General features: G+C 56.8%; 52 protein-coding genes (2 of these 52 only partly in view). 21 read left to right on the top strand and 31 right to left on the bottom strand.

Annotation, left to right across the window (positions count from 1 at the left end; all coding sequences use genetic code 11):
* Positions 1-711 carry the 3' portion of a formimidoylglutamate deiminase gene (locus L579_RS01505; protein ID WP_021182523.1) on the top strand. 645 nt of this gene lie to the left of the window's left edge, so 711 of the gene's 1356 nt are visible here — the last part of the coding sequence; its start codon lies beyond the left edge, outside the window; its stop codon occupies positions 709-711.
* Positions 708-1250 (top strand): HutD/Ves family protein, encoded by a 543-nt coding sequence (locus L579_RS01500; protein WP_021182522.1) that lies wholly within the window; start codon positions 708-710, stop codon positions 1248-1250. Before L579_RS01505 ends, L579_RS01500 begins: the two co-directional genes overlap by 4 nt.
* Here L579_RS01500 and hutC read toward each other — a convergent pair.
* Entirely contained in the window at positions 1234-1989 is a 756-nt protein-coding gene (hutC, locus tag L579_RS01495) for a histidine utilization repressor (RefSeq protein WP_013508421.1), read from the bottom strand. The two genes, L579_RS01500 and hutC, sit on opposite strands and share 17 nt — an antisense overlap.
* A 317-nt stretch (positions 1990-2306) precedes the next feature.
* On the opposite strand from hutC, the gene hutH reads away from it, so the two are divergent.
* Both hutH and hutU read left to right on the top strand, forming a co-directional pair.
* Positions 2307-3863 carry a histidine ammonia-lyase gene (gene hutH / locus L579_RS01490; RefSeq protein WP_021182521.1) on the top strand — a complete coding sequence of 519 codons (1557 nt, stop codon included), beginning with the start codon at positions 2307-2309 and terminating at the stop codon, positions 3861-3863.
* Positions 3864-3874: 11 nt separating this feature from the next.
* On the top strand, positions 3875-5560 hold the full coding sequence (gene hutU, locus L579_RS01485; protein ID WP_021182520.1) for a urocanate hydratase: 1686 nt from the start codon (positions 3875-3877) through the stop codon (positions 5558-5560).
* Positions 5561-5647: 87 nt separating this feature from the next.
* On the opposite strand, the gene L579_RS01480 is transcribed toward hutU, so the two are convergent.
* Positions 5648-5833, bottom strand: a complete 186-nt coding sequence (locus L579_RS01480) for a Mobile element protein (protein ID WP_021182519.1) — start codon at positions 5831-5833, stop codon at positions 5648-5650.
* A gap of 388 nt (positions 5834-6221) precedes the next feature.
* Between L579_RS01480 and L579_RS01475 the strand changes: the two genes are divergently transcribed.
* Positions 6222-7379: a M20 aminoacylase family protein gene (locus tag L579_RS01475; protein WP_021182518.1), complete on the top strand. Its 1158-nt coding sequence runs from the start codon at positions 6222-6224 to the stop codon at positions 7377-7379.
* Positions 7380-7382: 3 nt separating this feature from the next.
* On the opposite strand, the gene ybiB is transcribed toward L579_RS01475, so the two are convergent.
* From ybiB to L579_RS01455, 4 genes are read right to left on the bottom strand one after another with little or no spacing between them, the layout of a single operon-like run.
* Positions 7383-8351: a DNA-binding protein YbiB gene (ybiB, locus tag L579_RS01470; RefSeq protein WP_021182517.1), complete on the bottom strand. Its 969-nt coding sequence runs from the start codon at positions 8349-8351 to the stop codon at positions 7383-7385.
* A complete protein-coding gene (locus L579_RS01465) occupies positions 8338-8991 on the bottom strand; it encodes an FMN-binding negative transcriptional regulator (RefSeq protein WP_021182516.1) in 654 nt (217 codons plus the stop codon). Before L579_RS01465 ends, ybiB begins: the two co-directional genes overlap by 14 nt.
* Before the next feature lie 2 nt (positions 8992-8993).
* Positions 8994-11144, bottom strand: a complete 2151-nt coding sequence (gene dinG, locus L579_RS01460; RefSeq protein ID WP_021182515.1) for an ATP-dependent DNA helicase DinG — start codon at positions 11142-11144, stop codon at positions 8994-8996.
* 56 nt (positions 11145-11200) lie between these two features.
* Positions 11201-12097 (bottom strand): LysR family transcriptional regulator, encoded by an 897-nt coding sequence (locus L579_RS01455; RefSeq protein WP_021182514.1) that lies wholly within the window; start codon positions 12095-12097, stop codon positions 11201-11203.
* Positions 12098-12314: 217 nt separating this feature from the next.
* Between L579_RS01455 and speB the strand changes: the two genes are divergently transcribed.
* Positions 12315-13274 carry an agmatinase gene (gene speB / locus L579_RS01450; RefSeq protein WP_021182513.1) on the top strand — a complete coding sequence of 320 codons (960 nt, stop codon included), beginning with the start codon at positions 12315-12317 and terminating at the stop codon, positions 13272-13274.
* Complete coding sequence (locus tag L579_RS01445) at positions 13271-14353, top strand: iron-containing alcohol dehydrogenase family protein (RefSeq protein ID WP_036624519.1); 1083 nt, start codon at positions 13271-13273, stop codon at positions 14351-14353. The genes speB and L579_RS01445 overlap by 4 nt, the downstream gene beginning before the upstream one ends.
* Before the next feature lie 110 nt (positions 14354-14463).
* Here L579_RS01445 and L579_RS01440 read toward each other — a convergent pair whose 3' ends face one another.
* The 7 genes from L579_RS01440 to argH are packed head-to-tail and all read right to left on the bottom strand — an operon-like array spanning position 14464 to position 21472.
* Positions 14464-15822 (bottom strand): MmgE/PrpD family protein, encoded by a 1359-nt coding sequence (locus tag L579_RS01440; RefSeq protein WP_021182511.1) that lies wholly within the window; start codon positions 15820-15822, stop codon positions 14464-14466.
* The gene (locus tag L579_RS01435; RefSeq protein ID WP_021182510.1) at positions 15815-16693 is read right to left on the bottom strand and encodes a polysaccharide deacetylase family protein; all 879 of its coding nucleotides are present in this window, start codon (positions 16691-16693) and stop codon (positions 15815-15817) included. The genes L579_RS01440 and L579_RS01435 overlap by 8 nt, the downstream gene beginning before the upstream one ends.
* A complete protein-coding gene (locus tag L579_RS01430) occupies positions 16686-17531 on the bottom strand; it encodes a polysaccharide deacetylase family protein (RefSeq protein ID WP_021182509.1) in 846 nt (281 codons plus the stop codon). The genes L579_RS01435 and L579_RS01430 overlap by 8 nt, the downstream gene beginning before the upstream one ends.
* Before the next feature lie 13 nt (positions 17532-17544).
* Entirely contained in the window at positions 17545-18366 is an 822-nt protein-coding gene (locus L579_RS01425) for an ABC transporter substrate-binding protein (RefSeq protein WP_021182508.1), read from the bottom strand.
* An 18-nt stretch (positions 18367-18384) separates the two neighbouring features.
* The gene (locus tag L579_RS01420) at positions 18385-19149 is read right to left on the bottom strand and encodes an amino acid ABC transporter ATP-binding protein (protein WP_021182507.1); all 765 of its coding nucleotides are present in this window, start codon (positions 19147-19149) and stop codon (positions 18385-18387) included.
* Positions 19150-19161: 12 nt separating this feature from the next.
* Positions 19162-20034, bottom strand: coding sequence for an amino acid ABC transporter permease (locus L579_RS01415; protein WP_021182506.1), 873 nt, complete (start codon positions 20032-20034; stop codon positions 19162-19164).
* Between the two features lie 10 nt (positions 20035-20044).
* Positions 20045-21472, bottom strand: a complete 1428-nt coding sequence (argH, locus tag L579_RS01410) for an argininosuccinate lyase (protein WP_021182505.1) — start codon at positions 21470-21472, stop codon at positions 20045-20047.
* 146 nt (positions 21473-21618) lie between these two features.
* Between argH and L579_RS01405 the strand changes: the two genes are divergently transcribed.
* Positions 21619-22590 (top strand): LysR family transcriptional regulator, encoded by a 972-nt coding sequence (locus L579_RS01405; RefSeq protein ID WP_021182504.1) that lies wholly within the window; start codon positions 21619-21621, stop codon positions 22588-22590.
* Between the two features lie 115 nt (positions 22591-22705).
* On the opposite strand, the gene L579_RS01400 is transcribed toward L579_RS01405, so the two are convergent.
* The 3 genes from L579_RS01400 to L579_RS01390 are packed head-to-tail and all read right to left on the bottom strand — an operon-like array spanning position 22706 to position 24242.
* On the bottom strand, positions 22706-23158 hold the full coding sequence (locus tag L579_RS01400; protein ID WP_021182503.1) for a GNAT family N-acetyltransferase: 453 nt from the start codon (positions 23156-23158) through the stop codon (positions 22706-22708).
* Positions 23155-23682, bottom strand: coding sequence for a GNAT family N-acetyltransferase (locus L579_RS01395; protein WP_021182502.1), 528 nt, complete (start codon positions 23680-23682; stop codon positions 23155-23157). The genes L579_RS01400 and L579_RS01395 overlap by 4 nt, the downstream gene beginning before the upstream one ends.
* Positions 23679-24242 carry a helix-turn-helix domain-containing protein gene (locus tag L579_RS01390; RefSeq protein WP_021182501.1) on the bottom strand — a complete coding sequence of 188 codons (564 nt, stop codon included), beginning with the start codon at positions 24240-24242 and terminating at the stop codon, positions 23679-23681. The genes L579_RS01395 and L579_RS01390 overlap by 4 nt, the downstream gene beginning before the upstream one ends.
* Positions 24243-24391: 149 nt before the next feature.
* Between L579_RS01390 and L579_RS01385 the strand changes: the two genes are divergently transcribed.
* Entirely contained in the window at positions 24392-25129 is a 738-nt protein-coding gene (locus L579_RS01385; protein ID WP_021182500.1) for a MerR family transcriptional regulator, read from the top strand.
* Between the two features lie 166 nt (positions 25130-25295).
* Here L579_RS01385 and L579_RS01380 read toward each other — a convergent pair whose 3' ends face one another.
* From L579_RS01380 to L579_RS01365, 4 genes are read right to left on the bottom strand one after another with little or no spacing between them, the layout of a single operon-like run.
* Entirely contained in the window at positions 25296-26027 is a 732-nt protein-coding gene (locus L579_RS01380) for an ABC transporter permease (protein WP_021182499.1), read from the bottom strand.
* The gene (locus L579_RS01375; protein WP_021182498.1) at positions 26027-26962 is read right to left on the bottom strand and encodes an ABC transporter ATP-binding protein; all 936 of its coding nucleotides are present in this window, start codon (positions 26960-26962) and stop codon (positions 26027-26029) included. Before L579_RS01375 ends, L579_RS01380 begins: the two co-directional genes overlap by 1 nt.
* Positions 26955-28112, bottom strand: a complete 1158-nt coding sequence (locus tag L579_RS01370) for an ABC transporter permease (protein WP_036624512.1) — start codon at positions 28110-28112, stop codon at positions 26955-26957. Before L579_RS01370 ends, L579_RS01375 begins: the two co-directional genes overlap by 8 nt.
* 3 nt (positions 28113-28115) lie before the next feature.
* Positions 28116-29024 (bottom strand): glycine betaine ABC transporter substrate-binding protein OsmF, encoded by a 909-nt coding sequence (locus tag L579_RS01365; protein WP_021182496.1) that lies wholly within the window; start codon positions 29022-29024, stop codon positions 28116-28118.
* Positions 29025-29254: 230 nt separating this feature from the next.
* Here L579_RS01365 and L579_RS01360 point away from each other — a divergent pair, with 230 nt between their 5' ends.
* Positions 29255-30727: an MFS transporter gene (locus tag L579_RS01360; protein WP_021182495.1), complete on the top strand. Its 1473-nt coding sequence runs from the start codon at positions 29255-29257 to the stop codon at positions 30725-30727.
* 36 nt (positions 30728-30763) lie between these two features.
* On the opposite strand, the gene L579_RS01355 is transcribed toward L579_RS01360, so the two are convergent.
* Both L579_RS01355 and L579_RS01350 read right to left on the bottom strand, forming a co-directional pair.
* Positions 30764-31501 (bottom strand): GntR family transcriptional regulator, encoded by a 738-nt coding sequence (locus L579_RS01355; protein ID WP_021182494.1) that lies wholly within the window; start codon positions 31499-31501, stop codon positions 30764-30766.
* 94 nt (positions 31502-31595) lie between these two features.
* Entirely contained in the window at positions 31596-32702 is a 1107-nt protein-coding gene (locus tag L579_RS01350) for a sugar phosphate isomerase/epimerase family protein (RefSeq protein WP_021182493.1), read from the bottom strand.
* A gap of 501 nt (positions 32703-33203) precedes the next feature.
* On the opposite strand from L579_RS01350, the gene L579_RS01345 reads away from it, so the two are divergent.
* The 7 genes from L579_RS01345 to L579_RS01315 all read left to right on the top strand — a co-directional run bounded on the left by L579_RS01345 (position 33204) and on the right by L579_RS01315 (position 40325).
* A complete protein-coding gene (locus L579_RS01345; RefSeq protein WP_021182492.1) occupies positions 33204-34319 on the top strand; it encodes an ABC transporter ATP-binding protein in 1116 nt (371 codons plus the stop codon).
* A 15-nt stretch (positions 34320-34334) separates the two neighbouring features.
* A complete protein-coding gene (locus L579_RS01340) occupies positions 34335-35384 on the top strand; it encodes an ABC transporter substrate-binding protein (RefSeq protein WP_021182491.1) in 1050 nt (349 codons plus the stop codon).
* A gap of 9 nt (positions 35385-35393) precedes the next feature.
* Positions 35394-36221, top strand: coding sequence for an ABC transporter permease (locus L579_RS01335; RefSeq protein WP_021182490.1), 828 nt, complete (start codon positions 35394-35396; stop codon positions 36219-36221).
* Positions 36208-37035, top strand: a complete 828-nt coding sequence (locus tag L579_RS01330) for an ABC transporter permease (protein ID WP_235056549.1) — start codon at positions 36208-36210, stop codon at positions 37033-37035. Before L579_RS01335 ends, L579_RS01330 begins: the two co-directional genes overlap by 14 nt.
* 28 nt (positions 37036-37063) lie before the next feature.
* A complete protein-coding gene (locus L579_RS01325; RefSeq protein ID WP_021182488.1) occupies positions 37064-38488 on the top strand; it encodes a M24 family metallopeptidase in 1425 nt (474 codons plus the stop codon).
* Position 38489: 1 nt separating this feature from the next.
* On the top strand, positions 38490-39146 hold the full coding sequence (locus L579_RS01320) for a flavin reductase family protein (RefSeq protein WP_021182487.1): 657 nt from the start codon (positions 38490-38492) through the stop codon (positions 39144-39146).
* A gap of 99 nt (positions 39147-39245) precedes the next feature.
* Positions 39246-40325 carry a porin gene (locus L579_RS01315; RefSeq protein WP_021182486.1) on the top strand — a complete coding sequence of 360 codons (1080 nt, stop codon included), beginning with the start codon at positions 39246-39248 and terminating at the stop codon, positions 40323-40325.
* A gap of 31 nt (positions 40326-40356) precedes the next feature.
* Here the strand turns inward: L579_RS01315 and idi are convergent, their stop codons facing one another.
* The 3 genes from idi to L579_RS01300 form a co-directional block, all read right to left on the bottom strand.
* A complete protein-coding gene (idi, locus tag L579_RS01310; RefSeq protein ID WP_021182485.1) occupies positions 40357-40890 on the bottom strand; it encodes an isopentenyl-diphosphate Delta-isomerase in 534 nt (177 codons plus the stop codon).
* Positions 40891-41086: 196 nt separating this feature from the next.
* The gene (locus tag L579_RS01305) at positions 41087-42982 is read right to left on the bottom strand and encodes a methyl-accepting chemotaxis protein (protein ID WP_021182484.1); all 1896 of its coding nucleotides are present in this window, start codon (positions 42980-42982) and stop codon (positions 41087-41089) included.
* A 179-nt stretch (positions 42983-43161) separates the two neighbouring features.
* Positions 43162-44274 carry a suppressor of fused domain protein gene (locus L579_RS01300; protein ID WP_021182483.1) on the bottom strand — a complete coding sequence of 371 codons (1113 nt, stop codon included), beginning with the start codon at positions 44272-44274 and terminating at the stop codon, positions 43162-43164.
* A gap of 223 nt (positions 44275-44497) precedes the next feature.
* On the opposite strand from L579_RS01300, the gene L579_RS01295 reads away from it, so the two are divergent.
* Positions 44498-44791, top strand: a complete 294-nt coding sequence (locus tag L579_RS01295) for a hypothetical protein (protein WP_021182482.1) — start codon at positions 44498-44500, stop codon at positions 44789-44791.
* A 3-nt stretch (positions 44792-44794) separates the two neighbouring features.
* On the opposite strand, the gene L579_RS01290 is transcribed toward L579_RS01295, so the two are convergent.
* On the bottom strand, positions 44795-45661 hold the full coding sequence (locus L579_RS01290; protein ID WP_036624505.1) for an oxygenase MpaB family protein: 867 nt from the start codon (positions 45659-45661) through the stop codon (positions 44795-44797).
* A gap of 141 nt (positions 45662-45802) precedes the next feature.
* Positions 45803-48100, bottom strand: coding sequence for a beta-glucosidase BglX (gene bglX / locus L579_RS01285; protein WP_036624501.1), 2298 nt, complete (start codon positions 48098-48100; stop codon positions 45803-45805).
* A 157-nt stretch (positions 48101-48257) separates the two neighbouring features.
* Between bglX and dld the strand changes: the two genes are divergently transcribed.
* On the top strand, positions 48258-49967 hold the full coding sequence (gene dld / locus L579_RS01280; protein ID WP_021182479.1) for a D-lactate dehydrogenase: 1710 nt from the start codon (positions 48258-48260) through the stop codon (positions 49965-49967).
* 47 nt (positions 49968-50014) lie between these two features.
* On the opposite strand, the gene L579_RS01275 is transcribed toward dld, so the two are convergent.
* The 3 genes from L579_RS01275 to L579_RS01265 all read right to left on the bottom strand — a co-directional run bounded on the left by L579_RS01275 (position 50015) and on the right by L579_RS01265 (position 54397).
* Positions 50015-52456 carry a DUF3772 domain-containing protein gene (locus tag L579_RS01275; RefSeq protein WP_021182478.1) on the bottom strand — a complete coding sequence of 814 codons (2442 nt, stop codon included), beginning with the start codon at positions 52454-52456 and terminating at the stop codon, positions 50015-50017.
* A 176-nt stretch (positions 52457-52632) separates the two neighbouring features.
* Positions 52633-53586 carry a D-alanyl-D-alanine endopeptidase gene (gene pbpG, locus L579_RS01270; RefSeq protein ID WP_021182477.1) on the bottom strand — a complete coding sequence of 318 codons (954 nt, stop codon included), beginning with the start codon at positions 53584-53586 and terminating at the stop codon, positions 52633-52635.
* 223 nt (positions 53587-53809) lie between these two features.
* Positions 53810-54397, bottom strand: coding sequence for a Yip1 family protein (locus tag L579_RS01265; RefSeq protein WP_036624497.1), 588 nt, complete (start codon positions 54395-54397; stop codon positions 53810-53812).
* A 167-nt stretch (positions 54398-54564) separates the two neighbouring features.
* On the opposite strand from L579_RS01265, the gene L579_RS01260 reads away from it, so the two are divergent.
* The gene (locus L579_RS01260; RefSeq protein ID WP_021182475.1) at positions 54565-55140 is read left to right on the top strand and encodes a DedA family protein; all 576 of its coding nucleotides are present in this window, start codon (positions 54565-54567) and stop codon (positions 55138-55140) included.
* Here L579_RS01260 and L579_RS01255 read toward each other — a convergent pair.
* Positions 55137-55919 carry an SDR family oxidoreductase gene (locus L579_RS01255; RefSeq protein WP_021182474.1) on the bottom strand — a complete coding sequence of 261 codons (783 nt, stop codon included), beginning with the start codon at positions 55917-55919 and terminating at the stop codon, positions 55137-55139. The two genes, L579_RS01260 and L579_RS01255, sit on opposite strands and share 4 nt — an antisense overlap.
* 118 nt (positions 55920-56037) lie before the next feature.
* Here L579_RS01255 and L579_RS01250 point away from each other — a divergent pair, with 118 nt between their 5' ends.
* Positions 56038-57671, top strand: partial view of a glycoside hydrolase family 15 protein gene (locus L579_RS01250; protein WP_021182473.1) — the 5' portion only. Its footprint extends 181 nt past the window's final position; 1634 of the gene's 1815 nt are visible here — the first part of the coding sequence; the start codon lies at positions 56038-56040; its stop codon lies off the right edge, out of view.

Genomic DNA, 57671 nt, shown 5'->3' with positions numbered 1-57671 from the left:
ATGCGCGAGGTCCTGGCCGCCAGCCCGGATCACTTGCCGGTGCATATCCATGTGGCGGAGCAGGAAAAAGAAGTTAACGACAGTCTGGCGTGGAGCGGCGAACGTCCGGTGGCCTGGCTGTTGAATCGCTTTAAGGTCGATCAACGCTGGTGTCTGATTCATGCCACCCATCTCGATGATGACGAAATCGCGCGTCTGGCAGCCAGCGGCGCGGTGGCGGGCTTGTGTCCGACCACGGAGGCTAACCTCGGTGACGGCATCTTCCCGGCGGTGGAGTACATCGCCCGTGGTGGTCGTTGGGGCATTGGCTCCGACAGCCATGTGTCGCTCAGCACGCTCGAAGAATTGCGCTGGCTGGAGTACGGCCAACGGCTACGCGATCGTCGTCGTAACCGCATTACCACCACCGATCAGGCTTCCGTTGGCGATCTGCTGTGGCAACAGGCGGCGCAGGGCGGCGCACAGGCCTGCGGTATCAAGAGCGGTGAGCTGGCGGTCGGTAAACGTGCCGACTGGCTGGTGCTGCATCAGGATGCCTGGCTCGGCAGCGTTGAAAACGCCTCGCTGCTCAATCGTTGGTTGTTTGCCGGACAGCGCGAGCAAATTCGTGATGTGTTTGTCGCGGGCAAGGCGGTGATTGAACAAGGCCAGCACCCGGCGCAGGAAGCCTGTGCCGCACGTTTTGCCGCAGCGATGAGGGCGTTACGATGAGAACCCGTTTCGCTTACGACACCTTACCGGTCAGCCGCTGGCGCAACGGCGGCGGCGAAACTCGTGAGATCATCAGTTATCCGCCCGGTGTGGCGGATTTTGCCTGGCGCGCCAGCATTGCCACTATCGCCGCTGATGGTCCCTTTTCCCCCTTCCCCGGTATCGATCGGGTGATCACCCTGCTGCACGGTGACAGCGTGCTGCTGACCAGTGCGCAGGGCGAGCAACAACTTCAGCCGCATCAACCCTGGCCGTTCCCGGGCGAATGGGCGATCGATGCCCGTATCGGCGCGAGCGCCTGTCAGGATTTCAACATCATGACAAGGCGCGACAGTTGGCAGGCACAGGTGACGGTGCAGCAGCAGGCGGTGCGGGCCACGCATGGTGTGGCCTGGGTGCTGTCTGGTCTCTGGCAAAGCGCCGAAGGTGAGGTGCTGGAGGTGAATCAGGGGATGTGGTGGCTGGATGACGAAACGCAACTGGCACCGCATTCTGCCGATGCCAGCCTGCTGTTTACCGCACTCAGCCGTGTCCTCTGAAACGGCCCAGTAACTTGTAACGCGAGCCGGGGTACAGCAGGCGCGCGTAGGTAACAATTTTGGTGTCGCTCCAGGTCTGACGGCGGATCAGCAAACAGGGTTCGTGCTCATCCAGCGCCAGATGCTTCCGCTGGCGCAGATCCGGCAGCACCGCTTCCACGATGTGCTCACCGGCGGTTAACGGCGCGACACGCATCAGATAGGTGTAAGGCGTTAACTGGTGATAATCCTGGCTGAGATAATCCGGTGCCACCAGCGGATTCACCAGACGATCTTCCAACTGCACCGGCATGTCGTTTTCGTAATGCACGATCAACGAGTGGTACAACGTCTGTCCGGTGGATAAACCCAGCACCGCCGCTTGCTCCGGGTCGGCCTTCATCTGCCCAAGCGACAAAATTTTGCAGCTATGGCGATGGCCACGCTGGGCGATTTCATCGGCGATGTTGTGCACTTCCAGCATCGCGGTGTAGCCCTTCATCTCGGCGACAAAGGTGCCCACGCCCTGCATGCGCACCAGAAAACCTTCGCTGGTCAGTTCGCGCAACGCCCGGTTGATGGTCATACGGCTGACGCCCAGCTCGTTTACCAACTCGCTTTCCGACGGTACACGTTGATTGGCCTTCCAGTGACCTTCACGGATCTGGCTGATGATCGCCTGTTTAACGCGCTGGTAAATCGGCGCAGGCTCATCACCCATGGCCGCGGCCAATTGTGCTATTGCCGTTTGCTCAACCATATCCTGTTCCTTTTCCTGATAGTGCCCAGAGTTTACTGTCTCAGGCGGTAAATGTATATACATCCCGCAGTGCAACCAGCCCACTGCTTGTGCAGCATTTGCCTTATTACAGTGCAAAGCGCCACGCGACCTGGATATCAATCCGCATCACTACGCTGTTCACAGAATGTGATCAATCTGGCACAGCGCTTGCTACTTGTATAGACAAGAATAGACACTTATGCTTCACTCGCATTATTCATGGCATCGCCGACAAAACTTCCACAAGCCAATGTTGTCCGTGATTGCCGCTTTACTTGTATAGACAGGAGTAGACTATGTCAGGTTCGGTTCAGAATATTCGCCTCGTTCCCGGTGAAGTGGACCTCGCCACACTGCGCGCGATTTACCAGGGTGGCGTCGCATTAACGCTGGCTGATGAAGCGCGGGCCGCGATCGATCGCGCCAGTGCCACGGTAGATGCCATCGTCGCCTCGGGCAACGTGGTGTACGGCATCAACACCGGCTTTGGCAAACTGGCACAGACGCAAATCCCGGCGGATCGTCTTGCCGAACTACAACGTAACCTGGTGCTGTCGCACAGCGTCGGCCTGGGTGAACTGCTGCCTGATAATGTTACCCGTCTGGTGGTTGCCACCAAGATCATCAGCCTGGCACGCGGCCATTCCGGCGTCCGCATCGCCCTGATCGAAGCGCTGCTGGCGCTGTTTAATGCCGGTGTGATGCCGTGTATCCCGGAAAAAGGTTCAGTGGGTGCCTCTGGTGACCTCGCCCCGCTGGCGCACCTGTCGCTGATGCTGCTGGGTGAAGGTCAGGTGCGTGTTGATGGCGTGCTGATCCCGGCGACCGAAGGTCTGGCGCGTGTTGGCCTGACGCCGTTTGTGCTGGGTCCGAAAGAGGGACTGGCGCTGTTGAACGGTACCCAGGTTTCCACCGCGCTGGCATTGCGTGGCCTGTTTGAAGGGGAAAACCTGTTTGCCGCCGGATTGATGGCCGGTGCGCTGTCGCTGGAAGCCATCAAAGGTTCGATCAAACCTTTCGATGCCCGTATCCACCAGGCTCGCGGTCAGCAGGGACAAATCAGTGTTGCCTCCGCCGTAAGCGCGCTGCTGGAAGGCAGTGAAATTCTCAGCTCACACGCCAATTGTGGCCGGGTGCAGGACCCCTACTCCATTCGCTGCGTCCCGCAGGTTATGGGGGCATGCCTGGATAACCTGAGCCACGCCGCGCGCGTCTTGCAGATTGAAGCCAACGCCGCCTCGGATAACCCATTGGTGTTCAGCGACAGCGGCGATGTGATTTCCGGCGGTAACTTCCATGCCGAACCGGTGGCATTTGCCGCTGATATCATCGCGCTGGCAGTGGCCGAAGTAGGTGCGATTTCCGAACGTCGCCTGGCATTGCTGCTGGATACCGGTTTATCCGGCCTGCCGCCGTTCCTGGTACGCGATGGCGGCGTCAATTCGGGCTTTATGATCGCCCAGGTGACCGCAGCGGCGCTGGCATCGGAAAACAAATCGCTGGCCCATCCGGGTAGCGTTGACAGCCTGCCGACCTCCGCCAATCAGGAAGACCATGTTTCGATGGCGACCTATGCTGCGCGCCGTCTCGGCAGCATGTGCTTCAACACCGCCGCCGTAGTGGGGATTGAAGCGATGGCTGCCGCGCAGGGCATTGATTTCCATCGCCCTCTGCAAAGTTCCACCCTTATCGAGCAAGAGATGAGCCGTATTCGCGCGCAAGTCGCCTTCCTCGATCAGGACCGTTTACTGGCGCCGGATATTGACACCATGCGCCTGTGGGCCAGCAGCAATGCCTGGCCGGAAGCCCTTTCTGCGCTGCTGCCGAGCATGCGCACCACCAATGTTGAATAAAGGAACTGATGATGAGCGAAACTCTGACCCAGGCAGTTGCCCGTGAAATCCGTGCCCCACAGGGGAGTGAACTGCACTGCGCCAACTGGCTGATTGAAGCGGCTTACCGCATGATCCAGAACAACCTTGATCCGGATGTGGCGGAACGCCCGGAAGATCTGGTGGTGTACGGCGGCATCGGTAAAGCAGCGCGCAACTGGGAATGCTTTGAGCAGATTCTGCGTTCGCTGCGCGCGTTACAGCCGGAAGAAACCCTGCTGATCCAGTCGGGTAAACCGGTTGGCGTGTTCCGTACCCATGCTGACGCGCCGCGCGTGCTGCTGGCTAACTCCAACCTGGTACCGCACTGGGCCACCTGGGATCATTTCCATGAGCTGGATAAAGCCGGCCTGATGATGTATGGCCAGATGACCGCCGGTTCGTGGATCTACATCGGTGCTCAGGGCATCGTGCAGGGCACCTACGAAACCTTCGTCGAAGCGGGCCGTCAGCATTACGATAACGACCTGAGCGGCCGCTGGATCCTGACCGCCGGTCTGGGTGGCATGGGCGGCGCACAACCGCTGGCTGGCGTGCTGGCCGGTGCCTGTGTGCTGGCAATTGAATGCCAGGAATCGCGCATCGATTTCCGTCTGCGTACCCGTTATGTCGACCACAAAGCCTATACCCTCGATGAAGCGTTGCAGCTGATCGACGAAGCCACCAAAGCGAAAAAAGCCATTTCGGTTGGCCTGCTGGGCAATGCGGCGGAAATCTTACCAGAGCTGGTAAAACGCGCCAAAGCGGGCGGCATGAAACCGGATATCGTGACCGACCAGACCTCCGCACACGATCCGGTCAACGGCTACCTGCCGATTGGCTGGGATGTGGATCGCTGGCAGGCTGAGCGTGCCAGCAACCCGAAAGCAGTAGAAAAAGCGGCGCGCGCCTCAATGGCAACCCATGTCCAGGCGATGCTCGACTTCTGCCATATGGGTATCCCGACCGTCGATTACGGCAACAATATCCGTCAGGTTGCGCTGGATGAAGGGGTGAAAAACGCCTTTGATTTTCCTGGCTTTGTTCCGGCCTATATCCGTCCGTTGTTCTGCGAAGGCAAAGGCCCGTTCCGCTGGGTGGCGCTGTCGGGCGATCCGGAAGATATCTATAAAACCGACGCCAAACTGAAAGAACTGTTCCCACACCACAAAACGTTGCACCGCTGGCTGGATATGGCGCAGGAGCGCATCGCGTTCCAGGGTTTACCGGCACGTATCTGCTGGCTGGGACTGGGCGAGCGCCATAAAGCGGCGCTGGCGTTCAACGAGATGGTGCGCAATGGCGAGCTGAAAGCACCGATTGTGATTGGCCGTGACCACCTCGATTGTGGCTCCGTTGCCTCACCGAACCGTGAAACGGAAGCGATGAAAGATGGCTCGGATGCAGTGTCCGACTGGCCACTGCTCAACGCCCTGCTGAACACCGCAGGCGGCGCGACCTGGGTCAGCCTGCATCACGGCGGCGGCGTCGGTATGGGCTTCTCACAACATGCCGGGGTGGTGATTGTCTGCGACGGCAGCGCCGAAGCCGATGTGCGTCTGGCGCGCGTGTTGTGGAACGATCCGGCCACTGGCGTCATGCGTCATGCGGATGCGGGTTACGAGCAGGCACAGGCTTGTGCGAAAGAGCATGGGCTAAATCTGCCGATGATGAAATAACCTGGATGGCGGGCGTCAGGCCCGCCATTTTTTTGCCTGTCTTTGCGCAATTTATCACTCCACAAGACTCGGCAAAATTTGCGTGGTTCAGGCATTGAGCTGCTGTAATTCTTTCTCGCTCAGACCGGTGAATTTCATGATGGTTTTAACGTCGATGTTATCCCGCAGCATACGCTGCGCCACCTGCAATTTCCCCTCCTGAACTCCCTCCTGAAGCCCCTTCTGAAGTCCCTGCTGGTGAGACTCCTGCCGCCACTGTTGTTCAATCGTCATAATCTGTTCCTCAAGTTGCGGTTTGGCTTGCATCAGTATTTTAACGACAAGTTCAACCACCATAGTGATGAGAGTGCCCGGACGTTATCACAGCAGTTATCTCACTGATATCTAAGGCGTGAAAATATCAGAGAGAGTTAAGAACTTCATAATAAAGTGATAAAACAATCAGATTTAACCCCAGGTTGAGCAAGCACAACAAAGGGGTCCCTGGGGATAAAATTTATCTCGCAGTGGATAAAACCTACTTATTCCATTTGGATATAGTCTATAGCCAAATTATCCCGTTTCGCGATAGACGCTCTCCGCGCTTGCCACTACAGTGGGAACATAATTTCTTGCGGTACCTGCCCACGGACGTACTGCTGATAATGGAGAATCCTGTCCTATGACCCTGCCTGCCACTTTGCTGGAAAACGCCCTGCGCTGGCGTCGCCAGCTCCATCAACATCCTGAACTGGGTTACCAGGAACAACGTACCAGCGAACTGGTGGCGCAGGTGTTGAAGGATGCCGGTTTGCAGGTGTTTCGAGGGCTGGCGGGCACCGGGGTGATTGGTACGCTGGAAAATGGCCCCGGACCGGTGATTGGCTTGCGCGCCGATATGGATGCGCTGCCGATCACCGAAAAAGGCCATCCAGAGTGGAAATCCAGCCAGCCGGGCGTGATGCACGCCTGTGGTCATGATGGTCACACCGCCGTGTTACTGGCGGCAGCCTGTCACCTGGCGGCCACGCGTCAGTTCAGCGGCACGGTGCATTTTATCTTTCAGCCCGCCGAGGAGAACCTCGGTGGTGCCCGAAAAATGGTGGAAGAAGGCCTGTTCCAGCGCTTCCCGATGGATGCCGTCTACGCCATGCATAACTGGCCTGGCCTGCCGGTTGGCTCGCTGGCGGTCAATGCCGGTGCCATGATGGCATCGCTCGATTCGTTTGAAATCACTCTGCACGGCAAGAGCTGCCATGCGGCAATGCCGGAAAGCGGTGCCGATCCCATCGTCGTGGCCGCAGAATTGATTCTGGCGCTGCAAACCATTCCGTCACGCCGCCTGTCACCGCTGGCATCGGCGGTGGTCAGCGTGACGCAAATCCACGGCGGCGAAGCGATTAACGTCATTCCCGAGCAAATTGTGTTACGCGGCACGGTACGTTGTCTGCAAACCGATGTGCGTAATCGGGTACGTGGCCTGATTGAGGATTTTGTCAGCACGCTGCCGCGCCCGTTTGGCGTCAGCGGCGAGATTCACTGGTATCCAGGTTATCCGGTCACCGCTAACCATGAACAACCGGCTGAACAGGTGCGTCAGGCGGCGGTAAGCTTACTCGGTGAGCAACAGGTGCACTGGCAGGTGAATCCGTCGATGGCGTCGGAAGATTTCGCCTGTATGCTGGAAGCCTGCCCCGGTGCCTACTTCTGGCTGGGTGCCGATGGTGCGACACCCTCTGCACCGCTGCACAACGCCTGTTACGACTTCAATGATGAACTGCTGCCCATCGGCATCACCTTCTGGCAGCAGTTGGTGGAGAGTACGCTGGCGAAAGCCTGATCTTCAGATACCGGCCTGGTTGAGGCGCTGTTCAGCGTCAGCCAGGCTGGCGTTTTCCCCGCTGGCGACCAGGCAGCAGGCCAGTTGCAAACGCAGCGCCTGCGGAACCGCACGTTCCCCCGCCAGCACCGCACGGATCCAGGTGGCGGTATCCAGCGCATTTTTTGACTCCGGCAACGCGACCTCCCATTCCGGTTGACGCGCAACCCACTCTTCAGCCTCGGCATTTGCCCCCTGAATATAGCTGATGGCCGGGCAGCGCTGCGGATTGGCATAGACTTCGCCTTCAGTCCCGTTCAGCAGCAACGCGGGCGCATCGATATCCTGAAAGAATTTACCGACACGCGGCACATATTCCGGGTGCGATACGCTGGCAAGACGCAGCGCAGCCCGCTCGGCAAACGGCGTTGCCAGTTTCGCCAGGGTGTGCGCGCTATTGCGCACCCCCATACGCCAGCGCAGCGATAGCTGTTTCGCCATCGGCGGGCACAGATGATCGATGGTGATAAACGCCAGCTCGCCGTTATCCAACAGCGCCTGCGCTTGTTGCGCACTGGTGGCCGGGTTGATATCCAGCGCCGCCAGCACCGCTTCACTGGTCACTCGCGTTGGGTCATCACTGACGCCGTGCATCAACACCGGAAAGCCGAGTTTGACCAACAGCAACGCCAGCAACGGCGTCAGGTTGCCCTGACGGCGCGCGCCGTTATAGCTGGGTATGACGATCGGCATCGGACGGCCAACAGGTGCTTGCAGGCGCATCATCTGCTGCTGCATCGCCTGATAAAAGCCGCGCATCTCCGCCTCACCTTCTCCCTTGATGCGTAACGCGATCAGCACACCGCCCAGTTCAAGATCCGGCACTTCTCCGGCCAGTATCGCGCTATACAACGCCACGGCGGTGTCGAAATCGATATCGCGCGCGTGATTTTTCCCGCGCCCGATTTCTTTGATAATTTTATTCAGTTCCATCAGGAGTTTCCGCTTCCAGAGTGCGCCGCATCTCGGCGGCCAAAGAGGTGTTGTGCTGCTGTGCTAAACCGTCGGCCACCTGCTGGCGATCCGTCAGACTGCGGTTTTGATTGAGTTTCCACTTGCCTTCGCGCTGGGTCACGCGAATCTCCACCCCGACAATCGCTTTGATCATACTGTCGATATAAGTGGCCGGGGCATCGCTCACCGCCCACGGCTGCGGCATCCCCTGTTCCTGCTGCGCGGTAAGCCGCTCGACCTGCGCCCGCAGCCAGTCAGCATTATCATGGCGGATCAGTGGACCACGGCAGTGAAGCGTCAGGTAGTTCCAGGTTGGCACCGCTTTGCCGCTGCGCGCTTTTTCTTCATACCACGCCGGGGTGATATAACCCTGTTCCCCCTGGAACACCACCAGCACCGGCATGCCATCCTCCAGCGCTTTCAGATGCGGATTGGCGCGGGACAAATGCCCCTGCAACACCCACTCCCCCTGAGCATCGACCTGCAATAAAAACGGCAACGGCGTTGCCTGCGGGCCATCGTTCCCGTTGGAGATCAACAGCCCCAGCGGATGGCGCAGCACCAGCTGGCGCTGCGCTTCAGCATCCGGCTGGTTAAACGCCCGTGGCGTATACAACATGCTCAACTCCTTCTGCTTGCGCGCCTTCTGCGTGGCGCTGCACTGGATGTGGCCTCGGGCATCGGCGGTTGTTCAATCGGGAACACCGGCAATGCGGCCAGCAGACGGCTGCCATATGGCTTGCTGATCAGACGTCGATCGTAAATAACGATCTCGCCAAAGCATTGGTGACTGCGAATCAGACGGCCTACCTGCTGGATCAAGGTAAATGAGGCGCTGGGTAAACTCTGCACTTCAAACGGGTAGCGTCTGAGGCTCTTCAGCCACTCCCCTTCGGTCAAAATTACCGGACTGTCCACCGGGGGAAAAGCAATTTTATGGATATGTACCTGCGACAGCAGATCGCCTTTCAAATCCAGCCCTTCGGCAAAGGATTGCAAACCGACCAGAATGCTGGTTTTGCCCTGCTCCACGCGCTGGCGATGCAGCTCCACCAGCCGATAACGTGGCTGGTCGCCCTGCACCAGCATCGACAGGCGAAAGTCGGCGACGTGGGTGAGAAACTGCTGCATGGCACGGCCACTGGCGAATAACACCAGCACCCCTTTATGTTTCTCTTCCGCCATTTGCGCACGGAAAAAGCGCGCCATCTCGGCGATATGTTCCACCTCACTGCTCATCAGCGGTTCATACTGCATCTGAGGGATCACCAGCTTGCCCTGGTCGATATGCTGAAAAGGCGAGTCAAGCGCCACAAAGCGGTCACCCGCCTTCTCATTCAGCCCTGACATCTCCTGTAGCCGGTTAAAGCTATTCAGCGAGCGTAGCGTGGCGGAGGTCACCACCACATGGGGGATTTTACGCCACAGTAGTTTCTCCAGCTGATCGCTAACGCGTATCCCGGCACAGTGAAACAGCAGATGCGCCTGGCCGTCGCGCAATTCACGCGTCACCCATTTGGACACCGGTGCATTTGAGGCCTTCTCCATAGCCGCCAGTCGCCACAGCTTGCTGATGGATTCAAACCAGCCAAAGTGGCGATTGAGCTGCAAAATCGCTTTATGCAGCCGCATGATGTCGGCTTTACCGGTTTGATCGCCCAGCTCATTCAATAACCCTTCCGCCAGACCACGCAGCGCATCGCTGAGTTTGAACAAGCGGGCGCACAGCGTCAGCAGTTCTTCCGGCAGTTCCCCCAGCACAAAACGAAACTCACCCGGCTGGTTATGGTCGGGCAGCAGCGGATTCAGGGCGTTGCATAACGTCTGCAACAGCTCGCGCATCTCATCGCAATGGCCTTTCAGCCGCTCCGGATTGGTCAGCGGTGGCGGGGATTTGGGGCGGAACTGCGCCATGATGGTTTCCACCAGGCGCACAAACAGATCCAGTTGCAGGCTGCTCCAGCCAGGGGTGATCTCTGCGCTCATCTCCAGCGCATCACGCGCGACTTCCGGCAAATGGTGGCCTTCATCCAGCACCAGCATCAGGTGTTTCGCGGGCGGCAGCACCGACTCGTTTTCCATCGCCGCCATCACCAGCGCATGGTTCGCCACCACCACATCCGCCTGCTCGATCTCGCGCCGCGCCACAAAGAACGGGCATTCGCGATACCAGCGACAATGATGGCCCAGGCAGTTGGCTTTGTCGGTGGAGAGGCGCTGCCACAGGCTGTCATTGATCGCGACATCCGTGTGATCACGCAGCCCATCCCACTGGTAACGACTGAGCTGCTTTTCCAGTCCGGCGCATAACTTTTGCTCCTCTTTGGAGCCGGTTACCGCCTCTTCATCAAGATACAGCAGCAAATCCCCTTGCTGATCTTCGCTGGCCGCCAGCGCGGCGAGGTTGCGCGGGCAAACGTAGCGCCCACGCCCGAATGCAGCGGTAAAGGTCAGGTCGGGAATGATTTTTTTCAGCAGCGGCAGGTCTTTGCTGAAGATTTGATCCTGCAACGCCACGTTGGCGGTGCTGATCACCAGTCGCTTCTCCTCGGCACGACTGACGGCAATGCCGGGGATCAGATATGACAGGGTTTTACCCACCCCGGTGGGCGCTTCAATCGCCAGGTGACGGCCTTCGTCACCGGCCAGACTTTTCGCCACTTCGGCGATCATCTGGCGCTGTGGCGCACGCGGAATAAAGTCAGGAACCTGCTGTTGCAGCGCCTTATACCATTGCGCAATCTGGCTTTTTATCGCTGCTGTCAGGGCCATTGTCTTAACTGTTTTCGGGAAAATGGCCTGTATTTTTACACAGTATCGCCACAGCGTCAGCTTTCGCTGCTATTTTTTCGCGCTGGATTCAGAATATCTCGCATCGCACGGATCAACGTTTCGCGCGCCCGGCCACGGCGGAACGCAAAGGAGAACGGCGCGCGGAAGTGGAAATCTTGCGGCAGCAGACGACAGAGCGCCCCCTGTTGTTCCCAGCTACGTGCGTAATGCTCCGGCAGATAACCAATAAACCGCCCACTAAGGATCAGCGTCAACTGCGCTTCGATACTCTCCACCGATGCATTCGTCTGACGGAAACCACGTTTGTTCAGTTCCTGCTGGTTCCAGTAGCGTCGCGTCACCATCCCGGTTTGCTGCACGGTGCGCACATCCGGCGTCCCCTGCGCCAGCGCATGCTGCGGGCTGCAATACAACCAATGCTGTTCGTCGTACAGCGGAATCGTCACCAGATTGCTGGCGCGCAGCGGGAAGTGACCAATCGCCAGGTCGAGGCGATCTTCCAGTAGCTGTTGTTGCAGTTCATTGGGATCGCGCACGCTGAGGTTGAAAAATACCGCCGGAAAACGCTGATTAAAGCGGGCGATAGCGGCAGGTAAATCCAGCGTGCTGTCGGTGACGGTGGCATCCACCACCCCGAGGGAAAAGGCACCGCCCTGCGCGCTTTTCAGCGTCTCCACCTGCGCCTGCCAGTCTGCCAGCGTGGTCAGCATCTGTTGGCTGTAACGATAAAACTCTTCCCCTTTGCTGGTCAGGGTAAAGCCACCGCGCCCACGCTGGCACAGAATAAACCCCAATTGGGTTTCCAGTTCGCTCATATAGGCGCTGATCGCCGGCGTGGTCATGTTCAACGCCTGCTGGGCGCGCGAATAGCCCTGGTTTTCCACCACGCTGGCGAACACCTGGAGCAGTTTAAGATTGGGTAACGGTTGCATAATATCGTGACGTAGCGGCGCGATTTATCGCGCAGGTTTTTCTGACAGAGCGCGAAGGATTGCGCGATAAATCGCGCCGCTACGTCAGTGCCTCCCTTTTTCTTCAGTGATTGCTGGTTAAAGTTAAGTAATCTCTGAAGTGATTATCTGCTGTCAAGGATTTTTCCCGCTCACGCATCGGGTCATGATGTCAGCCTGTTCAGTTAAGGAGCCGGTCATGACCCATTTTCCCCAACCGCAGGGCGGCAATGAAATGCCGCGTTTCGCCGGACGCGGCACCATGATGCGTTTACCGGCCAGTGAGTCCCCCGCCGATCTGGATGTGGCGTTTATCGGTATCCCGCTGGATATCGGCACTTCGCAACGCAGCGGTACCCGTTACGGGCCACGCGCCATCCGCGCCGATTCGGTGATGATCCGTCCTTACAATATGGCAACCGGTGCCGCCCCTTTTGACTCGCTGCGCGTGGGCGATCTTGGCGATGTGCCGATCAATACTTACAGCCTGCTGAAGTCGGTCGATATCATTGAAGACTTTTACAGCGCGTTAAACCCGTGGCCGCTGATTCCGCTGACGCTGGGCGGCGACCACACCCTGACGCTGCCGATTCTGCGCGCGCTGGCAAAAAAACACGGTCCGATGGGGCTAATTCACGTTGATGCCCATACCGACACCAATGACGAGATGTTTGGTGAGAAGATTGCCCACGGCACCACCTTCCGTCGCGCGGTGGAAGAAGGTTTGCTGGATTGCCAACGCGTGGTACAGATTGGTCAACGTGCGCAAGGTTATGCAGCGGATGATTTTCAGTGGGGTGTCGATCAGGGTTTCCATCTGATCCCTGCCGAGCAGTGCTGGCATCGTTCGCTGACACCGTTAATGGCGGAGGTGCGTGAACGTATCGGCAGCGGCCCGGTTTATCTTTCTTACGATATCGACAGTTTCGATCCCGCCTGGGCGCCCGGCACCGGTACGCCGGAGGTGGGCGGCCTGACCTCAATGCAAGGGCTGGAGATCGTGCGCGGTTGCCGTGGGTTAAACCTGGTCGGCGGCGATTTGGTTGAGGTTTCGCCTCCCTATGATTTGAGCGGCATGACCTCCCAACTGGCGGCCAATATCCTTTATGAGATGCTGTGCGTGTTGCCTGGCGTCCGTTATACAGAGAAGAAACAATGACACAAATGAATCTGGTGTTCCCGGCCCGCGTGTTACGCGGCGCGGGGGTGATTAATCAATTGGGTGAAATCTGTGCCAGCCTCGGACAACGCGCGCTGCTGATCGGCGGTCATCAGGCGCTGCAAGCGGTGGAAGCGCAGGTACGCGCCCAATTGCTGGCGGCGGATGTGACGCTGCTGGCGCAGGAGTGGTTTGGTGGCGAGACATCGATCAACCAGATCAACCGACTGGCAGCCATCGCCACCGAGTTGCAGGCAGAGGTGATTATCGGTGTTGGCGGCGGAAAATCGCTGGATACCTGTAAAGCCGTGGCGGCGCAGCTTGGCCTGCCGGTGGTGACCATCCCCACCATCGCCGCAACCTGTTCGGCGGTGACGCCGCTGAGTATCCGCTACGACGATAACGGTAACTTCTTTGATATCTTCCCACTGCCACAGGCTCCGGCAGCGGTGGTGATCGACAGCACGCTGCTGGCAAAAGCCCCGCCCCGCTGGCTGGCTGCCGGGCTGGGCGATACGCTGGCGAAATGGTACGAGTTCCGTGCCGTCAGCACCCGCCATCCGGCCAAAGAAGGCAACGCGCTGTCATCCCTGGCGCACAGCAAAATTTGTTATGACGTGATTGCCGAACATGGCCCGGCCGCCTATGCCGCCGTGCTACGCGGTGAGAGCAGCTCCGCACTGGATCAGGTACTGGATGCCATCTTTACCTGGGCGGGTTTAACCTCGCTGATGAGCAACGGAGCACACGCAGCGGCATCTCATGCTATCTACGAAGGCTTTACCTTCTGCGATAAGACGCGCGAGTTTGGTCATGGCCTGCTGGTCGGTTTCGGCAATCTGTGTCTGCTGGCGCTGGAACAGCGCAGCGATGACGAAGTGCTGGCAGAAATGCGTCTGGCACGCGATTGCGGTGTACCGCTGACGTTGACTGAAATTGCCGATCTGGACACAGCCGAGCTGGCGCTGATTGTACGTGAGTCGGTGCATGCGCCGGATATGGCGAATATGGCGGAAACGGTGACGGATGAGCGCTTGCTGGCAGCAATCGCACGCGTTGAGAAGCTGGCAACACAGTAACCGCGCGATAAATCGCGCCGCTACGAGATGTACCAATATGTGTAGCGGCGCGATTCATCGCGCAACGTTGATGTACCAATATGTGTAGCGGCGCGATTCATCGCGCAACGTTAATGTTGTTTGACTGCCAGTAACGCCGCAATCTGACTGACATCGCTAATGTCATCCAGCGTCATGCACATCGCTTCCAACTGCGCCACCTGCTCTTCTGGCAGGACGCGCGCCGCGAGGCTACGGTATTTCGCCAGCAGTGCCTCCAGGCTCAGCGGATTGGCGGGTGCTCCGGACGGCACCGCCACATGTTGCTGCCACTGCTCACCTTGCACCGTCTCCAGCCGCACCCAGGGTTCAGCGTCGCGGTTCTGCTCAGGATCGATCACCAGCTCCACCCGCGCCATCAAGGCTTCTGCATCAGGATGCTGGCGTTTTGCCTCATCATAGCTGGCCAGGTCTGCCGCGCCATACAACGCGCGCGCCGTCAGCGCATAAGGCAAACTCATCTGCGCCGCCGCCAGGCTGGCGACATCACGGGTGCCACACATCTCCAGCAGGAAGGGGTTCAACCCCACCACAATGCGCGCGATATCTGCGGTCGCCAGCGCTTGTTGCTGCAACAGCATACCCAGCGCATCAATTGCCGAATGGGTGCCACGACAGGCGGCATAGGGCTTGATCGAACAGCGCGCCAGCTTCCACACCACGCCGAGATCGGCCACCAGCGCCTCGGGCTGCTGAGTGTCCAGCGCCAGGGTTTGCAGGAAGCCACCCCAGCGCGGCTCGAAGACCGCCGCAGGACCGCTGATGCCACGTTGCGCCAGCAGTGCTGCCTGTACCCCACCTTCCGCCGCACGCGCTGCGTGCAGTTTTTTGGTATGCGAACCGTCGTGAATAAAGCCCCACAATCCCCCACTGAAACTGGCCGCAATACCCAGCGCCGAAGCGCTTTGCGCCGGGGTGAGTTGCAACAGCGAACACACCGCTGCCGCCGCGCCAAACACGCCACAGCTGGCGGTGGAGTGCCAGCCCGCACCGTTATGCGCCGAATAACCGCCGCAAGCCTCCAGCACCCGACGCCCAATGTCATAACCGATCACCATTGCGGTCAGCAGCGCCTGGCCACTCACCGGCTGCGGGGCCAGCGGCAGCACCGCCAGCAATGCCGGGATCACCACCGCACCGGAATGGTCACAGCCACCGGTATCGTCCAGCTCATACATATGCGCCGCCACGCCATTCAGCCATGCTGCCTGACGGGCATTGACCTGTTGCGCGCTGCCCCACACCTGCGCCTGAGCATAACCGCCCTCAGCCTCGACCAGCGTCTGACACTCACGCCAGATCGGGCTATCGCTACCCGCCAGCGAAGCGCCAAGTGTATCGAGGAAGTGACGTTTAGCCTGCTCCACCAGCGCCACAGGCAACTGGTCAAAACGGGTTTCAGCAATAAAACTCGCCAGCTGATTAAGCATTGTTCTCTCCGATGATGCGGGTGAAAACTTCAGCCGGATGATCCGCGCCGTTGTCGGGTTGGGTCTGCCAGTGCGCTGCCACCTGCTGCGCCGTGGCGATCCATACGTTGTGTTGTTGCAGCGTATCGAGCAGCGAGCGCAGCAGACCAATGCGTCCGGCCGTGCCGATGATCTCCGGGTGCAAACGCAGCAGATAACACAGGCCAAAACGATGGAAACCGCGGAAATCCTGGGTAAGGTTGTCGAGGGTTTCGCCATAGGGGGCAATACGCGACTGTCCCGGCGGAATCGCCGGACTGAGGTTAAAGGCAAAATAGGGTTCATCTTCCAGCGTGTAGTGCATCGGCAGTTCCACCAGCCGGGTGCCAGGGTGGAAATAGGGCAGATCGTCTCCGCGCCAGCTGGAGGACCAGCGAATTCCCTGCTCAATCAACGCCTGTGCCAGCCCCGGCTTCCACTGACCTGCCGGGGTGCGGAAACCCTGTATCGGTTGTCCGGTTAATTGCGCCAGTTTGTCGCAACCCCGCGTGATGCTGGCAATTTGTTGTTCCAGGGTCAGCGTGGAGAAATCCTCATGGCGGTCGCCGCTACAGGCGATTTCATGGCCATCAGCGATGATGCGTTGCACCCACTCCGGCTGCTCCTCCGCCACAATCGCAGGCAGACACCAACTGGCTTTGAGCTGTTTTTCCGCCAGCAGGCTCAACAGACGCTCGACGCCGCGCAGCGTGCCATAGCGCCATACCGACAGGGTTTTGTCGCGCCCTGCCACCGCCGGTGCCTGGGTGAGAATTCCATGAATATCGTTAAAATCGATGGTGATAATCGCCGCCGACTGGAAGCCCAGCGGCCAGCGGGAAGATTCAGTCATGCTGCTGCTCCTGCAAGTACCACTGCGCCACCGCATCGCAACGCGCAAACCACACATCATCGCGCGCCGTCATATGTTCAAACAGCTGCTCCAGCAGCAGCAACCGCCCTGGCTGACCGGAGATTTTCGGATGGAACAGGGTGGTCAGGCATAAGCCCTCATCCATCGCGCCATCAAATTCGCGCTGCCAGTTGTCGCGGGTGTGGGCATAGCTGGCAATACGATCGCCGCCTTTCGGGAAGTCCGGCTGGCGCGTATAGGCCAGCGAGGCGTAATCATCCATCTCCCATTTGCCGGGGATTTCCACCAGCGGCGTATGTCCAGCTACCGGGATGCTGTAGGGACGATCGTCGCCGCGCATACTGCTGGAGTAGATCACCCCAGCGTCACGCAGGATCTGCGGCGTTTCTGCATGCCAGTCACCTGACGGCGTGCGAAAGCCACAAGCGGTAATGCCGAGATATTGTTTAAAGATCGCCGCCGATTTTGCCATCACCGCCCGTTGTTCTTCCGGCGAAATCGCCCAGAAAGATTCGTGGCGATAGCCGTGATAAGCCACTTCGTGGCCCTGCTCAATAATCGCCTGGCACTGCTGCGGCCACTGCTCCACCACCCACGCGGGAACAAAGAAGGTGGCGGGCAGTTGAAACGCCCGCAGCAGATCGAGCAAACGCCCGAGCGCGCGGTACGGCCCGTAAGCGCCAAAGGTGAAATACTCCGGCGTCGACCACAGGCTGCCATTCAACATGGCATCGCCGGTGGGACCATCAAGGTCAAACGCCAGCGCCATACAGCCGCGCCTGCCCTGTGGCCAGCGCACTGCGCCCGGTTGTTGCATCAGCCGCCTCCTGTTAGCCCTGGTTTACCGTGGCTTTTGCCACACCGTTGTCGCCCAGACCCCATTTGCTGAGGATCTTCTGGTAAGTGCCGTCGGCAATCATCGCATCCAGCGCGCCCTGCACGGCGGTGGTCAGATCCGATGCATCTTTACCGATCGCCATGCCGGTGTACTGGAAGGAGAAGGCTTTATCGAGCGGCTTAAAGGTGCCCTTTTCCAGGTTCATGATGTACGGCAGGGTTTCGCTGCCCTGTACCGCGCCATCCAGACGACGTTGACGCAACTGAGTGCGGGCATCCGCCGTCCCTTCCGCCCCGACCACAATGATGGCGGGCTTACCGGCGGCTTCGCAGTGGGCTTTGCTCCAGTTAGCAATTTCCTGCGGGAAGGTGGTGCGACGGCTGGTGCCTACGCGCTTGCCGCACAAATCCATCGCGCTGTTGATGTCGCTGCGTGCGGATAAGGTGTAGAACTGCGGGCCGGTTTTGAAGTAGTCGATAAAGTTAACCACCTTCTGGCGTTCTTTGGTGTCGGTCATACCGGACATCACCATATCAACGCGTTTGGTCACCACGGCGTTGACCATCTGTTCAAACGCGATCTCCTGCCAGTTGATCTTCACGCCCAGCTTCTGACCAATCGCCATGCCGAGATCGTAATCGACGCCGGTCAACTGGTTGCTGGCCGGATCTTTAAAATCCATCGGCGGATAGTTCGGCATGATCGCCACGGTCAAACCTTTCTCTTTGATCGACGCTGGCACAGCGATATCGGCCCAGGCCGACGATTGCAGCAACAGCGCGGCACTTACGGCGCTCAGTAACAGTTTTTTCATTCAAATCACCCCGGTCAGTTAAAGAAGAATCGCGTTGATAAAGTTTTTCATCCGTGGGTTTTGCGGGTTCAACAGAATGTCTTCCGGTGCGCCCTGCTCGATAATGCGTCCCTCGTCCATAAACACCACCTGGTTCGCCACTTCACGGGCAAAGCCCATTTCATGGGTAACGACCAGCATGGTGGTGCCTTCTTTTGCCAGTTGACGCATCACCGCCAGCACTTCGCCGACCATTTCCGGATCGAGTGCCGAGGTAGGTTCATCAAACAGCATTAATTTCGGTTTCATCGCCAACGCACGGGCAATCGCCACGCGCTGCTGTTGGCCGCCGGACAGCGACTGTGGGTAGTCGTGGGCTTTGTGCGCCAGTCCGACGCGATCCAGCAGCGCCATCGCCTCTTCGCTGGCTTCACGTTTCGGACGCAGCAGCACGCGGCACGGTCCTTCGATGATGTTTTCCAGCGCGGTTTTATGCGGGAACAGATTGAAGCGCTGAAAGACCATGCCGGTTTGCAGGCGCTGGCGGGCGATCTGCTTATCACTCAACGGGTAAAGTTTGTTGCCGTTGATACGGTAGCCCGCCAGTTCGTTATCGACCCAGATCCCCCCCTGGTCGATTTTCTCCAGTTGGTTGATACAGCGCAGAAAGGTGCTTTTACCGGAGCCGGATGGCCCGAGAATGCACATCACCTCGCCGTAATTCACCTCAAGGCTGACATCCTTCAAGGCGTGGAACTGGTCGAAATATTTGTTCACCTTGACGGCGCGCACGATGTTTCTCATCTCTCTCACTCCTTAGTGACGACGGCGATGGCCGCGTGAGAAGTAGCGTTCCAGCTGGCTCTGACCAAACGACAGCACCGTCACCACAATCAGGTACCAGATACCGGCCACAAACAGCAGTTCCATCACGCGTGCGTTGGCGAAGTAGATGTTCTGGGTGTTGTAGAGCAGTTCCGAGTACTGGATCATGCTCGCCAGACTGGTGGTCTTGATCATGCTGATAAATTCGTTGCCTACCGGCGGCAGGATGACGCGCATCGCCTGCGGCAAAATAATGCGCTGCAACGCCTGCAAACGCGGCATACCGATGGCTTTCGCCGCCTCGTACTGACCGGTATCCACCGACAGCAGACCGGCACGTACCACTTCGGAGGTGTACGCCCCCTGGTTGATGCTCAGGCCGAGCAGTGCCGCGAGGAACGGTGTCATGACGGTGACGGTTTGTACGCTGAACACGCCGGGAATGCTGATGGTGGGAAACACCAACGCCAGGTTGAACCACAACAGCAGTTGCAGAATCAGCGGCGTGCCACGGAAGATCCAGGCGTAACCAACCGCGATGTAGTGCAGCACCGGGTTCGGCGACATGTACATGATGGCGGTGATCACCCCGAACAACACGCCGAAGCCCATCGCCAGCACGGACATAATCAGGGTGTTGACCACCCCGTCGAGAATCGCTTTGGCGGTAAAGAACTGGCCGACAAACGACCATTCGATATTGCCGTGCGCAAAGGCGTTAACCAGCAACGCCAGCAGGATCAGGATGACCGCCGAGGCGGTGATACGGCCATAATAACGGCGCGGCACCACCTGATAACGATCGAGATCGTAATGCGGTTGGCTACTGACGTTGTTGGTTGCGGTGGTGGTCGATTGCGACATCAGCGTCTCCTCAGGCGCGCGGGCCAGCGTAGTCGTCAGCCCACTGTTGCTGGGCCTGCATCAGGGTTTGCAGACGCGCCAGTTGCTCGCGTACCCGCACCGGTGCCGTGCCGCCGTAACCGTTACGGACTGCCAGCGCGGATTCGAGCGTCAGTGCGCCACGGACTTCGGCGGTCAGACGGCTATCGACCGCCTGTAACTGCGCATCGCTCAGATCGGACAAGCCACAACCTTGCTGCTCGCACAGCTGTACCAGTTGACCGGTGATTTCGTGTGCTTCACGGAACGGCACGCCGCGCATCGCCAGCCAGTCGGCCACTTCCGTCGCCAGGGTGAAACCATCCGGGGCCTGCTCACGCATCACCTCGGTGTTGAATTTCAGCGTCGCCATCATGCCGGCCATCGCAGGCAGCACCAGCAACAGGGTATCGACGGCGTCAATCACGTTGCGTTTGTCGTCGCTCAGGTCGCGGTTGTAAGACAGCGGCATCGCTTTCATGGTGGTGAGCAGCGCCGTCAGGTTGCCGACCAGGCGGCCCGAACGGCCACGCGTCAACTCGGCGATATCCGGGTTCTTCTTCTGCGGCATGATCGAGCTACCGGTGGCGTAGCTGTCGTGTAGCTCAACCCAGCGGAACTGACGCGAGGCCCACATGCACACCTCTTCACACAGGCGCGACAGGTTGATGCCAATCATGCTGGTGACAAACAGGAATTCGGCAGCGTAGTCACGGCTGGCAACCGCATCAATTGAGTTCTCGCACGGCGCGAGATAGGCCAGGTCGGCGGCGGCTAATTCTGGCTGACGCGCAATGGCGGAACCGGCCATTGCCGCCGCGCCGAGCGGGCAGCGCGCACTACGGCGATCCCAGTCCTGCATACGCTCGATATCGCGGGCGAAGGATTGCGCATGCGCCAGCAACTGATGACCAAAGACAATCGGCTGCGCCTGTTGCAGATGGGTAAAGCCCGGTGCCACGCTTTCGGTGTGCTGTGCCGCCTGCTCGACCAATGCCTGTTGCAGCCCGAGCAGCGCGGTGACCACCTTACGGCCGTTATCGCGCAGGTAGAGGCGCAGGTCGTTGACGGTTTGATCGTTACGTGAACGACCGGCGCGTAGCTTGCCGCCCAGCGGCCCTAAGCGTTCGGTCAGTGCGCGCTCGACAAAGGTATGCACATCTTCATCCGCCGCGATGGGATGCAACTGACCGGCGCGGAACTCAGCATCCAACTCATCAATCGCCGCCAGCATGGTGCTCAGTTCCGCGTCGCTCAGCAGTTCGCCACGCGCCAGTTCACGGGCGTGGGCACGGCAGCCAGCAAAATCGTAAGGAGCCAGGGCAAAGTAGTAATCCGGGCTACGCGACAGCGCGGTTAAACTGGCCGCCGGTGCGGCTTTAAAACGCGCACCCCATAACAGTTCTGCTTTCTCAGACATGCAATTTCCCCTTACCAATAATCAATAGCGAGATGAATTAGGCACCAGCGATAATAAAAACTTATTTTATTGCTACGCTGGTAAACGCGGCACATTTCAGGTTCACTACACTTTCACCGCAATAATTCCGGAGTTGAATAGCAAAGATGGAAAGTAAAGTTTCCCAGTCTGGAAACAATGCAATCAATCGCAGCGACAATGCGGTGCTGGCATTAAGTAATATCGATTTAAAATTGCTACGCGTATTTAAATGCGTGGTAGAAGCCGGTGGATTAACTGCCGCCAGCCACGAGCTGAATATTGGTCTGGCAGCAATCAGTAAACAGGTTTCCGATCTGGAAATTCGTCTCGGCATGACGCTGTGCAGCCGTGGGCGCGAAGGCTTTGAACTGACGCAGTACGGTATCAACGTCTATCAGGCGACGCTGGAGCTGTTCGTCTCGCTTAATCTGTTCCGCGAGCGGCTGCACAACAGCCGCAACGAGCTGCTGGGCGACATCGCGATTTGCGTGGTGGATAACACCATCTCCGACCCGCACTCCCCGGTCACCAGCGCGGTGCAACAGCTGCACCAGAATGCACCAAAGGTACAAATCCGTCTGCAAACGGCACAATTAGATGATATTGAACGCGGTATTAGCGAAGGGCGTTTTCATTGCGGTATTGCGCCGGTTTATGAAATGAAAAGTGATTTCGATTACTTCCCGTTATATAAAGAATATTCGAAATTATATTGCTCTGCTGGTCATCCACTTTATTCCGGCAGCGCCGACCATAAAATATCGCTGGCATTATTACGCGAACAAAAAGTCATAAATCATTTATATGTTACGCCGCGCGATGCACGACGACTTATTCCATTACAGGACAGCGGCGTACAGGCTGTTCAGGTTGAATCCGTCGCCATGCTGATTCTGACCGGGCATTTTATTGGCTATTTACCCGAACACTACGCGGCGGCGTTTATTGCACGCGGCCAGTTGTGTGAATTGGGGGATGAATCGATTCGTATGGAGAATCCGTTCTGCCTGATGATGAAGAAGGGCCGCAAAATAAATCCGATTATTAAGCTGTTTATGCAGGCGCTGGCGATCCCGGAGGCGGAAGCAGCGCACTGATTTGGTGCACGCCCGCGCGATAAATCGCGCCGCTACCGATGTTCGCACCTGACGTAGCGGCGCGATTTATCGCGCGGGTTTTGGCTGACATTGAACAGCGTGATATGTACAAAAATCAATCCAATACTTTCCCCAGACACTGCGCCGCCGTATTACCCACATAATGTCCAAAGGGTGCAATCGGCTGATACGCATGGCGGGCATAAAACCTTAACGCGCATTGATTCACCTTGCGCGTCTCCAGCCACATCGCCTGATAGCCTTGCGTCCGCGCCTGCTGCTCCAGATACTGCAAAATCGCTGCGCCAATGCCCTGCCCGGCGTTTAACGCATACATGCGTTTCAGCTCCGCCACCCCAGGTTGCAGCGGGCGAAACGCGCCACAGCCCACCGGCCTGCGTTGCTCATCACGCGCGATCACGAAACAGCTGCCCGGCTGCTGCATTGCGTCGGGATCAAAGCTGGCACGCCCGCTGCTGCCGGTCAACTGTGCCAGGGTAGCTGACAGACGATCCAGCAACCATTCAGCGTCCGGCTGCTGAAGCGACTCCGGCGTCACCACGATCATGCAGGCAGCCGCAAGGTTTTAAACATCACCGTTGTGGCGTCCAGCACCCCGGCGGTGGATTCGGCATAGTGAGGAATGGAGCCGGCAATTTTCCAGTCGAGCGACAGGTAGAGATCGGTCGCCACATCGCCGCTGCGCGTGTCCAGCACCAGTAAGGTTTTGCCGTTCTCCACCGCCAACTGTTCCGCCTGCTGCATCAACCGACGTCCAATCCCCATGCGACGTGCGCGCGGGTGCACCAGCAGCTTACTGATCTCAGCGCGGTGGCGACCGTTCGGCATGGCGCTGTACCCCACCATCACCGTCGCCACGATCTCTCCGTGCAGGCGTGCCACCAGCAGTTGATTGTCGCCGCTGGCAAGGCTGAAGATTTTGTCCTGCCAGAAACGTTCCATCACCGCACGATCGTTGGCATCGATAAACCCGACGCTGGCCCCCTCCGCCACACATCCCTGCAACACATCACATAACGCCCCCACCAGAGGCTGCGCCTGGCTGGCGCTAAGCTGTTCGATCTCAATCATGGTTTGCACACCACCAGAATGTAACGTGCACCACCCTGCGGGTGCGCGGTAAAGGAGGATTTGCCGGTCAGATGGAAGCGCAGGCAGTCACCCGCCTGCAAGGTCCAGCTTTGCGCATCCATGCTGATGGTCAGCTCGCCGGACTGTAACCAGATATGCTGCTCCAGCCCCTGAATCGGCGGCGCGTCATAATCAATACGCGAACCGGGTTGTAACACCCCTTCCACCATTTCTGCTCTAAAATGAGTGGCAGGCGGCGAAACGTTGCGGCGCTGAAAGCCACTCAGTTCATCGACCCACACCGGCTGCTGTTCGGGTTTAAGTAACAACAGCGCGTCGTCTTCGACCTCACTCAGCAGGCGCGACATGGTGAGGCCATAGGCGACACAAAGTCGATTGAGTAATGCTGCCGTTGGACTGGTCTCGGCGCGCTCAATGCGCGACAATGTGGCCCGACTGATGCCGGTGGCCATCGCCAGTTCATCCAGTGACCAGCCGCGTTGCAGGCGCAATTCAGCCAAACGAGCGGCCAGCCGATCTTCGGTATCCGGTTCAGACATTATCACCTCTCAATTATGGGAAACGATCTCATAATTGAGATAAAACCTGAAAGCACCATCTCCGTCAAGTTGTACACGGAAAAATATGTTGTACAACTTATTCGCCGCGGTTAAGGTGTGGCGATGCAGGTCAGTATATTGAGGAAGATATGGCCTTATACAGTATCGGCGACGTTGCCGAACGCTGTGGAATCAATCCGGTAACACTTCGCGCATGGCAGCGACGTTACGGTCTGTTAAAGCCCCAGCGCACCGAAGGTGGTCACCGTCAGTTTGACGACGAAGATGTTCAGCGCATTGAAGAGATCAAGCGCTGGATAGAAAGCGGCGTGCCCGTTGGCAAGGTCAAGGCCCTGCTGGAAGGGGAAAGCGTCAATGTGCACGACGGCTGGAATACGTTGCAGGAAGAACTGATGAGCGTACTGCGCCATGTCAGACCTTCAAAGTTGCGTGCCAAGATCGCCACGGTCGGACGTGAGCATCCGGTGGATGCGCTGATTGATCATGTGATTGTGCCGGTTCGCCAGCGTCTCGGATTAGATCAAAACACCGCACGCGCCATGTGCAGCCTGCTTGATGGCGCGTTAATAGATTACGTGGCGTTTTGCCTGACCGGATCGCGTAAAAAAGCCGGCAAAGATGCGCTGATGATTGGCTGGGGCGTTGACGATCGCACCCGCATCTGGCTGGAAGCCTGGCGTCTCTCGCAACAGGGATGGCGTATGGATGTGCTGGCGGAACCGCTGGAACTGCCGCGCCCGGAGTTATTCCCCGGCCAGAATCTGTTTGTCTGGACCGGCAAAAAGCTCACCCGTCGTCAGCATGAACAACTGGAGCACTGGCAGGCCCAGGGCTTTAACGTTCACCTCCACGACCCCAACGCGTAAAAACGCACACATCGGCCTTTGCCTCGGCTGATGTGCGCGTTATCATGCCGCCCTCAATGACATTTCTCAGGTTTTGACATGAACTGGCAAAAAATCTTCATCTCTACCCTGTTTGCCGTGATGGCGCTGGGCGGCATGGGCGGCCTGATGCTGGTAGGCTACAGCCTTATTCTGCACGCCAACTAAGCCAGCGCTGCACGCGTTCAAGCAGACGATCGCACACCAACGCCAGCAGCGCCACCAGCAGTGCCCCCTGAATGACATAGGCGGTGTTAAAGCCGCTCAGGCCAATAATCACCGGCGATCCCAGACTCTCCGCGCCGACGGTTGAGGCGATTGCTGCGGTGCCGATATTGATCATCACCGAGGTGCGTACCCCGGCCATGATAACCGGTGCTGCCAGCGCCAGTTCGATCTGCCATAAACGCCGCCACGGCCCCATGCCCAGACCGGTGGCAATCTCGCGATTGCTGGCCGGTACGCTATCAAGACCAGCCAGCGTACCCTGCAAAATCGGCAGCAAACCATACAGAAACAACGCCATCACCGCCGGGGTCGCGCCGAACCCCATTACCGGCACCGCAATCGCCAGCACGGCTACCGGCGGAAAGGTCTGCCCGGCGGCGGCGAGGGTTTCCAGCAGCGGCCGAAACGCCCTCCCCTTACGCCGGGTGGCAAACACCGCACAACTCACCCCAACGACAATCGCCAGCGCGCTGGCGCTGACCACCAGCCACAGATGCGCCACCGCCAGCCGCCAAAAACTATCCTGTTGATATAATGGCCGTTCCAGTTGTGGAAACCAGTGGGCAAACAGCGGCGCGCTGTGCGGCAGTCCCCACAGCAGCAGCAGAAACAACGCCAGCAGCCAGTACAGCGGATCTTTCAGCCAGCTCATCAACTCGCCTCGCGCTGACGCAACAAATCGCTGAAGTGCAGCACGCCGAGCGGTTGCTGGTGTTGATCCACCACCGGCAGCTTGTCAGTGCGCCGGGCGATAAACTGCGACAATGCCTCACGCAGGGTTAACCCGGCGGCGATCGGTTCGGCCTCCAGCCACTCACCGCGGCGAACCACGCTCCCTGCCCGTCCCAGAGCCAGCAAGCGTACGCCGAGTTCGCTGTGACCAAAAAATTCACGCGCAAAATCGCTGGCGGGTTGCGTCAGCAATTCAATCGGTTTGCCCTGCTGGACAATTTCGCCGCCATCCATTAACACCAACTGGTCGGCCAGGGTCAGCGCCTCATCGATATCATGGGTCACCAACACGATGGTGCGCCCGGACAGGCGGTGAATGCGCAGCATCTCCTGTTGCAGCGCCTGACGGTTGACCGGATCGAGCGCGCCAAAGGGTTCGTCCATCAGCAGCAACTCAGGGTCCGCCGCCAGCGCCCGCGCCACGCCCACACGCTGCTGTTGACCGCCGGAAAGCTGATGCGGATAACGTGTCGCCAACTCGCTGTCCAGATTGAGCAGCGTCAATAGCTCCGCCACGCGCTCACGAATACGCGCCGGTGACCAGCCCAGTAGCGATGGTACGGTGGCAATATTTTTCGCGACGTTCCAGTGCGGAAATAGCCCGATGGACTGAATCGCATAACCAATGCGGCGACGCAAGGCACGGGCATCCATCCGTTCAATGGCTTCTCCGGCAAAGCGGATCTCCCCGCTGTCATGCTCCACCAGTCGATTAATCATTTTCAGGGTGGTGGATTTACCGGAACCCGAGGTGCCAATCAGCACCGTGAAACTGCCTTTCTCAATATGCAGCGACAGATTGCGCACCGCTGCTTTGCCGTTGAAAACTTTATTTACCTGATGAAATTCAATCATATTGTCTCTCCAGCAGTGCAGCCAGTAAGCGCAGCAGCGCATCGGCGATCACCGCCAGCGCCACCACCGGGATCACCCCGAGCAGCACCAGATCCAGTGCGCTACTTAATAACCCCTGAAACAAAATGGCCCCGAATCCTCCGGCACCAATCAACGCCGCCACCACCGCCAGCCCCAGCGTCTGAACCACCACCACACGCAAACCGGAGAGCCACACCGGGAGCGCCAGCGGCAGTTCGGCAAAACAGAACTGCTGCCAACGGCTCATCCCCATGCCACGCGCGGTTTCCCGTACCTCCGCAGGCACCTGCTGCAAACCGGCCACCACACTACGCACCAGCGGCAGCAACGCGTACAACACCAGCGCTATCAGCGCCGGAGCCATACCGATGCCCGCAATCCCCCAACTCGCCAGCAACGGAAACGTTGCTGCCAGCCCGGCCAGGGGGGCAATTAACAGGCCAAACAACGCTACCGAGGGGACGGTCTGGATCAGGTTTAATACGCTGAAAGCGGTTTGCTGCCAGCGCGTACGCCGGGCAATTACAATGCCGAGCGGCAGACCGATCAGTATGGCTGGCAACAAGGTCCCGCCGAGCAGTGTCAGATGCTGGATTAACGCGGCATCAAATACCGTGCTGCGATTGGCATACTCTTTCAACAGGGAAAGCTGGTTAAGATGGCCGCTCAGTAACAGGGCGAGCGGGAGCAACCACATTTGCAGGTTGAGTAAGATGCGCCACGTTGTCTGGCGATGGCGCTGACGAATCGCCTCTGCCGCCAGCAGCAACGTCAGCGCCGCAGCACTCCAGAAACCGCTGCCAAACGCGGTACGCGCCAGCCGGCTGCCGCTTTGCGCCAGCAGTGTCGCCTGATGCCCACTCAGCCAGACCAGCAGCACAAACAGGCATTCGCAGCCGAGCAACAGCAGCAACGCGCTGCGCCGGGTTGGCAAGAAGACCAACAGCCACAACGCCAGCAACGGCAGCAGCAGATATCCGCCCAAAGGTATCTGCCACAGCATCAGCGGCTGACCTGAAACCAGCCGGTTCGCCGCATAGGTCAGCACTGGCAGCGCGGCAAGCGCCACGCTGATCAACACCACCAGTACCAGCAAAACCGGCTGCGGTCGCCTGAATAATCGCGCCACCCGTTACAGCAACTTATTCTGCTGTAACCACTGCTGCGCCACCTGGCTGGCATCCTGGCCATCCACCGCAATCTGCGCATTGAGTTGTTGCAGCGTCTTCTCATCAAGTTTGCTGAACACCGGCTGCAACCACTTGCCAATGTCAGGATACTGCTTCAGCACCACGTCGCGGATCACCGGGGTCGGTGCGTAAATCGGTTGTACGCCTTTGGGATCGGTTAAGGTTTGTAGCCCAAGCGCCGCCACCGGGCCGTCGGTGCCGTAAGCCATCGCCGCATTCACCCCGGAAGTCTGCTGGGCGGCGGCTTTGATGGTGACCGCCGTATCACCGCCCGCCAGCGACAGCAGCTGTGATTGATCAAGTTTGAAATCGTAGGCTTTTTCAAACGCCGGTAACGCATCGCTGCGTTCGATAAATTCTGCCGAGGCCGCCAGTTTGAAGGTGCCGCCTTTTTTCAGGTACTGGCTGAGATCAGCCAGCGAGGTGAGTTTGTTTTTCTCGGCGATATCGCTGCGTACCGCGATGGTCCAGGTATTGTTGGCTGGCGCTGGGGTGAGCCACACCAGATGGTTTTTCTCCGCGTCCAGGGTCTTCACTTTCTCATAACCCTGCTGTGCATTCTTCCACGCCGGGTCTTTCTCATCATTGAAGAAAAACGCCCCGTTGCCGGTGTATTCAGGATAGATATCCAGCGCGCCGGCGGTGATGGCACCGCGCACCACCTGCGTGGTACCGAGCTGAATTTTATTCACCGTCGGCACTCCATGTTTATTCAGCACTTGCAGGATGATATTGCCGAGCAGCGAACCTTCGGTATCAATCTTTGACCCCACCCGCACCGGGTCGGCGGCCTGTGCTGCGGTGGCGCTCATTGCTAATACGATCAGTCCCAGTAAACCCTGCTTAATCATGGCGTTCGCCCTCAGTATTGTTATCGTGTGGTGAGTTACAAGCGTAGCCTGGCGAACCGGGATGGGCGCGGTCAAGCAGCGGTTAGGGTTTCACTTCGGTCAATTTCTGCTAGCCATTTCAAATCAGTTATAACCATTTCATTGCTCATATAACCAAATGGAATTTTTCAGCCGCCAACTGAGGATTATTCTCATAGGCCCAAATTTACAAAAATACAGACAACAACATCATGTCCGACTTAACTTCTCCCGCCCATGTGGCGCTGGCAGGGAATCAACCTCAGGGTGAGACACAATGGATCCGCAGTGCGTCCGATGTATCAAACCTGATTAATAACAGCGAGCAGTCGCGCAGTAACGCACGCATCGTCATCGCTATCGCACTGGGCGGGGTGTTTCTCGATGCCTATGACCTGGGTGCGCTGGCGTTTGGTATCAAAGATGTGGCCCGCGAGTTCCAGCTGACACCGACCGGCACCGGTATGGTGGCAGCGGCGATCACCTTTGGCGCTATCGTTGGCGCGCTGATTGGCGGCTATCTGACGGATAAAATTGGCCGCTACCGGGTGTTTATGGCCGATATGTTCTTCTTTGTGGTGGCAGCGCTGGCCTGTGCCTTTGCCCCCAACGAATATGTGCTTGGCGGTGCGCGCTTTGTGATGGGGTTGGGCGTCGGGATCGATCTACCGGTGGCGATGGCCTTTCTTGCCGAGTTTTCCAAACTGCGCGGTCAGGGTAATAAAGCCGCCAGCGTGGCGATGTGGTGCCCCACCTGGTACGCGGCCATCAGTATCTCCTACCTGCTGGTGCTGCTGCTGTATGCGGTGTTGCCGGAAAGCCATACCGACTGGTTGTGGCGCTTGATTCTCGGCTTTGGTGCGGTCCCGGCGATCGTGATTATCGCCATCCGCAGCCGTTATATGAGCGAGTCTCCGGTGTGGGCCGCTAACCAGGGCAACCTGCACGGCGCGGCAGAGATTTTGCGCCGTTCGTACAATATCAATGCCCGGGTGGCAGACGATGCCGATCTGAGCCAACAACCCCGCGTACGTAAAGCCAGCTGGCGTAACTATGGCGCGCTGTTGCAGGGTGTTTATCGCCGCCGCACCATTCTGGCGACCGTCACCTCCATCGCCTCTTCCTTTGCGTATAACGCCGTGGCTTTTGGTCTGCCGGTGATTATCTCCAGCTTCTTTGCACAGTCGATGCTGACCACCATTCTGGTGTCGCTGGCGCTGAACCTGCTGTTTGCTTTTGTTGGTGGTTTGCTGGCGGTACGGCTGGTGCCTCGTCTCGGTGCGTGGAAAATGTCGGTGACCGGCTACACCTGTCAGTGCGTGGCGCTGCTGGGGCTGGCGCTAATTGGTCGTCCTGAAGGGGGCGAACAGGCGGCGGTGGCGATTGCCATGCTGGCGTTGTTCCTGTTCGGCCAGGGCTTCGGTCCCGGTTCACATACCATGACCTTTGCGTCGCTGAGCTATCCGACCTCGCTGCGCGGCGTGGGCGTTGGTTTTAACCAGACGCTGATGCGTGGCAGTTCTACCGTGTCGCTGTTTGTGTTCCCGCTGCTGGTCGCCGCGTTCGGCACCGGAGTGTTCTGGGTGATTTTCCTCGCACCGCTGGCTGGTCTGCTGGCGCTGCTGGCGATTCGCTGGGAGCCATCGGGTTACGATGTCGATGCCGAGGATTTTAACGCCCGGTAATCATTTGTGGCGGCGCGTTTTATCGCGCCGCCACATTCAGGAGAAGTTCTCCAGCACCGACAGGAAGGAGTAACGATCGCCCTGCCCTTCAGTCAGTCTGACCCGTCCCTCAATGTCGGCCAGATGGTGATCCATCAATTGCTGCGCACGCGAAAGGTCCTTTTCTTTCAGCGCCGCGACGATCATGCGGTGATGGTCTGCCCCACAATCATCTTTATGATTCTCTTCATATAACGCCATCACCAGCGACAGTCGGGCTACGATTTTAGATAACATTTCTGTCAGCACGGCATTACCCGCCATCTCCGCCAGAACGATGTGAAACTTACCTGACAGCACCGTTTTTGATTTCTCGTCGCCATGCTGATGAATATGCTCTTCTTCATCCGCCAGTTTTTCCAGCGCGTTAAGTTCTGCGATGGTTGCCCGCTCGACGATCAACGCCAGCAAGATCGCCTCTAATTTACGCCGCGCTTCAAAAAGACTTTTCGCTTCATCTATGCTGGGTTCAGCCACGAAGGTGCCGCGGTTGCGCTTTCTTTCCAGCAAATGATCGCTTTCCAGCACGCCAAGTGCGCCCCGCACCACTGTTCTGCTCACGCCAAAATGTTCAGCGATGGCTTCTTCCAGGATCTTGCTACCTGGCTTTAGCGCCCCTTCCCCGATGGCCGTGGCCAGCGTGATACGAATTCGCTCTGAGACATCATCATGGCTGTCAGCGCTACTGGCAGCCTTACTGGTTGCTGGCGTCACTCGACTGCGTGTCTTTTTCATTATCCTCTCCCTACTTCATCCAACACGTCGACTGCACTATCATAACAGCCCGTAAAACGGCTTATCTATCTTTGTGATAATATTCTTGCGTAACTTATCGTGTTAACACGATACCCTTTTCGGCACAGATGTTGCGAATATGGCTGGCAGATTGTTCAATAAATCCTAATGCCTGTGCAAAACCATAATGCTGGTGCTCATAACTGGGGTAGCCATAATTGGCACTTTCATAGCTCGCCCAATCGGGAATTTCCCCTGCTGTGACCCGCTTCTCATAAGCGTTTAACATGGCAAAATAGGCTTCCAGCTCCTCCCCGGTTAGATCAGGGTGGCCAGCGCGCCACAGAGGGTCATCAATCTGGATACACTGACGCGGATTGGCCGCACGACGTTTATCGTCAGATGACTGGGCAATCTCCAGCGACAGATGCAGTTGCGGGTTTACCTCAGCCAGCAGCGGCAGGATGGCGGCAAAATCGACAATCCCCATGCCACAGGGACGGGGCTGAAAATCCAGGCCGCCAGGCGCGCGCCCAATATAGGCATCTTTAATATGGGTCTGCCGCACCCAGGGGGCCAGACGACGGACAGCAAAGACGGGATGCTCACCGCGTTGCAACATATTCGCGGTATCCAGTACAACGCCAACGCACTCCTCACCCACAGATTCAATCAGTCGCAAAATTTCAAATGAGGTGATTTCATCGTGGGTTTCAATATTCATATGCACTCCATTGGCGCGTGCGACAGGTGCCAGCTTGCGCAACACCTTTTCCATAGCCAGCAATTGTTCATCCCAGGTCACGTCGGTGCGGAAGCGATCCACCGCCAGACGCCCTGGATAGGCCGGTTTGAAGTTACCCGGAGAAACCCACAACTCGCAGCAACCTATCTCCGCCCCCGCCTCTATCATTCGCGTCAAACCGGCGATAATATCGCCGTTGCCAATGTCACGCAGCTCAGGAGATTCAGCGCTACAGTAAGGGTTGATTTTACCAAGTCCCCCTTCCAGATACAGACCCAGTTCATCTGCTTTCGCACGGATATCACGTAACCGCCCTTTGTCCAGATCGGGACTCATATCCAGTAATGTGCTGAAAAAAATCCCGCTCAAACCCAGTGCTTTTGCATGTTCAAGACTCGCTAAGGGACCACGTTTTTTTGCTTCAGGCAGTTTTAAACCGTCGATACCTAATTTCATGTCGTACTCCTTTTTGGGATGGTGTGTCGATACAGCACCTGCAAGCAGCATGCCATCGGCCTGGAAAATAATTTTAATTCATTGATAAACAACAAAATAAATTTAATAATTTTTTGTATAAAGTTAATTATTAAGTTAGTGATAAACAATATTCAATAAAATTAATATTGTAGATAGAGGATTTTCAGTCAACCAATCCCGATCGCAGCCTGAAACCCTCATTTTTTCCTCCCCCGTTGCCCCATTACCGGTGGTTCTGCACCATTCTGATGATAAGAACGCACCAATTTAGTGAAAAATCATTCCGAATTTACTTAATGAAATTCAGTATCACTAATTTTCGCACAAACTTTCGCACATATTTTAAAAGATAATTATCATTATAATTCCATTAGTTATGATAAATAAACCCAACGACCTGTGATCCTGGCATACCCCTTGCAACTCCTTTTCCATGTGAATTTTTCGTTTCATCTCGCGACTCAGAACCAGGGAAGCACTATGGCAGATATGCAGAACTCGTCCGAACGTAAGCGCTTGAACGTTCAGGGCCTTACTCACAGCTACGGTGGCAACAACGCAATCAGCGATGTCTCTTTCACGATTGAACCCGGTGAAATAGTGGCACTGCTGGGGCCAAGCGGCTGTGGTAAATCCACCGTGTTAAGGGCAATTGCCGGACTTATTCAGCCTAAAGCTGGAAAAATTGAACTGGGCAATCAGGATCTGGCCCTGGTCTCGGCCAGGGCGCGGGGTATCGGCATGGTTTTCCAGAACTACGCTCTGTTTCCCCATCTCACTGTCGCCGAAAACATCGCCTATCCGCTCGCTTGTCAGCAAGTTTCGCGTGCTGAACGTAAACAGCGTGTTGAAGAGATGCTGGCAATGGTGCGCCTCAGCGAATATGGCAATCGTCTGCCGCGTGAGCTTTCCGGTGGTCAGCAGCAACGCGTTGCAGTTGCCCGGGCCATAGCAGGTCGCCCTTCTCTGCTGTTGCTGGATGAGCCTTTTGGAGCACTGGATCGCGCGCTGCGTTTTGATTTACAGGTGGAATTGTTACACCTGCAAAAAACGCTGGGGATCACCACGCTAATCGTGACGCACGATCAGGAGGAGGCGCAGAGCCTCGCCAATCGTTTGGTGTTGATGAACAAAGGCCATGTTGAGCAGATCGACACACCGATGGCAGTTTATGATCAGCCCAAATCACTGTTCGTAAACACCTTTATTGGCCAAACCAACCAGTTAGCTGGCACCGTACTGCGCTTTGATAACGACACCACGTTGATCGGCCTGTCTGGTGACAAAACGCTGCGTCTGCCTCGCCGTCTGAATTTTACCACCGGCTCGAAAGTCACCATCACATTCCGTCCTGAAGAAGTACGTTTGTCAGCGCAGCCTGGAGAACAGTGTCAGCCAGCAAGGCTGACGGTTTCCGTCCCACTGGGGCCCGTGCTGGTGCACGACCTGATGCTTGATTGTGGTACTACGCTGCGGGCTTCTGAGGTCAGAGTCCCCGGAACCCGCATCCCCCTTCCCGGATCGCAGCTTTTTGCTGAGATCGATACGACACGCTGTCATGCCTTTCCGGCTGAACCGCAAACCCTGAGTGATTAAATAGAGGTGAACATCATGAAAAACTTTGAGATTAGTCGTCGTCGGTTCGGTCAATTGTTGGCAGGAGCAGCCGCAACCTCCTTGCTACCGGTGTCACTACGTGCGCTGGCGGCAGAGAAAGAAACCGCAATTGCTGCCACCTTTCCGGGGAACTGGGAAGATGCCTATCGCAACATACTGACCCCGATCATGAAAAAAGAGGGGTATGGCCTGACCATTGCCCCTGCGTTGGCACAAGACCAGTTGGCAAAAGTGATGGCCAGCCCCGGTAATCCCCCTTATGACGCGCTGTTAATGTCGCCAGGGCAAATGACCATTGCCATTCAGAATGACATTATCCAGAAAATCGATCCCTCCAGATTGAAAAACTGGCATCTCCTCGATCCGAGTTTTCAGGGTGAATATGGCCCAACGGTTACGGTAGAAGTCAACGGCATCGCCTATAACCCGGACCTTGTGCCACGTCCGAAGGGTTATAAAGATCTGTTCGAAAACCCCGCCTACAAAGGCCTGGTCTCCTGGACTGGTTTTGCCTCCAACACCGCGGTCATGGCTTACACCGAAATCGCCAAAATCTATGGCTCCGGGCCAGATGACATGGCGGCCGTGTTTAAGTTGTTCAAGGATCATCCTGAGCAGTTAAAGAGCATTGTTGATAGCACCAATCATCAAATGACCTTGTTCCAGCAGGGGGAGATCGCGGTATTCATGTGCAGTACCAGCAACGTGGCACGCCTGAAGAGTCTGGGGATGAACTGCGAGTTCGTCCATCCGGAAACGGGATCTCCAGCGGCACCGGTCAATATTCATCTGACGAAGGGCACCAAAAATGCCGATGCCGTCTACGCCTATATGGATGCGGCCATCTCCCAGGCTGCACAGGATCAATTCAAATTGCCACCGGCTGAAATGTTCCCGACCAACAGCGATGTTGCGCTGACACCGGCAATCTCCGCCTATGTCACGCGCGATCAGCTTAAGACTCTGGTCTACCCCGACTGGAACAGCATCAACAAAAATCGTGATGCCTGGATTCGCGAATTTGACACCATTGTTGCCGGATAAGGTGATGTGATGAAACAGAGCGGCTTTCCTTACGTTGTCCCCATGCTATTGCTCTCCGTGGTGTTCTTCGCAACGCCGCTCGCGGTTTTGGTCGGATTTAGTTTCATCACTAAAGGTGGTGTCACCCTGGATCACTACGCCCGTTTTTTCGGTGATGAATTCAACTTTCGTGTGTTGATTAACACCGCGAGATTGGGACTGGAAACAGTTATCGGCACCACCCTGCTGGGCGTACCTATCGCGTTGCTTTACTGGCATAGCGGGCGAACCTTACGTCAGGTGATCATTTTCCTGACGCTAATCCCGATGCTGACCAGTAACGTAGTGAGAACGTTCGCCTGGATTGTCATTTTGGGACGTCAGGGACCAATCAGCGAAGCATTAATGGCGCTTGGCATTACCGGAATGCCGACCAGCCTGATGTTTACGGAGCTCGGTCTGGTCATGGCAATGTGTCAGATTGATCTGCCGCTGATCATTTTGCCGCTGATCGCCATTCTGACCCGCACCCAATACTCACTCACCGAAGCGGCACAAGTCTCAGGAGCTGGCCCCTGGCGCATTTTGATCACCCTGATGCTGCCACTGATGTTACCAGGCCTGTTGGCAGGCTGGATCCTGGTATTCGCCAGTACCAGCAGCTCGTTCGTCACCCAGGCCGTGATTGGTGGTGCACGTAATGTGTACGTGCCACAGCTGATTTATCGCGAAGTCGGTACGCTGTTCGACTGGCCTCTCGCTTCCGCCATTGCCGTGGTATTGCTGCTTTCGACTGGCTGTCTGCTGGTGGCACTCACCATGATTTCACGTCACAGGAGATTGAATGGTCATGCTTAATCGACGCGAAAATCCCGTTCCGGCCCTGCTGTACAAAGTCTTTGTGTATGGCTTTGGCACGCTGTGCCTGATTTACCTGGTCGCACCGATTGTGATTGCTCTGATGATGTCCTTCACCGCCGGGCAAACACTGAAATATCCACCGGAAGGATTTTCATTGCGCTGGTATGAAGCGCTGCTCGACCCGGTGCGCTCGGGTACTGAACACATAGCGGCATGGAACTCACTGAAAATCGCCGGATTGGCGGTATTGGGATCGCTGCTGTTTGCCGTGCCCGCCAGCATTGGTATGACGCGGATGAAACGTAAAACCGTGAACAGCATCGAGCCATTACTGCTTGCTCCGCTGGTGTTACCCAGCCTGGTCTATGGGCTGGCAGCATTGATCGTCGCCAACTTTATTGGTTTCCAGCCATCGCTGTGGTTGACCGTTACCGGGCATATCGTGGTGTTTGGCCCGTTGATGTATCGCGCCGCGTCTGTTGTGGCCCAGGGACTTAACCCCTCTCTGGCGGAAGCATCAACCACTATGGGGGCCAGTTGGTTTATGACGCTTCGTCGTGTCACGTTGCCACTGTTGATGCCCGGCATTCTGGCTGGTGCGTTTCTGGTGTTTATTCAGTCACTGGATAACGTCACGGTTTCGCTGTTTCTTGCAGATGCTTCAACCACGGTGTTGCCGCTGCGAATGTTTGCTCTGATTGAAGAGTCACTCGATGTCCGTGTGGCCGCTATCTCAGGGATTCTCATCGCCGTCACCTTGCTCGGTTTGCTGGTTGCACGCCGTGTGCTGGCTCCACGCCCACAAAATTAATGACTTAATCAAGTACAAGGATTCACCTATGAACACTCATGCGACTCAGCCCGCTGGCTATCGCATTGGCTCTCTGCTTGCCGATTTCCAGCCAGATTTTACGTTTTCAGCCCCGTTACCATTGCCGGAGGAGGAGTTTGCCGAACGTCTGCGCAAAATTCGCCGCCAGGCTGTTGAAGCCGGACACGATGCGCTGATCGTCCACGCCGGGAGCGTGGGCTGGTTCCACGCCTCAAATGCGTATCTGCGTTATATCTGTGACTGGATGCGAGAAGGTGTGCTCATTATCCCGACTGATAGTGATAAACCGCTGACGCTACTCTCCTTTTTTACCCAGTCGGTATTGTTGCCACCGGGTGGTGAGCCGTTGCTGGTGGATGAAATCTGGCAGATTGGTCCGATTGGTCGTGAATACGCAGATCGTCCCGGTGACTCGGTAATCAAAACGGCCGAGAAATGTGCGGAGATCCTCACACGGTTAGGGTTAGTGAACGCGCAAATTGGCAGTATCGGCGATCGTACCTCCCTCACTTTCTGGGCGGCCCTGGCGTCGCTGATGCCGCGCAATAAATTTATTGCCGACAACCCAATTCTGGACCGCATGCAGAAAGTCCGTTCACCCCGTGAAATTGAGATGTTCCGGGCCGCAGCACAGTTGATCAGTATTGGCACGCAGGCGGCATATCATGTGACAAAACCGGGTGTCACCGACCATGAGATCTTCGCGGCGTTTACGGCAGCACAGATGGCGTTTGGTGGTGAGACCGGGGATGGCTACCAGATTGGTATCAACGAATTTGGTACCCACTGCGGTAAGCCTTATGGTCATGTGGTGCGTGCCGGTGATCTGATCAATTTGTACATTTCCAATGTCACCTGGCGGGGTTACACCGCGCAGACCGCGCGCATGATTGCCGTGGGTGATATCACTCCGCACCAGGAGAAGGTGCTGACAGCCTGTACCGACGGTGTGAAACGTGCGGAGCGTTTAATTAAGCCCGGCGCACTGATGCGGGATATCAACAACGCTGCCTTCGAACCGATGATCGAACAGGGCATGCTGACGTCAGCCGAAGCTCGCACCATGCCCTACAACTGGTCACCCATGCCTGACGGTGGCGCACGTCTGATCCCCCAACAGTATGTTCGCGATATCGACTGGGAAGCCCAGGGGCGCAAGCTGATGCATGTCTACCCTGCCACCTATGGACCACACAATCCCAATCTGGGTCACTCCATCGGTATGGCTGGCGCGCAAAACAGCTTCAACATCTCCTCTCATAACTACGATCGCCTGGAAGAAGGGATGGTATTTGTGCTCCATAGCCAATGGCTGGAACCGCTGGCGGCAGGCTGCAACATTGGCGATTGTTATGTTGTCACCAAAGACGGTTTTGAAAATCTTAGCCATCACACCCCCCTTGAAACATATCGTATTGACAGCGGAGCCTGAGATGAGCCAGCCAACATCACATACTTTTTTTGACTTTGCGTCATTAACCGAACGTGAGCGTTACAAGATTTTGATTGGCACGGTAATTCCGCGCCCGGTTGCCCTGGTGACCACGGTCAGCCGCGACGGTGTTCCCAATGCCGGCCCGTTCAGCTTTTTCAATGTACTGACTCACGACCCGGCGATTGTCGCTATCGGTGTGGAGAACTATGCCGATATGCGTTTCAAAGACACCGCACGCAATATCCGTGAAACGGGCGAGTTTACGGTGCATATCGTCGATGATGCCCTGGTGGATCAGATGGAGATCTGTGCCATTAAATTTGGTCCCGAGGTCAATGAACTGGAGGAGGCCGGTCTGGAAACCGTGCCGGGCCAATACGTGCACAGCCCGCGCATTCTCGCTGCCCCTGCGGCACTGGAGTGCCGCCGTCATACCACCTTACAGGTTGGCCCGGCGAGAGAAATCATTCTGGGTGAGGTGGTCGGGGTATATGTGCGCAGTGATGCGGTCAACCCGGAAAATCTGCACATAGACCAACAACTGATGGATGCGGTGGGGCGTATGGGGGGAAATACCTATTGCCGCACACGCGATCAATTCGATATTAAAACGCTCACTAAAGAGCAATGGGAGGAACGCCAGGCGATTAAATAAACGCAAACTAAAACACCATTCCTGATTTTTATCTTTTTTCACCATATATCCCCCCAACGAGGGGTAATAAATAATTAATTCAGACAGGGTAAAAACGTAATGATGAAACGCTCACTTTTAGCGGCAGCTATGCTGCCGCTACTGGCTGCCTTATGCCCGGTTCAGGCTGCGGAAATATATAATAAAGACGGCAACAAGCTGGACCTGAATGGCAAAATAAAAGTTTCCCATATATTTTCTGATGACAGTAATAATGATGGTGATGCGTCGTCAAATCTTCAGGGCGGTTTTACCGGGGAGACAAAAATCTCGGATAAATTGACGGGTTATGGCAGCTGGTCATATCAATTCAGCCTGCATAATTCTGAAGGCGGTAGCGATGCTCAAAATGGTAACGCTACTCGCCTTGGCTACGCCGGTTTGAAATATGGTGAATTGGGTTCTATCGATTATGGCCGCAATTTCGGTTTGGTTTATGACGTGATGAGCAACACCGATATGCTGCCTTTCTTCGGTAGTGACTCTGATTACAATGATGTCTTCCTCGTGGGCCGCTCGACCGGCTTGCTCACCTGGCGTAACACAGGTTTCTTTGGTCTGGTGGACGGTCTGAACGTGGCCGCACAATACGAAGGTAAAAATGACCGAACTGGCAGTACCGATCAAATTATCCGCGCTAATGGTGATGGATTTGCACTTTCCGCCTCTTATGCTTTCGATTTTGGCCTAAGCTTTGTGGGTGCTTTTGCCAGCCTTGACCGTACAGATGCGCAAAATAACTTAAGCCGTGGTCATGGTGATAAAGCCCAACATTGGGCCGCTTCGGTAAAATATGATGCGAATCAGATTTACCTCGCGGCCGCGTATGATGAAACGCTGAATGCCACCCCGATCAGCGGGGGATTTGCGAATAAAGCACAAAATTTTGAAGCCGTTGCACAATATCAATTCCTGAGTGGATTCCGCCCTTCAATTGCTTACATCTCTTCGAAAGGGAAAGATATTGAAAACATCGGTGACGCCGATATTATTAAGTACACAGCCATTGGTGCTTATTATTATTTCAACGTCAATATGTCTTTATTCGCTGAGTACCGTATTAATATGCTTAAAGATAATAACCCACTCGGACTGGCGACTGACGATGTGATGGCTCTGGGTCTGGTTTATCAATTCTGATATGACAACGCCTCAGCAATGAGGCGTTTTTTTACACGGTGAGCTGAAACGCATCCAACGTGGCAGGAATGCGGGCAAAGGTGAACAGAAACCACGGCGTGAACTGTTCCGGGTGCTGCGCAATCTCCTGCTGAATCTGCGCCACCGACCGATAGCACCAGGCATCGGCCTCTTCCGGGTTCAGTTCCGGTTGTTCATCGCTGATGGCAAAAAACACATGACCGTATTCATGTTCCGTCAGGCCATTGCTGAGCGGCAGGTTGTAGCTCAGCTCGAATACCGGCGTCAGCGTCAGCGACAGCCCCATCTCTTCACGCAGGCGACGTTCAGCGGCAGCCTGGGTGGATTCCTGCGGATAAGGATGACCACAACAGGTGTTACTCCACAAACCGCCGCAGTGGTATTTACCACTGGCACGACGTTGCAGCAGCAGTTCATGCCGCGAGTTAAACACGTAAACCGTTACCGCACGGTGCAGTAATCCCTTTTCATGAACTTCCAGCTTTTCCATCTTGCCAGTGGGACGATCGAGGTGGTCGACGAGGATAACTTCTATGGCGGACATGACAACTCCTTCAGAAAAATCTCAACCATTGTACACAATCACCGCGCCGGGGGCCGGAAAAATTGCGTACATTCCGTGCGTTTGCGTAACGGAAAATTAATTTTAGCAGCTGGATTTTGAAGCAGCATAAAAAACGGGGAATAGTTAATAAGAAAGGAGAAACGGTGGCACACCCGGCACCACCGTGGAAAAGCGCTTAAAGTTTAAAGCTTTGCACCACCAACTCCAGCTGAACGCTCTGCTCCTCCATCGCGCGCGCGGCAGCAGAAACCTGTTCCACCAGCGCGGCATTCTGTTGGGTGCTGCCGTCAAGCTGGGTGATAGCCACGTTCACCTGATCGATGCCGAGGCTTTGCTCACGGCTGGCAGACATAATCTCCCCCATCAGCGTGGTGACGCTGCTGACGCCGTGCATCAATTCATCCATAGTTTGTCCGGCTTGCTCCACCAACTGGCTGCCAGCATCAATATTGGTGACCGACTCCTCAATCAGCTTCTTGATCTCTCGCGCCGAGTTGGCCGAGCGCTGGGCGAGGTTACGCACTTCCGACGCCACCACCGCAAAACCGCGCCCCTGCTCGCCCGCGCGCGCGGCTTCTACCGCCGCGTTCAAGGCCAGGATATTGGTCTGGAAAGCAATGCTGTCGATGACGCTGATGATATCCACCACTTTGCGCGATGAATGATGGATTTCGCCCATAGTGCTGACCACCTGACGCACCACCTCGGTGCCACGCGCCGCCACCTGCGAAGCGCCATCAGCCAGTTGATTGGCATGGGTGGCGTTATCCGCGTTCTGACGCACCGTACCGGTCAGTTGCTCCATAGAAGCCGCCGTTTCAACAATCGAGCTGGCCTGTGATTCGGTACGCGCCGACAGATCAGCGTTGCCGCTGGCGATCTCCCGCGAGGCAGCGGTAATCGCCAGCGCGCTGTCACCCACCTGACGCATCAGCCCCTGAAGGTAAGCAATAAACTGGTTGAAGCTCTGCGCCACGGCGTTAAATTCCGGGCTGTTGCTGGCAGGCAGACGCTGGGTCAAATCCGCACCGCCGGTTGATAACGCTTCAATGTTACGGTTGAGCTGGCTTAAGCGCTTCATCATGGCACGCACAAAGCCGAGCAAGATCAGCAGTAGGATCACCGCCAGCGGGATCTGCACCAGACCCAATCGGGTCAGCATGCTATGGGTTTGCGCATCCAACAGGCTGGAGGGCACGTCGCTGGCGAGATACCACGGACTGCCGGGAATGGCTTGCAGGAACAGCGTATGCTCGCCATCTTCCGCATCATAGCTCGCCTGCGTCGGTTGACTGCCCGCCTGCGCCAGCAACGTTTTCAGCGTTGGAGCCAGCGGCAGTTGGGTATCGGACAGGTTTTCCAGTTTCGCCGCAGCATCAACCAGCGCGGCGTTACCGACCACTTTGCCATCGGCTTCGACGATCAAGACGCGACCATGAATCGCCTCTCCCATCTGTTTCGCCAGTTGGTTGAAGAATCCCAGGGTCACGTCGATGGTCGCCACGCCCCAGGCAGTACCATTACGGTAAATCGCCATCGCGCAGTTGGTACGCGGTTGCGGGCTGGCCGCATCCTGATAGGCCTTCGCCCAGGCGCACTGGCCTTTCGCGGCCGCCATACCGTCTTTGTACCAGGGTTGCTCCCAGTATTTGTCGGCAGCGTCAGAGTTCCAGTAAGTATTCACCTGTAACTGGTTGCTGGCGTTGCGCGCAAAGAATGAACTGTCTTTCTCTTTAGCCGGATCGCGACGGTTCGGCAGGGGCCAGATACCGCCGCCGAATACGTTGCTGTCCTGATATTGGTTAACCAGCGCAGGCAGCAAGGTATCGATGCTGGCGCTATCCATTACCCCGGCAGCTTCGGTAATAGCACGCTGCTGCGCCTGAACGCGGTTCATCTGTTCGACGATACGTCCGGCCAGGCCATCGACTTCGTAACGCACCAGGCGGCTCTCATTGTTGCTGAGTTGGGGTGCAATAAACTGATTGATCACCAGCACGGTGACCAGCATCAGCACGGCGAAAAATGCGATGAGGGTCGCGGTGAAACGGGATTGTGTGGTTTTTAACATGAGAGTGCCCTTACCCTGGAGTGGCGAGATGCCTGATCCGGGTTAACGGCGTGTCAAGAAGGAACTTGAGGTGCGCACGATCACAAAGCAATAAAATAATTGATGAAGGTGATGATGTAGCGGCGCGATGTGTTTGGCGCGTATAGCAAAACCTGCGCGATAAATCGCGCCGCTACGATTCAGGCAACCGGAGGCTCCACCACTTCTTGCCTTGGACGAAAAATATGGTTGTTGCCATCAGCCAGCAGACGCTGCAACAACTGCTGTCCACCGCGTTCATCGGCCTGCGCAAACTGGCGTTCCGCCTCGGTGATTGGCGTTGACCACAGCAAATTCACCCGGTCGCCCCCACGCTTTGGCAGCCGGAACTGCGCCGCTTCCGGGGCCAGGCCATTCGCCAGCAGGAAACTTTCAAACCCCACCGGCGCCACTTCTGACGCCAGCGTATGCCCCTCACCCAGCCAGGTAAGGCGCGCCCACGGCAGATGGGCAAACTCCGCCAGTGCGCTGGCCATCTGCACTGCATTGGCTTCGTTCATCACTTCGCCATCCACTGCCATCGCCAGTTCGATGCGGCGATACTGCGGGGCCAGCTCATCAAACAGATAATCGACCTGCGGCATCGGTCGGATCCCCATGCCGAGGGTGAGGAAGTACCACACGCCCTGATGCCAGTGCTGCGAAATCGCCATCGGCGGCCAGTTGCCCTGGTCGATGGCGTAATACTTCACCGATTCACCGAACTGCGCCTGGTAGCACTGCATCAACTCACGCTGCACCACTTCCCATAAATGTCCGTCATGCCAGTCACGCCAGAAATGGCGTTGCTGTTCGGCACGCGCGTAATAGTCATTGGTTGAGGCCGATCCGAGCGGTGCCGTCAGGCGATTCTTTTTGATACACCCGGCCGAGAAGCTCACCTGTTTGTCCTGGTACAGGCTCCAGCCAGGGATCACCGCCAGCAACTGACCGTAGTACCACAACGCCGCACCATCATCGCTCGGCTCCCAGAGTATCTGTAACCCGGCCGGATCGAGCGGCGGTTCCGCTTCCAGCGTGCGGCAAAATTCGGCACTGAGCAGCGGCGCGATACCCTGCTCCAGTGCATCGCGATCTTCACGCGCCGGTGCGGGCAGCAGGTTGCGTAACCAGCAACCGCGTACCGCATACTGGCTGCGGAACAGGTCGTTTGGCCAGATATAAAAATAGGCCGTGCGCGCGTCCTGCTCGACGATGGCCGTAAGTGTATTTTGCTGATTCGGCACCTCAGCAATCAGAGGTTGGTGTGTCATAACGCCTCGACAATGCCTGGAGGGATCCATTTTCCCCGAGAATAGAGCAGGATCGACACTCGTGCCATGTGGCACAAGGGTAAAACTCTCAAAGTGCGCAGGAGAAAGATGAGGATTACTGAAGTTTCATGCCGTATGCGTCGGCAAGCTTCAAATAAATTCGCGATTCTTTTGCCGTTGCGCGTGCTATTGTCGCGCCATTCGCATCGAAGGAGTTGACGCAATGGTGCTGCAAAATGTGGATTTTAACCTGCGAGATGTGGTGATTTTCGCCCTGCTGGTGTGGCTGTTTATTCGCTACAGCTGGGTGATGTCGGCACTGACGTTGCTGGTGGCGGGCATCGCCCTGCTGATTCTGTTACCGGTTGATATTTATTACTGCCTGTTACCTTTGGCGCTGATGGGGCTTGGGCTTGGCATGCTGATCCACCATTACCAGTTACGGCAGCTGACGCTGCGTCGGGAAGCCAAAACACCGCGCACCTACACCAAGCCCAGGGACGAGTTACACCTGTAACCCTTATCGGCCCATGCGTTTCATCGCCCGGGCATAAGCACCACGCTGAATTGACCAGCGCAACAAACCAGCAATCAGATGTATTTGCCCATCCACCAACCGTTGCTGCAACGGATTGATGGGCAAGGTTGCCAGTTGTTGCGCCCAGTCTGGCAACAAGCCAATCCCTGCTTTCATCATGATGTGCATCACCGGTTTCGACTGCCAGCTGGGAGCCGGGGCGTTCATCAACAGCTGCGTGACCTCCCGGGTACGTTCATCGCAAACCAGCTGTGGACGCATTGCCTGCAAATAGTTTTCCACCGCCGCAACGCTTTTCGGCACCTGCTCTGCCCCAAGCGATTCCGCGATCAGCGCCGCTTCCTGATAGTAGCGATCCCTTTCCATCAGGCTCAGGTGAGGATTTTTATAGCGCAGATGCGCCGCGAGAAAGCGACTGGTTTCCGCCACATGCACCCAGGTCAGCAGATGCGGATCGCTGGCCGCATAGGGTTGCCCCGCATTGTCGACGCCGGTGACACGCAGATGGATGCGTTTAACCCGCTCGATCAAGGTGTGTGCATCCTGCTGATTGCCGAAGGTAGTGACCGCGATAAATTGGCTGGTACGCCGTAGCCGTCCCAGCATGTCATCGCGGAAGTTGGAGTGATCCCATACGCCCGCCAGCGCCGCCGGATGCAGCATCTGCAACAACAAGGCGCTGATACCGCCACACATCATGGCGGCGAAATCACCGTGTACACGCCAGATGACGCTGTCCGGGCCAAACAGCCCAGGATCGCCAGGGGGTTGCGAGATGTCGAATTCATTAAGTGACAGGCCATTCAGGCGGAAGACTTGTTGTTCGATGCGTTTGCGGATGTTCATGATTTTCAGGTAATTGCCCGGTCAACCTCAAGGCTGACCGGGTTGCTGACATTTCTGCGAATTGTAGCGGCACGATTTATCATGCCATTAGACATCTGCTGCCATTGCTACGTTTGCGCGATAAATCGCGCCGCTGCGTTGGGTTTAGAGATAATCAAATGATGCGTCCTGAGTGCGCACCGAATCCAGCCCAATCATCACATTGATCTTACCCGGCTCGGCCACATGCTGCATTTTCTGATTCCAGAATTTGAGCGCATCAACGTTAATCTCAAAGCTCACCGTCTGGGACTCGCCCGCTTTCAGCATGATGCGCTTAAAGCCGCGCAGCTCCTGCACCGGACGGCTGATGCTGGCAACCGGATCGTTCAGGTACATCTGCACCACCGTTGCACCATCGCGCTTGCCGGTGTTGGTGACCTTGACGCTGGCTGCCACCGTGCCATTACGGGGCATAAATTTCGCTGACATCTTCACCGGCGAAACGCTAAAGGTGGTGTAGCTCTGACCATAACCAAACGGATAAAGCGGTCCGTTGATGGCATCGTAGTAGTGCGATGTGTACTTGTTCGGCTTCTCGAAGTTGTACGGACGACCGGTTGGCAAATGGTTGTAGTAAATCGGGATCTGCCCTACCGAACGTGGGAAGGATACCGGCAGCTTGCCTGACGGGTTGTAGTCGCCAAACAGCACATCAGCGATAGCGTTACCACCTTCGGTACCGCTGAACCAGGTTTCCAGCATCGCATCTGCGATCTGATCTTCATGCACCACATTCAGTGGGCGACCATTCATCAGCACAATCACCAACGGTTTGCCGGTGGCTTTCAGCGCCGTCAGCAACTTCTGTTGGCTTTCCGGGATGGTCAGTTCGCTGCGACTGGAGGCCTCATGCGCCATTCCCTGCGCTTCGCCCACCGCCGCCACGATGACATCGGCTTTCTTCGCATTGGCAACGGCTTCATCAATCATCTGCTGCGGTGAACGCGCATCAACAGTGACTGCCTGTTCATACAAATTGAGGAATTTCTGGATGCCTTGGTTATCGGTGATATTCGCGCCTTTGGTGTACAGCAGCGTGCCCTTACCGGCCATCGCCGCGCGCATCCCCTGATACAGGGTGATGGACTGCTTCGCCACCCCGGCGGCTGACCAACTGCCCATAATGTCGCGTTGGCTATCGGCCAGAGGGCCAACCAGCGCCACGGTGGCGTTCTTTTTCAGCGGTAAGGTTTCGCGCCAGTTTTTCAGCAGCACGATGCTCTTACGCGCCACATCACGCGCTTCGGCACGATGCAGACGGCTCTCCGCGTTGGTGTCCTGCGGATCGCTGCCTTTTGGCCCCAGATGACTGTAAGGATCGTTAAACAGCCCCATATCATATTTGACGTTCAACACATGGCGCGCAGCATCATCAATTTCCGCCATGCTCACCGCACCGCTTTTCACCAGCCCCGGCAGGTATTTGCTGTAGTACTCGTCGCTCATACTCATATCGATGCCGGATTTCAGCGCAATACGCACCGCATCGCGGGGATCGCTGGCGACCCCGTGTTTCATCAGCTCTTTAATCGCACCATGATCGCTGATGGTGATGCCTTTGAATTTCCACTCATCACGCAACAGGTCTTTCAATAGCCAGCTATCGGCGGTGGCCGGTGTGCCGTTTATCGAGTTGAGCGCCACCATCACGCCACCGCTGCCAGCATCCAGCGAGGCTTTGTACGGCGGCATATAATCCTGGAACATTCGCTGTGGGCTCATATCGACGGTGTTGTAATCACGCCCCCCTTCCACCGCACCGTACAACGCAAAATGCTTCACGCTGGTCATGATGGAGTAACGATCCGCCGGACTTTTGCCCTGCATCGCTTTCACCAGGGTGCTGCCCATTTGTGAGGTGAGGAAGGTATCTTCACCAAAGCCTTCCGACACACGTCCCCAGCGCGGCTCGCGGCTGACGTCCACCATCGGTGCCCAGGTCATGTTCAAACCGTCGTCTGCCGCTTCATAAGCGGAAACGCGCCCCACTTCGGCGACCGCGTCCAGATCCCAACTGGCCGCCATGCCAAGCGGGATCGGAAACACGGTACGCTGGCCGTGCACCACGTCATATGCAAAGAACAAAGGAATTTTCAGGCGGCTGAGTTGCATCACCTGATCCTGCATGGCGCGAATGTCCGGGCGCGTCACGGTATTAAAAATTGCCCCAACCTGTCCGTGTTGAATCATGTCACGGATGGCTTCCTTTGGGTTATCCGGCCCGACGCTGATCAGACGCAGCTGACCAATTTTCTCATCCAGCGTCATCTTGCTAAGCAGTTGGTTTACAAAGGCATCACGCGCTTGTTCGGTCATCGGATGGTTGCCAAACATCTCATCCGCCAGCGCGGGTTGCATGGCAAGGGATACAGCGAGGCTTACAGAGCAAATCCATTTCATCAGGTCGGGTTCTCTTAAGTGACTGCACAATATAAAAATAACCGGCAAAGTGTGCCATAAGTTGAGGATAGCAGGTAGCCGACGATGTCACATCGCGGCCGCTTCGTGCAACGCGTGCTACAGTTGTTTCGCTACCGTTTATGACAAGGATAAGCCAATGAAAAACGCCTCCTCTGACTCTGCCCTGTTGGGTGAACTGCGCCACCTCGTCGGTCCTGCGCAACTGCTGACGGATGCCGAACACACCGCCCGTTATCGTAAAGGCTTTCGCTCCGGTGAAGGCGAAGCGCTGGCGGTGGTGTTTCCCGGCTCGCTGCTCGAATTGTGGCGTGTGTTGCAGGCACTGGTCACTGCCGATGCCATCATTCTGATGCAGGCTGCCAACACCGGGCTGACGGAAGGCTCCACCCCACAGGGGAATGATTATGATCGCCCGGTGGTGATCATCAGCACGCTACGGCTGGATAAACTGCAACTGATTGATGGCGGTAAACAGATTCTGGCGTTCCCTGGCAGCACGCTTTACCAGTTAGAAAAAGCCCTCAAACCGTTGGGACGTGAACCCCATTCGGTGATCGGTTCGTCCTGTATTGGCGCATCGGTGATGGGCGGTATTTGCAACAACTCCGGCGGGTCGCTGATTAAGCGCGGCCCGGCCTATAGCGAGATGGCGCTCTACGCGCAAATTGATGCGGATGGCAAGCTGCGGCTGGTCAACCACCTTGGTATCGAACTGGGCCATTCGCCGGAAGAGATACTGGGACGACTGGATGATGATCGCTGGCAACAAAGCGATGTGATCTGGGATGATCGCCATGCCTCAGATCATGAATACGCCGAGCGTGTACGCGATATCCACGCCGCGACCCCGGCGCGTTTCAATGCCGATGCCCGCCGCCTGTTCGAAGCCTCCGGTTGTGCCGGTAAGCTGGCGGTGTTTGCCGTGCGCCTGGATACCTTTGTCAGTGAACCGCAGCAGCAGGTGTTTTATATCGGCAGCAACGATCCGGCGGAATTGGCTGAGATCCGCCGACATATTCTGGCGAACTTTACCCACTTACCGGTGGCGGGTGAGTATATGCATCGTGCTATTTTTGATATCGCCGAGGTGTATGGCAAAGATACCTTCCTGATGATCGACCGGCTGGGCACCGACAAAATGCCGTTGTTTTTCACTCTTAAGGGCAGGATCGATGCCTGGCTGGCGAAGCGCAAATGGGTCAAACCACATTTAACCGATCGCCTGTTGCAGCGGCTGAGCGGATGGTTCCCGGCCCATCTGCCGAAACGCCTGAAGCAGTACCGCGACAAATATGAACATCATCTGATGCTGAAAATGTCCGGTGACGGTGTGGCGGAAGCGCAGGAGTATCTGCACGCCTTTTTCCGCGAAGGTGGCGGTGAGTTTTTTGCCTGTGACGCCAAAGAGGGTGCTCACGCGTTTTTGCACCGATTTGCGGCTGCCGGGGCCGCCGTGCGTTATCACGCCATTCATGCTGATGAAGTCGAGGATATTCTGGCGCTGGATATCGCGCTGCGCCGCAACGACAACGACTGGTTTGAACGGCTACCGCCGGAATTCGACCAGGATCTGAGCCATCGGCTCTACTACGGTCACTTTTTCTGCCATGTATTCCATCAGGACTACATCGTGAAGAAAGGAGTGGATGTTCATGCGCTGAAAGAGAAAATGCTGGCGATTCTCAGCCAACGTGGCGCGGAGTACCCGGCAGAGCACAATGTTGGCCATTTGTACGCCGCGAAGCCGCAACTTCAGGCGTTTTATCGTCGGTTAGATCCCACCAACAGTTTTAATCCGGGAATTGGCAAAACCAGTAAGCAGAAAGGATGGGCGGTGAAGGTTTAATGATACGTAGCGGCGCGATTAATCGCGCCGCTACGTTAGTGCGATCTTTATGGTAATTGCTGGCTGTCGTCCGTCAGCCCCTGCTGGGCGCGACGTTCGATAATCATGGTCTGCGGCGTCGACAACACGATGCCTTCTTTACGCAACCGGGTCAGGATATCAAACAGCAAATCGCTTTTGGCGCTTGAAATCTGGCGCTGGCTGGCAACGTTGCCGGTCACGCTGAGAACAATGCCAGCCGGTGTCAGTTCCTTGAATGAGACGGACGGCGCAGGCATTTCGAGGATACGTTCGTTCTCCTCATACACTTCCAGCAGGATCTCGCGCACGCGTACCGGATCGATATTAAGTGGGAAGGTCAGCAAAATCGTCACCACCCCTTGCGCATTGCCCATGGTCGCGTTTCGCACGTTCTGCGAGATCAGCTGCGAGTTCGGCACAATTACGGTGGATTTATCGCTGAGCTGGATCTCCGTGGCGCGCACGTTGATACGGCGGATATCCCCTTCGATGCCGCTGATGCTCACCAGATCGCCAACTTTAACCGGACGCTCGGTGAGCAGGATCAGACCGGAGATAAAGTTCTTTACGATCTCCTGTAAACCAAAACCGATACCGACCGACAGAGCGCTGACGATCCACGCCAGTTTGTTCCACTGCAAGCCCATGATCGACAGTGTCAGCAGGATAATCAGCACGTAACCAATGTTGCTGAACAGCGTCACCAGCGACACGCGCATCCCCGCGTCCATAGTGGTTTTAGGCAGGAACTCTTTATCCAGCCAGCGGCGCACCGAGCGCAGCACATAAATCCCCACCACCAAGCAGATAATGGCGTTGACCATATGCGCCGGAACAATATTCAGCGACTCCAGCCCTTTGCCGCCCCAGAATTCAATCACCTTCTGGATCAGGCCAATCGGTGTGGTCGAGGCAAAAGTGCCGTTCAGCAGCGCCAGGGCAACGATACCGATCAACAAGGTTTTGCCCAGCGCACCTAACAACGTGGCAGCCTGTTGCAGGTGGCGCTCATCAATATTCAGTGAACTCTGGATGCGTCTCCCGCTGCGGGTTTGTATTGAGAACAGGCTTTCACAACCGTCCGTCACCAGCTGGCTGAGGAAATAGAACGAACCGAACAGAATGCCACACCAAATCACTTCATAACTGAGGAAGCGCGCCAGCGAGATGTAACCGATCACCAACGAAATCAGGATGGCAAGCGCCGTCAGCGTCAGGCCCATTTGGATCAGACCGACCAACGTTGAACGCGCTTCCGGTGGATTGCCCTTCTGCGCCATTCGGCGACGCACCCGGTTGGTACGCATGCTGATCGCCAACCCGGTGCTACCAATCAGAAGTGCCGTCAGGCCGTTCGCCATAATGGTGGTATTCAGGCTGGTGCCGACGCTGTAGTTAAAGGACTCCACCGTCTGGAAGATAAACACCAGCGCGGCGGTGATCGGCGGAAAAGGCTTCAACGCCAGCGCCACTTCATTGGAAATGGCCGGCAGACGCCAGCTCGGGCGACGGGTGGAGAGGAACGCGCGTCCCAGGCCCGCAATCAGGCCGCAGTAAACGCTAAGTTGCACCAGGCGCAGGATAAAGTCCTGCACATCGGACGACACCTCATCGCGGCGGGCAAAGGCCAGCGCAAAGAAATTGAAGGTCAGGACCACGGCTGCGAGGGTGGTGAGGGCAATCGCCGAAGCGAGGAAGCTGCGGCGCAGTCGTCCTTCCGGCATTTTGTGAATGCTGACCCAGGCGAGAAACTCCTCACCGTAGCGGCGGCCCAGCGTCATAACCAGCATCGCGGCGATCAACCAGCCAATGGTGCCAAAGCGCCAGCCCGGTTCCCATGACAGCGCGGCGGTGTCCTGCAATTCACTCAGGAAGTCACTGATCTTCTCGCCATCGAGATCCTGGGTGCTGGCCAGCGGTGCCCAGAAGCGTGGGCCAAGGATACTGCCGGCATTCAGCGCCAACTGGCTTTTCAACTGATCGCGACGCAGGTTGACGATTTGCGACGACAGCGTCAGCGCGCCGTTTTTAATCCCTTCAGCTTGCTTGATTTGATCGTCCAGCTTGGTTTTCTGGTTCTCCAGCGAGCTACGCTTGCGCGCCACTTCCAGCGTTTCGGTCATGCCGCTGTCAGGTTTGGGTGCCGGTCCGAGCACTGCCAACTGTGCATCCAGCTGCTGGCGCTGCGGCACTAATGCCTGGCCGAGGGTATCGGCATTGCCCGACAGTTCCAGCGCCATTTCATTCAGCTGGCTCAGCTTGCTTTCATTATTTTCTCCCGACACCTGACTTTTAATCTTGTCGAGAATCTTCTGCATTTTCGGCAGTTCCACCGATGCATTGACTTTGGGTGCCGCATCTTCGCCCTGCGGAGCCGGGGCATTATTGTCTGCCGCCTGGCTGAATGCCGGGGCCAGCAGCGCCAACATCAGCAAAAAAGGAGCAAAAAGAGTTCGAAACGTAAACATAAGAGTGAGATTCCAGCGCATTAACCGTCCACAGACGCGTCTTAGTGACCCTAAGTGGCGGCTAGTGTAGGCCTTTGGCAACGGCGAAACTATAGGAATGAGGGTGTAAAACATTGGTGCTAACGATAAGGCTTTTTGCAGATGCCGCCCCGCTGGCCGCATCTGCAACATCAATATTATTCGACGTTCTGTCCCTGAGCGCCGGTGCTCGCTGTTTGCGAGGCTTTCTGCTTTTTATACGCCAGTGCCGCCGCCGGGACCGGCGCCGCTTTGCCGGTTTCCAGCCAGTCACGCAGACGGTTAGCATCCGCAAAGTGGGTGTATTTACCGAACGCATCCAGCACCACCAGCGCCACCGGACGGTTGTTAATCACCGTGCGCATCACCAGGCAGTGACCAGCCTCATCGGTGTAACCGGTCTTGGTCAGCTGGATACGCCAGTCGTTTTTGTACACCAGATGGTTGGTGTTACGGAACGGTAAGGCATAGTTCGGATGTTTAAACACCGCCGTGTCTTCTTTGGTGGTGCTTAACTCACCAATCAACGGATACTGACGGGTGGCTTTCACCAGCTTGATCAGGTCTTCCGCGTTGGAGACGTTATGAATCGACAGCCCGGTCGGCTCCACATAATGGGTGTGGGTCATGCCCAGCGCCCGCGCCTTGGCGTTCATGGCGCGAATAAAGGCGTCATAACCGCCCGGATAGTGATGAGCCAGGCTGGCAGCCGCGCGGTTTTCCGAAGACATCAGCGCCAGCAGCAACATATTCCGACGACTGATTTCACTGTTGAGCTTCACGCGGGAGAACACGCCGCGCATTTCCGGGGTATGGCTGATATCCACCGACAGCATTTCATCCAGCGGCAGCTTCGCATCCAGCACCACCATCGCCGTCATCAGCTTGGTGAGCGAGGCGATCGGGCGCACTCGATCGGGATGGCTGGAGAACAGCACTTTGCCATTATCCAGGTCGACAATCATCGCACTGCCGGACGCAATTTGTGGCTGCGCGACAGGAGCCAGATTGGACAGCGCAGCAGCAGGCGCTGCCTGAACAGGTGTAGTCACTGCCGGTGCGCCGATCATCAGCGCCAGCGACAGTAAAGAAATACGCATTTTTACAGACATCGTGTCAAAAAAATCCGGTAAGGAGTTTTGTGCTGTGCTATCGCACAGGCCGCGCGCATCAAGCCAGACGGGATGCGGGCTGGCGACAGCATGATACGTGGTTCTCTACGAAATATCCTGGAGAGATTGTTTCCGGGCGTTAAAAACCCAAGGCAGGCAGATGCACGGAAATAATTCGCGCCACAATGTGTGGCGCGAATAAGTCCATCAGAACCGGTTGCAACTAGAACAACTTCGGTCCATAGCCCCACAGAATTACCGTCAGCGCCAGCAGCACCTCAAACACCAGCACACCAATCGCCAGCGTCGAGCCGGAAAAGCGCAGACTCTCTTCTTTATCGATATTGAGGAACACCGGAATACCGACAAACAGCAGATAACCGGTGTAGACCAGTGCCAGCGTACCCACCAGCAGGCACAGCCACACCAGAGGATAGAGCGCGACCAATCCGCTAATAAACAGCGGCGTCGCCACATAACCGGCAAACACGGTACAACGTTGAATGCTGGGACGCTGCGGATAGTTACGCGCCATCCAGTGAATAACGCGGCCCATCACGGCCACGCCACCTAAGATGATGAGATAAAACAGAATGCCTAGCCCGATACCGGTCAGCATGTTGAGTTGGACAAATTGCCCTTCGCCCAGATTCCAGCCCAACTGTGTGGTGCCGATAAAGGCGCAGATCACCGGGATCGCCGCCATCAGCAGAACATGGTGGGTGTAATGGTGCGAAACGCTCTCGTTTTCCTGCTTGATATCGCGCATTTCTTGGTTAGGATGCGCGAGAAGTCCCCAGACATGATTCATAAAATCACTCCTCTGATGCGACGGGCTGCCCCGAAACGCAACGCCTCGCAGCGCGGGCAGCTTCACTTCAAGTATAATCGGCGCGGCGGTTTTTGCGGCAAGCGGCACAAAAAATCGCCGTCAGGTGTAAACTGTTACCAGGTTTGCTTACAACAGGGAGGAGGATTTTGCATCTTGATATCAACGGATTAATTAGCCAGTACGGCTACCTGGCACTGCTGATTGGCTGTATCGCCGAAGGGGAAACCTTCACCCTGTTGGGGGGCGTGGCGGCGCACGAGGGATTGCTGCACTTCGGCGGCGTGGTGCTGGCAGCGATGGCGGGCGGGATTATTGGCGATCAGTTGCTGTTCTGGCTGGGACGGCGTTTCGGCACCCGCATTCTGCGCCGTTTTCGCAAGCATCAGGATACCATCCGCAAGGCAAACCACCTGATCCAACGCCATCCCAGCCTGTTTGTGATTGGCGTCCGTTTCATGTACGGCTTTCGCATCGTCGGGCCAATTATCATCGGCACCAGTCGCCTGAAACCCCTGCGTTTTTTCCTGCTGAATGTGATTGGTGCCGCGCTCTGGGCGCTGATCTTTGTCACCCTGGGGTATTTTGCCGGTGAGATCGTCGCCCCCTGGCTGCACCAGCTTGATCAACATTTAAAACATTTGCTGTGGCTGGTGGCGGCGGTGGGATTTGCCATCCTGCTACGTTTTATTATCCGTCGCTGGAACCGCCGCCGCGCCAATTAGTCGTGGTGATATCCCTTAAACTGCGGATTTGCCAGCATAAACCCACCATCGACAATAAAGGATTGCCCGGTGGTGTAGGTCGCCCATTCTGAGCACAACCAGGCCACCAGGCTGGCGACCTCACGCGTATCGCCCGGTCGCCCGATGGGGATTTCCGGCATCCGCGTGCTGCGCGCATCCTCGTTACGCAGATTATTCATCGGCGTGGCAATCGCTCCCGGCGCCACGGCATTGACCAGGATTTGATGCGGTAACAGGCTGAGCGCCATCGATTTGGTTAACCCGCCTAACGCATGTTTTGCCGCGGTATAGGCCGCCGCATCGGGCAGCGGCGTATGTTCATGCACCGAGGTGATATTGATAATTCGCCCGCCGTTGCCTTGATCCACCATGTGACGTGCGGCGATCTGGCCGCAAACGAAAGCACCGTCCACATCGACATTAAACACCTTGCGCCAGTCCTCAAAGCTGAGTTCGAGAAAATCCGCTTTGGTCATCACGCCGGCATTGTTGACCAGTACATCAATTCTCCCCAATGACGCAATCAACTGCGCCAACTGTTGACCTCCAGCCTGCGGGTCGGAGAGATCCAGTTGCCGCACCTGCGCCTGCTGGCCCCGGCTCTCCACCAGGCGCGCCGTTTCGTGCGCCCCCTCCTCGTCTGAACGCCAGGTGATGCCGAGGGTATATCCCGCCTCTGCCAGCATCAGCGCACAACTGCGCCCGATACCCGAGTCGGACGCGGTGACCACCGCCACTTTCTGTTTGACCAGCGCCATAACCTTCTCCTGTGTGTAGGGTGTCTCCACAGTATAGAAGTTATCGTTCTGTGCCCCGCCGCGGCCGCACATACCGTTTCGGCTATAGTTAACAACGGACTGGCGTAACGGAGGCAGGATGAGCGCAATCAAACGCAAGATTGAGGATCATGGGGTGATTGGCGATTTACGTACCTGCGCGCTTATCGCCAGTGACGGTACCATCGATTATCTGTGCTGGCCCGAGCTCGACAGCCCCTCGGTGTTTAGCGCTCTGCTCGACAGCGATGAAGCCGGGCTGTTCTCACTGGCCCCGCAATGGAAGAATGCGCGCCAGCAGCAACTTTACCTGCCTGATACCAATATTCTGCAAACCCGCTGGCTGGGCGAAGAAGGGGTGGCGGAGATCACCGATTACATGCCGATTTGCGATGAAAGCGGCAAGCTGCCACGCCTGGTACGCCGGGTGAAGATGGTGCGCGGTTCTGCGCGTTTTAACCTGCTCTGCGCCCCTCGCCATGATTATGCGCGCGCCGAAACGTACACCGAAGCGCGGCCTGGCGGCATCGCCTTTCATGCCGAGGGCCAGCCCTCGTTACGTCTCAGCGCCAGCGTGGTGATGACGCGGGAAAATCATAGCGCCACCGCCAATTTCACTTTGCAGGCGGGCGAGCATGCCGAATTTGTGTTTGGCAGCGACGACGATCCCCATCTGGACACACTGGCGACTGAACGCTGTTTTCGCGACACCCTGCACTACTGGCGGCGCTGGAGCCGACACAGTTCTTACCGTGGCCGCTGGCAGGAGATGGTGACGCGATCGGCGCTGGCACTGAAACTGCTGACCTCCCATCAACACGGTTCGATCGCTGCCGCCGCTACCTTTGGCCTGCCGGAGGAGTTGGGCGGGGAGCGCAACTGGGACTATCGCGCCTCGTGGATTCGTGACGCCTCGTTCAGCATGTATGCGCTGATGCGCCTCGGTTATGTGGAAGAAGCGAAAAGTTTTACCCATTGGGTGGGACGCTGTGTTGAGCACAGCCACGATGACACGCCGCATTTGCAGGTGATGTATCGTCTGGATAGCGGCACCGAGCTGCATGAAACCGAACTGCTTAATCTTTCCGGCTACGCTAATTCCCGCCCGGTGCGCATTGGCAATGACGCCTGGCGGCAGACGCAACTGGATATTTACGGTGAGCTGATGGACGCCATCTATCTTGCCAACAAATATGGCGAGGCGATCTCCCAACGCGGCTGGAAGCACGTTGCCAACATGATCGATTACGTATGCGATAACTGGCAGCAGCCCGATGCCGGAATTTGGGAGATGCGTGGCGAGCCGCAACACTTTCTCCATTCGCGCCTGATGTGCTGGGTGGCGCTGGATCGCGCCCTGCGCCTCGGCCTGAAACGTTCATTACCGATGCCCTATGAACGCTGGGATCGGGTGCGTAGCGCCATCCGCGATGATATCTGGCAAAACTTCTGGAACCCGGAGCTGGGGTACTTTACCGCGACACGCAATGGCCGCTTTCTCGATGCCTCGATGCTGTTGATGCCGCTGGTGCGTTTTGTCGGTGCCACCGATCCAGACTGGCTGGCGACACTGGACGCGATCAAAACCCATCTGGTGAGTGACGGCCTGGTACGTCGCTACAACATCAACGAAACCCCTGCCGACGCACTGAAAGGCGGTGAAGGATCATTTGCCGCCTGTTCGTTCTGGTATGTTGAGTGCCTGGCACGCGCCGGTCGGGTGCATGAGGCGCA

This window comes from Pantoea sp. AS-PWVM4 (assembly GCF_000468095.1).
Taxonomy (GTDB): Bacteria; Pseudomonadota; Gammaproteobacteria; order Enterobacterales; family Enterobacteriaceae; genus Pantoea; species Pantoea phytobeneficialis.
The sequence above is the reverse complement of the archived record's forward strand: the minus strand, read 5'-3'. Positions and strand labels throughout refer to the sequence as shown.

Bases quoted from the DNA above. Each gene is read 5' to 3' on its own strand.
- L579_RS01440 (WP_021182511.1), bottom strand. From the start codon at position 15,822: ATGCTTAATCAGCTGGCGAGTTTTATTGCTGAAACCCGTTTTGACCAG.
- L579_RS01320 (WP_021182487.1), top strand. From the start codon at position 38,490: ATGAGCCAGCCAACATCACATACTTTTTTTGACTTTGCGTCATTAACC.
- L579_RS01500 (WP_021182522.1), top strand. From the start codon at position 708: ATGAGAACCCGTTTCGCTTACGACACCTTACCGGTCAGCCGCTGGCGC.
- bglX (WP_036624501.1), bottom strand. From the start codon at position 48,100: ATGAAATGGATTTGCTCTGTAAGCCTCGCTGTATCCCTTGCCATGCAA.
- L579_RS01340 (WP_021182491.1), top strand. From the start codon at position 34,335: ATGAAAAACTTTGAGATTAGTCGTCGTCGGTTCGGTCAATTGTTGGCA.
- L579_RS01360 (WP_021182495.1), top strand. From the start codon at position 29,255: ATGTCCGACTTAACTTCTCCCGCCCATGTGGCGCTGGCAGGGAATCAA.
- L579_RS01365 (WP_021182496.1), bottom strand. From the start codon at position 29,024: ATGATTAAGCAGGGTTTACTGGGACTGATCGTATTAGCAATGAGCGCC.
- L579_RS01325 (WP_021182488.1), top strand. From the start codon at position 37,064: ATGAACACTCATGCGACTCAGCCCGCTGGCTATCGCATTGGCTCTCTG.
- L579_RS01455 (WP_021182514.1), bottom strand. From the start codon at position 12,097: ATGCAACCGTTACCCAATCTTAAACTGCTCCAGGTGTTCGCCAGCGTG.
- L579_RS01375 (WP_021182498.1), bottom strand. From the start codon at position 26,962: ATGATTGAATTTCATCAGGTAAATAAAGTTTTCAACGGCAAAGCAGCG.
- argH (WP_021182505.1), bottom strand. From the start codon at position 21,472: ATGTCTGAGAAAGCAGAACTGTTATGGGGTGCGCGTTTTAAAGCCGCA.
- dinG (WP_021182515.1), bottom strand. From the start codon at position 11,144: ATGGCCCTGACAGCAGCGATAAAAAGCCAGATTGCGCAATGGTATAAG.
- L579_RS01335 (WP_021182490.1), top strand. From the start codon at position 35,394: ATGAAACAGAGCGGCTTTCCTTACGTTGTCCCCATGCTATTGCTCTCC.
- L579_RS01350 (WP_021182493.1), bottom strand. From the start codon at position 32,702: ATGAAATTAGGTATCGACGGTTTAAAACTGCCTGAAGCAAAAAAACGT.
- L579_RS01405 (WP_021182504.1), top strand. From the start codon at position 21,619: ATGGAAAGTAAAGTTTCCCAGTCTGGAAACAATGCAATCAATCGCAGC.
- L579_RS01305 (WP_021182484.1), bottom strand. From the start codon at position 42,982: ATGTTAAAAACCACACAATCCCGTTTCACCGCGACCCTCATCGCATTT.
- speB (WP_021182513.1), top strand. From the start codon at position 12,315: ATGACCCATTTTCCCCAACCGCAGGGCGGCAATGAAATGCCGCGTTTC.
- L579_RS01355 (WP_021182494.1), bottom strand. From the start codon at position 31,501: ATGAAAAAGACACGCAGTCGAGTGACGCCAGCAACCAGTAAGGCTGCC.
- L579_RS01435 (WP_021182510.1), bottom strand. From the start codon at position 16,693: ATGACTGAATCTTCCCGCTGGCCGCTGGGCTTCCAGTCGGCGGCGATT.
- hutC (WP_013508421.1), bottom strand. From the start codon at position 1,989: ATGGTTGAGCAAACGGCAATAGCACAATTGGCCGCGGCCATGGGTGAT.
- L579_RS01275 (WP_021182478.1), bottom strand. From the start codon at position 52,456: ATGTTTACGTTTCGAACTCTTTTTGCTCCTTTTTTGCTGATGTTGGCG.
- L579_RS01425 (WP_021182508.1), bottom strand. From the start codon at position 18,366: ATGAAAAAACTGTTACTGAGCGCCGTAAGTGCCGCGCTGTTGCTGCAA.
- L579_RS01445 (WP_036624519.1), top strand. From the start codon at position 13,271: ATGACACAAATGAATCTGGTGTTCCCGGCCCGCGTGTTACGCGGCGCG.
- L579_RS01465 (WP_021182516.1), bottom strand. From the start codon at position 8,991: ATGTTGTATACGCCACGGGCGTTTAACCAGCCGGATGCTGAAGCGCAG.
- pbpG (WP_021182477.1), bottom strand. From the start codon at position 53,586: ATGTCTGTAAAAATGCGTATTTCTTTACTGTCGCTGGCGCTGATGATC.
- ybiB (WP_021182517.1), bottom strand. From the start codon at position 8,351: ATGGAACTGAATAAAATTATCAAAGAAATCGGGCGCGGGAAAAATCAC.
- L579_RS01345 (WP_021182492.1), top strand. From the start codon at position 33,204: ATGGCAGATATGCAGAACTCGTCCGAACGTAAGCGCTTGAACGTTCAG.
- L579_RS01300 (WP_021182483.1), bottom strand. From the start codon at position 44,274: ATGACACACCAACCTCTGATTGCTGAGGTGCCGAATCAGCAAAATACA.
- L579_RS01315 (WP_021182486.1), top strand. From the start codon at position 39,246: ATGATGAAACGCTCACTTTTAGCGGCAGCTATGCTGCCGCTACTGGCT.
- L579_RS01295 (WP_021182482.1), top strand. From the start codon at position 44,498: ATGGTGCTGCAAAATGTGGATTTTAACCTGCGAGATGTGGTGATTTTC.
- L579_RS01395 (WP_021182502.1), bottom strand. From the start codon at position 23,682: ATGATTGAGATCGAACAGCTTAGCGCCAGCCAGGCGCAGCCTCTGGTG.
- L579_RS01380 (WP_021182499.1), bottom strand. From the start codon at position 26,027: ATGAGCTGGCTGAAAGATCCGCTGTACTGGCTGCTGGCGTTGTTTCTG.
- L579_RS01390 (WP_021182501.1), bottom strand. From the start codon at position 24,242: ATGTCTGAACCGGATACCGAAGATCGGCTGGCCGCTCGTTTGGCTGAA.
- idi (WP_021182485.1), bottom strand. From the start codon at position 40,890: ATGTCCGCCATAGAAGTTATCCTCGTCGACCACCTCGATCGTCCCACT.
- L579_RS01330 (WP_235056549.1), top strand. From the start codon at position 36,208: ATGGTCATGCTTAATCGACGCGAAAATCCCGTTCCGGCCCTGCTGTAC.
- L579_RS01475 (WP_021182518.1), top strand. From the start codon at position 6,222: ATGACCCTGCCTGCCACTTTGCTGGAAAACGCCCTGCGCTGGCGTCGC.
- L579_RS01480 (WP_021182519.1), bottom strand. From the start codon at position 5,833: ATGACGATTGAACAACAGTGGCGGCAGGAGTCTCACCAGCAGGGACTT.
- L579_RS01430 (WP_021182509.1), bottom strand. From the start codon at position 17,531: ATGCAACAACCGGGCGCAGTGCGCTGGCCACAGGGCAGGCGCGGCTGT.
- L579_RS01255 (WP_021182474.1), bottom strand. From the start codon at position 55,919: ATGGCGCTGGTCAAACAGAAAGTGGCGGTGGTCACCGCGTCCGACTCG.
- L579_RS01415 (WP_021182506.1), bottom strand. From the start codon at position 20,034: ATGTCGCAATCGACCACCACCGCAACCAACAACGTCAGTAGCCAACCG.
- L579_RS01265 (WP_036624497.1), bottom strand. From the start codon at position 54,397: ATGAATCATGTCTGGGGACTTCTCGCGCATCCTAACCAAGAAATGCGC.
- L579_RS01385 (WP_021182500.1), top strand. From the start codon at position 24,392: ATGGCCTTATACAGTATCGGCGACGTTGCCGAACGCTGTGGAATCAAT.
- hutH (WP_021182521.1), top strand. From the start codon at position 2,307: ATGTCAGGTTCGGTTCAGAATATTCGCCTCGTTCCCGGTGAAGTGGAC.
- hutU (WP_021182520.1), top strand. From the start codon at position 3,875: ATGAGCGAAACTCTGACCCAGGCAGTTGCCCGTGAAATCCGTGCCCCA.
- L579_RS01400 (WP_021182503.1), bottom strand. From the start codon at position 23,158: ATGATCGTGGTGACGCCGGAGTCGCTTCAGCAGCCGGACGCTGAATGG.
- L579_RS01420 (WP_021182507.1), bottom strand. From the start codon at position 19,149: ATGAGAAACATCGTGCGCGCCGTCAAGGTGAACAAATATTTCGACCAG.
- dld (WP_021182479.1), top strand. From the start codon at position 48,258: ATGAAAAACGCCTCCTCTGACTCTGCCCTGTTGGGTGAACTGCGCCAC.